Annotated in this window: 43 protein-coding genes and 3 pseudogenes (1 of these 46 cut by a window edge); 32 read left to right on the top strand and 14 right to left on the bottom strand. The window is 68.3% G+C overall.

Annotated elements, in window-relative coordinates; genetic code table 11:
- The 3 genes from BM417_RS41630 to BM417_RS41620 all read right to left on the bottom strand — a co-directional run.
- Positions 1-272, bottom strand: a 272-nt coding sequence (locus BM417_RS41630) for a transposase (RefSeq protein ID WP_143139045.1), incomplete at its 3' end; no start/stop codon positions are given.
- Between the two features lie 290 nt (positions 273-562).
- Positions 563-1,348 (bottom strand): hypothetical protein, encoded by a 786-nt coding sequence (locus BM417_RS41625; RefSeq protein ID WP_093605630.1) that lies wholly within the window; start codon positions 1,346-1,348, stop codon positions 563-565.
- A complete protein-coding gene (locus BM417_RS41620) occupies positions 1,348-1,938 on the bottom strand; it encodes an RNA polymerase sigma factor (RefSeq protein WP_093605629.1) in 591 nt (196 codons plus the stop codon). Before BM417_RS41620 ends, BM417_RS41625 begins: the two co-directional genes overlap by 1 nt.
- A gap of 517 nt (positions 1,939-2,455) precedes the next feature.
- On the opposite strand from BM417_RS41620, the gene BM417_RS47305 reads away from it, so the two are divergent.
- Positions 2,456-2,758 (top strand): hypothetical protein, encoded by a 303-nt coding sequence (locus BM417_RS47305; protein ID WP_143139044.1) that lies wholly within the window; start codon positions 2,456-2,458, stop codon positions 2,756-2,758.
- 346 nt (positions 2,759-3,104) lie between these two features.
- Here BM417_RS47305 and BM417_RS41610 read toward each other — a convergent pair whose 3' ends face one another.
- Entirely contained in the window at positions 3,105-4,001 is an 897-nt protein-coding gene (locus BM417_RS41610) for an aminoglycoside phosphotransferase (RefSeq protein ID WP_245822689.1), read from the bottom strand.
- A 264-nt stretch (positions 4,002-4,265) separates the two neighbouring features.
- Between BM417_RS41610 and BM417_RS41605 the strand changes: the two genes are divergently transcribed.
- The 3 genes from BM417_RS41605 to BM417_RS41595 all read left to right on the top strand — a co-directional run bounded on the left by BM417_RS41605 (position 4,266) and on the right by BM417_RS41595 (position 14,347).
- Positions 4,266-4,736, top strand: a complete 471-nt coding sequence (locus BM417_RS41605; RefSeq protein ID WP_093605628.1) for a hypothetical protein — start codon at positions 4,266-4,268, stop codon at positions 4,734-4,736.
- A 107-nt stretch (positions 4,737-4,843) separates the two neighbouring features.
- Complete coding sequence (locus tag BM417_RS41600; RefSeq protein ID WP_143139043.1) at positions 4,844-13,861, top strand: RHS repeat-associated core domain-containing protein; 9,018 nt, start codon at positions 4,844-4,846, stop codon at positions 13,859-13,861.
- Positions 13,862-13,882: 21 nt separating this feature from the next.
- Positions 13,883-14,347 (top strand): DUF4265 domain-containing protein, encoded by a 465-nt coding sequence (locus tag BM417_RS41595; RefSeq protein ID WP_177320910.1) that lies wholly within the window; start codon positions 13,883-13,885, stop codon positions 14,345-14,347.
- 7 nt (positions 14,348-14,354) lie between these two features.
- Here the strand turns inward: BM417_RS41595 and BM417_RS41590 are convergent, their stop codons facing one another.
- From BM417_RS41590 to BM417_RS41575, 4 genes are all read right to left on the bottom strand, one after another.
- Complete coding sequence (locus BM417_RS41590; protein ID WP_143139042.1) at positions 14,355-15,080, bottom strand: AfsR/SARP family transcriptional regulator; 726 nt, start codon at positions 15,078-15,080, stop codon at positions 14,355-14,357.
- A gap of 23 nt (positions 15,081-15,103) precedes the next feature.
- The gene (locus BM417_RS41585) at positions 15,104-16,036 is read right to left on the bottom strand and encodes a Dyp-type peroxidase (protein ID WP_093605624.1); all 933 of its coding nucleotides are present in this window, start codon (positions 16,034-16,036) and stop codon (positions 15,104-15,106) included.
- Entirely contained in the window at positions 16,018-17,532 is a 1,515-nt protein-coding gene (locus BM417_RS41580; protein ID WP_177320908.1) for a S8 family peptidase, read from the bottom strand. The genes BM417_RS41585 and BM417_RS41580 overlap by 19 nt, the downstream gene beginning before the upstream one ends.
- 481 nt (positions 17,533-18,013) lie before the next feature.
- Positions 18,014-18,802, bottom strand: coding sequence for a hypothetical protein (locus BM417_RS41575; RefSeq protein ID WP_093605622.1), 789 nt, complete (start codon positions 18,800-18,802; stop codon positions 18,014-18,016).
- A 593-nt stretch (positions 18,803-19,395) separates the two neighbouring features.
- Here BM417_RS41575 and BM417_RS41565 point away from each other — a divergent pair.
- The 6 genes and pseudogenes from BM417_RS41565 to BM417_RS41545 all read left to right on the top strand — a co-directional run bounded on the left by BM417_RS41565 (position 19,396) and on the right by BM417_RS41545 (position 24,799).
- Positions 19,396-20,019 (top strand): hypothetical protein, encoded by a 624-nt coding sequence (locus tag BM417_RS41565; RefSeq protein ID WP_143139041.1) that lies wholly within the window; start codon positions 19,396-19,398, stop codon positions 20,017-20,019.
- A gap of 506 nt (positions 20,020-20,525) precedes the next feature.
- Positions 20,526-21,839: a protein kinase domain-containing protein gene (locus BM417_RS41560; protein ID WP_093605620.1), complete on the top strand. Its 1,314-nt coding sequence runs from the start codon at positions 20,526-20,528 to the stop codon at positions 21,837-21,839.
- A 338-nt stretch (positions 21,840-22,177) separates the two neighbouring features.
- A pseudogene (locus tag BM417_RS49635) lies at positions 22,178-22,381 on the top strand (cold-shock protein); the annotation flags it as partial.
- Between the two features lie 30 nt (positions 22,382-22,411).
- Complete coding sequence (locus BM417_RS50170) at positions 22,412-23,116, top strand: cold shock domain-containing protein (protein ID WP_407656213.1); 705 nt, start codon at positions 22,412-22,414, stop codon at positions 23,114-23,116.
- 795 nt (positions 23,117-23,911) lie between these two features.
- Positions 23,912-24,304: an integrase core domain-containing protein gene (locus BM417_RS48860; RefSeq protein WP_245822697.1), complete on the top strand. Its 393-nt coding sequence runs from the start codon at positions 23,912-23,914 to the stop codon at positions 24,302-24,304.
- A gap of 147 nt (positions 24,305-24,451) precedes the next feature.
- A complete protein-coding gene (locus BM417_RS41545) occupies positions 24,452-24,799 on the top strand; it encodes a hypothetical protein (protein WP_143139040.1) in 348 nt (115 codons plus the stop codon).
- Between the two features lie 224 nt (positions 24,800-25,023).
- Here the strand turns inward: BM417_RS41545 and BM417_RS41540 are convergent, their stop codons facing one another.
- Entirely contained in the window at positions 25,024-25,980 is a 957-nt protein-coding gene (locus BM417_RS41540) for a LacI family DNA-binding transcriptional regulator (protein WP_093605618.1), read from the bottom strand.
- Between the two features lie 146 nt (positions 25,981-26,126).
- On the opposite strand from BM417_RS41540, the gene BM417_RS41535 reads away from it, so the two are divergent.
- The 9 genes and pseudogenes from BM417_RS41535 to BM417_RS41500 all read left to right on the top strand — a co-directional run bounded on the left by BM417_RS41535 (position 26,127) and on the right by BM417_RS41500 (position 37,373).
- Positions 26,127-28,592, top strand: coding sequence for a glycoside hydrolase family 2 TIM barrel-domain containing protein (locus BM417_RS41535; protein WP_093605617.1), 2,466 nt, complete (start codon positions 26,127-26,129; stop codon positions 28,590-28,592).
- A 51-nt stretch (positions 28,593-28,643) separates the two neighbouring features.
- Positions 28,644-29,933 (top strand): MFS transporter, encoded by a 1,290-nt coding sequence (locus tag BM417_RS41530; protein ID WP_093605616.1) that lies wholly within the window; start codon positions 28,644-28,646, stop codon positions 29,931-29,933.
- A gap of 23 nt (positions 29,934-29,956) precedes the next feature.
- Complete coding sequence (locus tag BM417_RS41525) at positions 29,957-32,200, top strand: beta-glucosidase family protein (protein WP_093605615.1); 2,244 nt, start codon at positions 29,957-29,959, stop codon at positions 32,198-32,200.
- 62 nt (positions 32,201-32,262) lie between these two features.
- Positions 32,263-33,942, top strand: a complete 1,680-nt coding sequence (locus BM417_RS41520; RefSeq protein ID WP_218164727.1) for a family 43 glycosylhydrolase — start codon at positions 32,263-32,265, stop codon at positions 33,940-33,942.
- Positions 33,943-33,981: 39 nt separating this feature from the next.
- On the top strand, positions 33,982-34,749 hold the full coding sequence (locus BM417_RS41515) for an SDR family NAD(P)-dependent oxidoreductase (RefSeq protein WP_093605613.1): 768 nt from the start codon (positions 33,982-33,984) through the stop codon (positions 34,747-34,749).
- A 56-nt stretch (positions 34,750-34,805) separates the two neighbouring features.
- Positions 34,806-35,585 carry an SDR family NAD(P)-dependent oxidoreductase gene (locus BM417_RS41510; protein WP_143139039.1) on the top strand — a complete coding sequence of 260 codons (780 nt, stop codon included), beginning with the start codon at positions 34,806-34,808 and terminating at the stop codon, positions 35,583-35,585.
- 110 nt (positions 35,586-35,695) lie between these two features.
- Entirely contained in the window at positions 35,696-36,331 is a 636-nt protein-coding gene (locus BM417_RS41505; protein WP_245822687.1) for an integrase core domain-containing protein, read from the top strand.
- Between the two features lie 199 nt (positions 36,332-36,530).
- A pseudogene (locus tag BM417_RS50425) lies at positions 36,531-36,671 on the top strand (zinc ribbon domain-containing protein); the annotation flags it as partial.
- A gap of 195 nt (positions 36,672-36,866) precedes the next feature.
- Entirely contained in the window at positions 36,867-37,373 is a 507-nt protein-coding gene (locus BM417_RS41500) for a hypothetical protein (protein WP_245822685.1), read from the top strand.
- A gap of 489 nt (positions 37,374-37,862) precedes the next feature.
- Here BM417_RS41500 and BM417_RS41495 read toward each other — a convergent pair whose 3' ends face one another.
- Positions 37,863-39,119: a hypothetical protein gene (locus tag BM417_RS41495; RefSeq protein WP_177320906.1), complete on the bottom strand. Its 1,257-nt coding sequence runs from the start codon at positions 39,117-39,119 to the stop codon at positions 37,863-37,865.
- Between the two features lie 85 nt (positions 39,120-39,204).
- On the opposite strand from BM417_RS41495, the gene BM417_RS41490 reads away from it, so the two are divergent.
- The 5 genes from BM417_RS41490 (at position 39,205) to BM417_RS41465 (ending at position 46,745) form a co-directional block, all read left to right on the top strand.
- The gene (locus tag BM417_RS41490; RefSeq protein WP_093605609.1) at positions 39,205-42,642 is read left to right on the top strand and encodes an nSTAND1 domain-containing NTPase; all 3,438 of its coding nucleotides are present in this window, start codon (positions 39,205-39,207) and stop codon (positions 42,640-42,642) included.
- Positions 42,643-42,728: 86 nt separating this feature from the next.
- Positions 42,729-43,178: a hypothetical protein gene (locus BM417_RS41485; RefSeq protein ID WP_218164726.1), complete on the top strand. Its 450-nt coding sequence runs from the start codon at positions 42,729-42,731 to the stop codon at positions 43,176-43,178.
- Between the two features lie 659 nt (positions 43,179-43,837).
- Positions 43,838-44,335, top strand: coding sequence for a methyltransferase family protein (locus tag BM417_RS41475; protein ID WP_093605608.1), 498 nt, complete (start codon positions 43,838-43,840; stop codon positions 44,333-44,335).
- A complete protein-coding gene (locus BM417_RS41470) occupies positions 44,295-45,863 on the top strand; it encodes an HD domain-containing phosphohydrolase (protein ID WP_093605607.1) in 1,569 nt (522 codons plus the stop codon). The genes BM417_RS41475 and BM417_RS41470 overlap by 41 nt, the downstream gene beginning before the upstream one ends.
- Positions 45,864-45,902: 39 nt before the next feature.
- The gene (locus BM417_RS41465) at positions 45,903-46,745 is read left to right on the top strand and encodes an alpha/beta fold hydrolase (RefSeq protein WP_093605635.1); all 843 of its coding nucleotides are present in this window, start codon (positions 45,903-45,905) and stop codon (positions 46,743-46,745) included.
- Here BM417_RS41465 and BM417_RS41460 read toward each other — a convergent pair.
- Entirely contained in the window at positions 46,735-46,896 is a 162-nt protein-coding gene (locus BM417_RS41460; RefSeq protein ID WP_093605606.1) for a response regulator transcription factor, read from the bottom strand. The two genes, BM417_RS41465 and BM417_RS41460, sit on opposite strands and share 11 nt — an antisense overlap.
- Here BM417_RS41460 and BM417_RS50420 point away from each other — a divergent pair.
- The 4 genes from BM417_RS50420 to BM417_RS41440 all read left to right on the top strand — a co-directional run bounded on the left by BM417_RS50420 (position 46,849) and on the right by BM417_RS41440 (position 49,423).
- Complete coding sequence (locus BM417_RS50420; protein WP_093605605.1) at positions 46,849-47,121, top strand: polymorphic toxin-type HINT domain-containing protein; 273 nt, start codon at positions 46,849-46,851, stop codon at positions 47,119-47,121. The two genes, BM417_RS41460 and BM417_RS50420, sit on opposite strands and share 48 nt — an antisense overlap.
- 71 nt (positions 47,122-47,192) lie before the next feature.
- Positions 47,193-48,230, top strand: coding sequence for an integrase core domain-containing protein (locus BM417_RS49615; RefSeq protein WP_245822683.1), 1,038 nt, complete (start codon positions 47,193-47,195; stop codon positions 48,228-48,230).
- 9 nt (positions 48,231-48,239) lie between these two features.
- Complete coding sequence (locus BM417_RS41445; protein ID WP_093605604.1) at positions 48,240-48,803, top strand: hypothetical protein; 564 nt, start codon at positions 48,240-48,242, stop codon at positions 48,801-48,803.
- The gene (locus BM417_RS41440) at positions 48,800-49,423 is read left to right on the top strand and encodes a class I SAM-dependent methyltransferase (RefSeq protein ID WP_093605603.1); all 624 of its coding nucleotides are present in this window, start codon (positions 48,800-48,802) and stop codon (positions 49,421-49,423) included. The genes BM417_RS41445 and BM417_RS41440 overlap by 4 nt, the downstream gene beginning before the upstream one ends.
- On the opposite strand, the gene BM417_RS41435 is transcribed toward BM417_RS41440, so the two are convergent.
- Together BM417_RS41435 and BM417_RS41430 are read right to left on the bottom strand one after the other, a co-directional pair.
- Entirely contained in the window at positions 49,413-50,624 is a 1,212-nt protein-coding gene (locus BM417_RS41435) for an MFS transporter (RefSeq protein ID WP_245822681.1), read from the bottom strand. The two genes, BM417_RS41440 and BM417_RS41435, sit on opposite strands and share 11 nt — an antisense overlap.
- Positions 50,625-50,644: 20 nt before the next feature.
- On the bottom strand, positions 50,645-51,298 hold the full coding sequence (locus tag BM417_RS41430) for an ArsR/SmtB family transcription factor (RefSeq protein ID WP_093605601.1): 654 nt from the start codon (positions 51,296-51,298) through the stop codon (positions 50,645-50,647).
- A gap of 47 nt (positions 51,299-51,345) precedes the next feature.
- On the opposite strand from BM417_RS41430, the gene BM417_RS41425 reads away from it, so the two are divergent.
- The 4 genes and pseudogenes from BM417_RS41425 to BM417_RS41410 form a co-directional block, all read left to right on the top strand.
- Positions 51,346-52,698 carry an MBL fold metallo-hydrolase gene (locus tag BM417_RS41425; protein WP_093605600.1) on the top strand — a complete coding sequence of 451 codons (1,353 nt, stop codon included), beginning with the start codon at positions 51,346-51,348 and terminating at the stop codon, positions 52,696-52,698.
- Entirely contained in the window at positions 52,695-53,933 is a 1,239-nt protein-coding gene (locus BM417_RS41420) for an MFS transporter (RefSeq protein ID WP_093605599.1), read from the top strand. Before BM417_RS41425 ends, BM417_RS41420 begins: the two co-directional genes overlap by 4 nt.
- A complete protein-coding gene (locus tag BM417_RS41415; protein WP_093605598.1) occupies positions 53,930-55,078 on the top strand; it encodes a cysteine desulfurase family protein in 1,149 nt (382 codons plus the stop codon). Before BM417_RS41420 ends, BM417_RS41415 begins: the two co-directional genes overlap by 4 nt.
- Positions 55,079-55,274: 196 nt before the next feature.
- Positions 55,275-56,149: pseudogene (locus tag BM417_RS41410) on the top strand (MFS transporter); the annotation flags it as partial.
- A gap of 124 nt (positions 56,150-56,273) precedes the next feature.
- On the opposite strand, the gene BM417_RS41405 reads toward BM417_RS41410, so the two are convergent.
- Positions 56,274-56,372: the end of an aspartate carbamoyltransferase gene (locus BM417_RS41405; RefSeq protein ID WP_143139037.1), read on the bottom strand. Its footprint extends 378 nt past the window's final position; 99 of the gene's 477 nt are visible here — the last part of the coding sequence; its start codon lies off the right edge, out of view; it ends in the stop codon at positions 56,274-56,276.

Here is a 56,372-nt window from a genome sequence, read left to right as displayed (position 1 = left end):
GACTTCAGGATCCCGTTGGCACGGCGCAGTTCCCGATTCTCCCGCTCCAGCTGCGCGATCCGCTCCGCATCGCTGGTCGTGGTACCAGGCCGGTCACCGGCGTCGATCTCCGCGCGCTTGACCCAGGTCCGCAGCGCCTCAGGGTGGATCCCGAGCTGCTCGGCGATCCGCTTGATCGCCCCGACCGCGGACGCCGGATCCCGACGGGCCTCCACGACCATCCGGGTCGCCCGCTCACGCAGCTCGTCTGGGTACTTCTTCGGTGGGGCCATTGCTCCTCATCATCCAGGCTTGATGGTCTCCATCAAACCCGGCACGGAACACCTCATCAGATCGGCGTCGATCATGCACGGTTCGCTGACGCCGATTCCCTTTTCGGGCAACGGATCTGGCGACATCTAGCCACGCTTGCGCGAGCATGGACAGGGCGATGTGGGCATACCAGGCCGGCCACGCACCTGCTGGTGATCCAGACCGACAACAAGATCAGTCATCACGCCTGACATGCGTCCGCTACCGATCACATAAGTGTTGTTGCGGCACTAGCCCTGGCGGGTGGCGCCTACCCGGTGGGCTTGCACAGCGGACCTTCGACGACCTGGCCGTCGCCGAGCGTCACCCGCACCACGTTGCTCGCCACGGGCGTCGCGCTGATGTGGCCGGGCCTGCCGCACATCTCGCCGCGGTCGATCTTCACCGCGAACGTGCCGTCGTGCAGCAACGCGGGCGTCACGTTGCCGTCCTGCCACACCACCGACACCGCGACTACGTCCTCGGTGGTGATCCCGAACTGGATGCTCGTGCCATCGAGAAAATTCCAGGCGTCGAGGTAGTCGAACGGGCGCGCGGCGGTGAGCGTGGCATAGCTGTGCCTTCCGCGACCTTCCATCGCGGCGACGTCGGCGCCGGTGATGCCGCCGGTCGAGCTGCCGGCGACCAGGCACAGCGCCGCAGCCCTGTCGTTGCGGATCATCAGGAACTCCGGCCAGGCGGCGCCGTTTCCAGAGCCGGTGTCCGCGTCGATCTTGACGCCGGGCGTCCAACTCCCCGGATCAGGCACCTCGACCCCGGAAGCCACGGTGGCGGTGACGCAGTCGTGCGCGAGCTGCACGTCGGCCGGGTCGGAGGCGGGGATCGTCCGGCGAGGCGCGTCGTCCTGGCCCAACACCAGCACGCCGCCGACGACGAGCAACCCTACGGCGGCTGCTGCCGACAGCGGCAGGACGGCCGAGCGGCGACGCCTGCCGGTGAGGGTGGCCGCCACCTGTGGCCTGAGCCGGTTCCACAGGTGTTCCTGGAGTTCGACGGGCATCGGACGGTCCGCGGGCAGATCGATGTCGGTGTCCATCATCGCTCCTCGGTGGTCATGGCGGTCAGGGTCGTGGCGCGGAGCCGGCAGCGGGCGCGGGATATCCGCGAGCGGACACTCGCTTCGGTGACGCCGAGCACAGCCGCGGCCTCCGCGGTGGACAGGTTGCCCACCAGGCAGAGTTCGACGGCCTCGCGTTCGGCCCTGGGCAGCCCGGCGACGGCGTCGAGCACCTCGCGGAGCCGGTGGTCCGCATCGATCTTGCCCGCCACGTCATCGGCGTGGTCTCGTACGATCCCGCTCTGCGGGAGGCGGGCCAGTGCCGCCGCGAACCGCCCTCGCCCGCGGCGTTCCCTGCGGGCCAGGTTGCCGATCACGGCGAACAGCCAGGGCCGCGCGCTGCGGTTGACCAGCGTCAGCCCGCCAATCCGACGGCACGCGGTGAGGAACGCCGCCGAGGTCAGGTCCTCCGCCGCCGACCACGAGCCGGTCAACCGGTAGGCGTGGTTCCACACTGCGCCGGAGTGCCTGCGGAACAGTTCCCCAAAGGCGTCGACGTCGCCGCCTGCTGCTCGTTCCCACAGCGCCTGATCGTCCTCCTCGCCGACGTTTTCGGGCTCTGCCCGCATGTGCCGCTCCCGCTCTCGCTCCGCAGTGGTCCTCACACCTGGAAGTCCCCGCAGGCTCCTACAGCGTTGCGTCGGAGTTCCGAGACCCAGAACGGCCGCCGGGTACGAGGCGCGCCCGGTCGCGGCCGTTCAGCTCGTTTCGCACACGACCAGCAGGCCCTCGGAGTGAGTTGGCAGTTGCTGGCGAAGGACATTGCTACAACGACGGCAGCGGCTGGTCCGCGATGAAGGACCCTGGCGGTCTCATGGCCAACCACTGGACCACGTGCACGTGTCTTTCCAGGCGAACGCGGCAGTCAAGGTCATCTGACAAACCCTTCGCCTGGCAGATCGGATGTGCCGTTGCACCGGTCGCGCTGCAACGAAGTGCAACTGCTGCCGGCGCTGAATCATCACACCGGACTGGCGTAATGGGTGTACTAACGCCGCGACGCTGCCGAGCGATGGGCAGGTTGTGAGTGCGTCGGCAGAGCATGCGGAGCTCGTACAGCGGTTCAGCGGTGACATGCAGCGGGGAGTGAACGAGCTCGCTCGACTTGGCTACCCGGCGACAATTTTCCGACGCATGTTGACCGACCACGGCGCGGTGGAAGCCGCACGTTGGCTTGTGCTGGACCCCAAGCCGACCTATGGCTTGTGGAGACTGCAAGAACTCAATCGACTTGACGCCAGTGTGGAGATGTGGGTTCTCCTGCCGTGGTACGAACCGCTGTTCGATCAGTCGATTAGGGACCAGGCGGAACGCAAACTTCGCCTTCTTGACGTTGATGTTGATCGTGAGCTTCGGCAGCTCGTTGTTCGCCTTACGCCGACTGCGTGAGCGGAGCGGCTTCTGGAAGCATCTGGGGCCGCACCGGCTGATCGTCCAATATGGACAGCTCATCGATGCAGTTCGATGGTGCTCGTCAGCACCTGGGGTGACCTCTTCCGAGAGGACCCGGAGTCCAAGGCCCTGCAGCGCCGTGAGGCTTGACCGGACGTCGGGGTAGAGGTCCTGTTCCTCAATCCGTTCACCTAGCCCGGCGTCCTCGCGCAACAGCCGCTCGTGCGCGACATTGAAGCCTGGGCGAAAGTACTGGAGGGTCTCCGCGTTGTCTCTTCCAGAGACGGTCACCGCGCCCCAGAACGGTCGAGAACGTGTGCCGCGGTACGCCGATCCAGTCGGCTTACAAGGTCTCGACGAGTTTCTTGAGCGGTGCGGCGAGGTCGGGGTGGTCGCCCTTGTCGACTCGGTGCAGCAGGCGGGATGCGACGTAGAGCTGAGCGAGTTGGCCGGGGTCGGTGTCGAGCACGTGGGCGAAGGTGTCGCGCACTCGTTCGGCGGTTTCCGGCACGAGAAGGCTGTAGCAGAGCAGCGTGGCTGCGTCTGTCCCTGCTGGACTGCGGCCCCACGACTCCCAGTCCAGCAGCTTGAAGTCCGGTCCCATCAGGTTGGCCCAATGCAGGTCGCCGTGCACGGTTTCCCATTGGCGGACCACGGGGTTCACGGAGTTTCCGAAGTGCTGCTGGATCCTTCCTGTGATCAAAGCCTGATCGGCGTTGACCCGGTCGGTCGGCGTCGCCGCGATTACCTTGATCGCGCTGCGGAGTTCCGCCCACCATTCATCGGGAAGGTCGATCGCGTGGCGCACGGAGTCGGTGGGTGAGCAGGGTGAACCTGGCGCCAAGGTCATCAGCTCGGCACGTTGCTGCCGCCACTCTTCCCACTCGTAGACATCGAGAACCTGCGGCTTGGACAGTGTGTTGAACACGTTGGCGTCGAGGTTGCCGGTCCAGAAGTCGCCGCCGATCCACTGCTTGTCCTCGGACACCACCCGAAGCCAGAGCTGCCGGCCGGATGCTCGGACAGGTGCGCTGATCGACCGGTCCAGCCAACCGAGCCGGACTTGCCCGGCAACGGTGAGACCGAAGTAGTCGGCGGCGTGGCTGAGATTTTCGTGCATCCACTGCCGAAACTGCGCGTCGGCTTCGCTCAGGTCGACGCTCAACGTTCGGCCGTCGCTGTCGAGCACGGGTGGGTGGTCAAGCTGTTCAGACACGGGATCCCCTCGCCTGGTGCTCACCGAGCACACTGTGCGAGTTCCTTGGTACCGCTTGGAAACACTCCAAGCGAGGAGCTGAACGGGGCATGCCCCAATCGGGGAGGTTGGTGAGCGAGTTGCAGGCCTGCCACCTCGTTCACCAACTGACGAGCTACTTCATCGTCACGCAGCAGCCTGCGCCCTAATCCTGTGTTCATAGTTATTTCAGTGTCGACCAAATCCAGTACCAATCGCGCGTCACCGCTGATCTGCTGTCCAACAGACTTCCAAGATCGCCGTTGAGGGATGCGGGAACTGCGGAAGCCGCGCTCGCCGAGCTCCAGCACCCACCAGCTGGGCTCCAGCCCGCGCGAGGACGTCGGTGGGCTGCCGGCCGAGGTCGTCGATGGTCTCGTCGGCCGAGCCCGTACGGCGGACGAGCACGTGGTGGCGGAGCCCGTCCTCGACGGCGTTGCCGAATGGACGGGGCTTCTATGCTCGGGAGTCATGAGCAAGCTGGGGGTAGTTGTCGTGTTGCTCGTGCTCCTTCTGAGCGCGGGCGCGTGCGCGGAGTCCGGGCCGACCAAGCAGGACGTCGTCGCCAAGATCAAGGCTGATCCGAACACCAAGGACACGCCGGACATTGCCGTCGAGTGCATCGCCGACTGGTACATGACCAGGCCCGAGGAGGAACGCACCGCGTTCGTGCAGGGCCAGTCGACGGACCGGGAGCCGGACCAGGCGGTGCTCGACTGCGTGAAGAACGCTGCCCCGTAAGGGCGCGAGAGCGAGACGAGAGGGAGAAGAGAGCGACCAGATAGACCACGGCGCAAGGGTGAGACGAGGCCTCGGGGGAAGGTCTGCCTGTCGCGCTGGAGGTAGTCGTGGGGGCAAGACGCCTTGTCACGTTCTCGGTAGTCGCGTTGCTCGTCATCTCACTGGCCGTGGTGGTCAACTGGATGTCGAGCGAGGAATGTCCGGGGAGCAGACCCGACGGGCCGTCTGCTCGTGCCGCTGCAGCGGCATGTGACGGGCCCGTCGACGTCGCACTGCTGACCACCTCCACGAGGTTGGTCGCTGCCAACGCCGACGGCACGATGACCGTCACACAGCACGCCGTGCCGCAGCGGGTGCGCACCGACAACGGCTGGATGCCGGTCGACACCACCATCGACCCGGCCACCCTGAAGCCCAAGGCGTCGGCGCTCGACCTGCGCGTGGCCGACGAGCCCGACGAGCCACTGGTCACGATCGAGGACGACGGCACGGTCCTCGGCTGGGGACCGTCTCCGCAGGAGGCGCCGCAGGTCGGCGGTGACACCGCGACCTACCCGGACGTCAAGGTCCAGGCGCTGCCGGACGGGTTCCGGATCACCGTTACCGGGCAGGGCAAGCAGGACGTCCGGTTCCCGATCAGCACCCGCGGCCTCGCGCTGCTGGAACACGACGGCGTGATCCGCGCGGTGGATGCGAAGCAGCGCACCGTGTTCGTGGCCGAGCGCGCCACCACCAAAGCCGGTCCGGTGCTCACCAGGATCGAGAACGGTTCGGTCGTCTTCTCAGTGCCGGACGGCGCATGGGAGCTCACCCAACTCGTCCGCACCGGCGCGGACACGTGGGACAACTCGCTGCTGTCCGGCCAGAACATCGAGAACGCGCGCCTTGGCGACGAGAACGTCTCCACCGCTGTGAAGACCGCGGTGGCCCAGCAGCGCACGGGTCTTCCGCTCGCCATGCGCGACCAGGTTCTCGTCACCACCTTCACGCCGAACACGACCGTGCGGCCGAGCGTGACGTCCACGGACTACCCGGCGGACGACAAGACGCACGGCGCACCGAAGCAGCCGGGCAAGTTCAACTTCAGTTCGCCGGGCGCCTCGGAGTTCCGCTACCGCTGGCAGGGTCAGCACGCGTTCACGCGCCTGCCCGCGCCCACCGGCACCGCCGAGGTCGCCATCGCGCCGCCCGCGAAGGGCACGCAGGTGCTGGAGGTCGCGAGCGTCGACGGCACCGGCGAGCAGTCCGAGTTCTCGCTGCACGCCACCCGCGTCGCCTCGCTCGGCAAGCCGGTCGTGCAGCACGAGAACGGTGTCTTCACAGCAGAAGGCGCCACCGCGGTCAAGTACCGCTGGAACGGTGAGTGGATCTTCCAGAAGCTCGACGGCAGGACGAAGCTGAGCCTGGTCCCCGCCAACGCGACCGCGGTCGAGGTCGTCGCGATCGGTGCCGACCCGTCCGTCGAGTCCGAGCCGGCCACGATCGGCGCGGCCGCAGTGGGCACACCGCTCGTCACCTCGGCCGACTACCCGTCCGACAACGCCGAGCACGGCGCACCTGGCCGCGAAGGCACGTTCACCTTCAAGGCCACCGGAACCGACCCGATCACCGGCTTCCGTTACCAGCTCGACGGCGGCGCGACGAACGACGTCGCCGGCAAGGCCAAGGCCCAAGCGAAGATCACGCCGCCGACCGCAGGCGAGCACGTGCTGACGGTCAAGGCTTTGGGCGCCAACGGTGAGGAGTCAGCGGCCGCGCAGCACCGGTTCAAGGTAGCGCCCGCCGCACCCGCACCGCCGCGCGCGCCGGAGGTCACCTCCACCGACTACCCGGCCGACGGTCAGCCGCACGGCGCACCCGGCCAGGCGGGCACGTTCACGCTGAAGAGCCTGGACGCCAACGGTTTCCGGTACCGCCTCGACGACGGCCCGGTCAGCACGGTCGCGGCAGCGGGGGAGACGCAGGTCCAGCTCACCCCGTCGACGAGCGGCACGCACACCCTGACCGCGTGGGCGCTCAACGGACAGACGTCCGCCCAGACCACCTACATCTTCGTGGTCGGCGGTCTCCCGGTGCCCGCACCGGACGCGCCGGTGGTCTCGTCCACCGACTTCCCGGCGGATGGTCAGCCGCACGGCACCATCGGCCAGGCCGGCAACGTGACCGCTCGTCCACAAGGGACGGTCGAAGCCGACAGCATTGTCTATCAGCTCGACTCCGACGCGGCGCCCAAGGAACAGACGATCGCGAACGGCGCGGCCCAGTTCGCGGTCACGCCGGTCCGGTCGGGCAGGCGCACGCTGACCGTCTGGTCGAAGGTGTCCGGTACCGGCGCGCTGTCGGCCCCGGTCAAGCACGAGTTCGTCGTCGGCGCGCCCGCCGGTCCGAGGGACTACTTCTACGACGCCGCAGGGCAACTCGCCGGTGTCGCGAACAACTCCGGTGAGTCCGCGGCCTACCGCTACGACGACGCGGGCAACCTCACGAGCATCGACCGGTTCGGCACGGGCGACGCGGCGCTGTTCGCGATCGTTCCGCAGCGGGCACCGATCGGCAGCAGCGTCGAGATCAGCGGTGCCGGGTTCACGACCCAGGGCACGACGGTCACGTTCGACGGGATCAACGCGCCGGTGACCGCGGCGACCACGAGCCGACTCACCGTCACCGTGCCGCCGGGCGTGGGCGCGGGCGTGGTTCGGGTCACCGCCAACGGCAAGACCGTCTCGAGCCAGCGTCCGTTCCAGGTGACGCGCAACGTCACCGCACCGGCGATCACTGCTCTCTCCACTGACAAGGGTGACGCCGGCCAGGCGATCACGATCACCGGCACCGGGTTCGACCCGGACGTCGTGCGCAACGTCGTGCGCTTCCACCAGACCGTGGCACGGGTGCGCGAGGCGTCCCCGACCAGGCTCGTGGTCGAAGTGCCCGTCGCCGCGTCCTCGGGCAAGGTCACCGTTCGCACGCCGGGCGGCGAGGCGACGAGCGTGGGCGATTTCCTCGTCGCACCCAAGGGTTTCGTCAGCGCCAACCTCGTCCACGGCGACAGGCTCACGATCGGCACACCGCTGAACCTCGACATCCCGGCCGGCAAGGCCGCTGTGGTGCTGGTGGACGGCAAGATCGGCGACGCGCTGAACCTCAAGCTGGAGAACAACACCATCCCGGTCCGCTCGGCGATGTGGATGTTCACCCCGTACGGCGGCGACTACGCGCGCCGCGCGCTGGGTGACCCGCTCGACCTGTGGGCAGGCAGCAAACTGCACCAGGACCTGCCGAAGTTCAAGCACAACGGCACGTACACGATCGTCGTCGCACCGGACGACGGCGCGGCGGGCAAGGTGAGCGTGACGATGTCGCGCGAGCTCACCGGCGACAAGCTGACCAGGGACGGCTCCGGTGTGCCGTTCACGATCAAGCAGAACGTACCGGCGCCGGAGATGCCGTTCACCGCGACCGCCGGTGAGTGGATGAGCTTCGGCATCACCGACATCAGCGAGCCGGGCAACGTCTTCAGCGTCACCGTCGTGCACCCGGACGGCAGCCGGAGCACCTGGGAGGCCCAGCTCGGCAAGTACACGCCGACGATGGTGTTCCAGGCCAAGACGACAGGTAACTACAAGGTCATCCCGAACTTCGGCACCGGCCAGCTCGGCTCCGGCAAGGTGTGGCTGTCGAGCGTGATCGACGCGGGCTCGCTCGCGGTCAACGGCAACCCGACCTCCTACCAGGTGGTCCGGCCGGGTCAGTCGGTGCGGATGCAGTTCACCGGCACCGCGAATCAGCCGCTGGTGCTGGGCCACACCGACAACACCATGCGCGAGAACGGCCGTCCCGGCTACCCGGTCAGCATCATGAGCGAGCCGGACGGCCAGCAGGTCGAGCTGAAGGAAGGCACCGCGGAGACCCGCAACCTGCGGATCAAGAAGAACGGCGTGCACAACCTGTTCATCAGCGGGTGGGAGGCCGTCGGTACCGCCAAGGCGTGGCTCTCGACCCTGGCCGAGGGCGGCAAGCTGCCGGTGAACGCCGCCACCAGGGTGGTGCTCGACCGCCCCGGCCGCGAGATGTGGCTCGACTACGACGGTGTGCAGGGCAAGTCGCTCACGATGGTGGTGCGCAAGAGCGTTCCCGGCAAGGTCACCATCAGGCTGTACCGGCCCAACGGCACCACTTCGGTCGGCAGTGTCATCGACGGCAAGCTCGAGGTCGCGTCGCTGCCGGAGACCGGCAAGTACCGGATCTTCGTCGATCCCGACTTCGCGGTCACCGGTGACTTCACGTTCAACATGTCCGAGCCGCAGGACGTCGGCGTGATCGCACCCGATGCGCCGCCCGCGAACGTGACGATCGCGGTGCCGGGTCAGAAGATCGTCGGCCGGATCGCGGGCCAGCAGGGCCAGCGGCTGTCGTTCGGCGCGAAGTCCGACGTGATCCCGTTCGTCAAGTGGAGGGTGCTCAAGCCGGACGGCCTGGCGTTGGACACCACTGCTTACCAGTCCACGTTCCTCGGACACGACATCACCCAGTTCCCGACGACGGGCAACTACCAGTTCTCGATCGAACCGGTCAACTCCGACGCCGAGCCGACCGGCGGTCCGCTCACGCTGATGCTGTCGTCGGAGGCGGACGGCGGCAAGGTCGAGTACAGCGGTGCAGCCAAGACGGTGACCTTCAGCAGGCCTTCGCAGAACGGCAAGCTCACCTTCGACGGCACCATGAACGACCTGCCCAAGCTGGCGCTCAAGCGGAACTTCCCCGACAACATGGGGGCGTACTACACGCTGTACGCGCCGAACGGCACCGTCGAGACCACGCGCCGTTTCCTCAGCTCGGACTCCTACGAGTTCTTCGCCAGGCTAAAAGCGACCGGCACCTACACCCTGGTCTTCGACCCGGCGAACAGCGTCACCGGCTCGATGGACGTGTCGATCACCAAGCGGGCCACCGCGCAGGCGCCGGCCACCGAGATCAAGCAGCCGGCGTTCGACCAACCGAGGTGCCGCCCTGCTGATCCCGCGGCACCCAAGGGCCTGCCGGGCCGCGCGCCGGAAGGCATGCCACAGCCCGAGGACCGGCAGGCGGAGCCGGTCACCGAACCGTCCTGCGACGGCCTGCCGTGGCGTCCGGACGCGGCGAACCTCAACGGCGTCGACTGGACCACCCGCTACGACCCGAAGCCGGTGCGGGAACGCCCGCTCCAGTTCGCCTTCGGCTTCACCGGCGTGGTCGGCACCGTCCAGTCAACGGACGGCAAGCCGCTGTCCGGCGTCACGGTCAGCGCTCGGGACAAGAAGACCACGACTGACGATCAGGGCCGGTTCACCCTGGCCGGGCTCCAGGAAGGCCACGTCTCGCTGCGCGTGGACGGCCGCACCACCGGCCGTTCGTTCGGCACCTTCGACATCGGCGTGGACATCGCGGCCGGCAAGGTGCTCGTCCTGCCCTACACGGTCTTCCTGCCCGAGATCGACAAGTCGACGGTCGTGCAGGTGCCGAGCCCGACGGTCGAAGAGACGGTCCTGACCACGAAGGCGATTCCCGGCCTCGAGGTCCGCATCCCCGCGGGCACGGTCATCCGCGACGCCGACGGCAACGTGGTGACCGAGCTCAGCCTCACGCCGATCCCGATCGACCGCGCGCCGTTCCCGTTGCCTCCGTCGAAGGTGCCGGTGTACTTCACCGTGCAACCCGGTGGCGGCTACCTGTTCCCGCAGGGCGCCACGATCGTCTACCCCAACTACACCAAGGAAGCACCGGGCACGCGGACCCAGTTCTACAACTACGACCCGGACGGCAAGGGCTGGCACGTCTACGGCCACGGCACCGTGTCCGCGGACGGCAGCCAGATCGTGCCGGACGCCGACGTGAAGTTCTACCGCCTGACCGGCGCGATGACCGTGGTGCGGGGCCAGAACCCGCCTGCCAACGCGCCGACCACGGGCGGCCAGCGGGCCGGTGACCCCGTCGACGTCGCGACCGGCCTGCTGGTCGACGAGCAGACCGACCTGGTCGTCGACGACATCGCCCCGCTGGAGATCAAGCGCACCTACCAGCAGGGTGACCAGTTCATCCGCGCGTTCGGCGTCGGCATGGCCTTCGACCACAGCGCGTTCCCGTGGGCACCGACAGTCAACGGCTTCCCGACGTTCAAGGAGTTCGATCTCGTCCAGGGTGACGGCGCCAAGATCCACTTCACCAGGACGACCCCCGGCGGGGACTACGCGGGCGCCGTGTTCAAGGCCGACCCGACGCCGTCGAAGTTCGAGGGCGCGGTCGCGGTGTGGAACGACGCGGGCTGGGACGTGACGTTGCGCGACGGCAGCATCATCGTGATCGGCGAAGAGGCGCCGCTGCACGAGATCCGCGACAAGTACGGCAACACGACGACCATCACCCGAGCACCGGCACCGCCAGGCACCGACGGCAAGGTCCGCACCGACGGCCCGATCACGCAGATCACCACGCCGAGCGGCCGCTGGGTGAAGTTCACCTACGACGAGGCGAACCCACCACGAGTGAAGTCCATTGAGGACAACATCGGCCGCAGGGTCAGCTACACCTACTACCCAACGGGCCACCTCGACACGGTGACCGGGGTCGAAGGCGGCACCACCAAGTACACCTGGGACGCCAAGGGCCTGCTCAAGACGATCACCGACGCACGGCAGAACGTGCACCTGACGAACGAGTACGACGACAAGAACCGCGTGAAGCTGCAGACGGCGGCCGACAACGGGGTCACGAAGTTCGAGTACACCGACGTCAACGGCAAGATCACCGAGACGAAGATGACGGATCCGCGTGGTGCGGTGCAGCGGTTCGTTTTCAACGACAAGGGCATGGTCACCAGTGACACCAAGGCGTTCGGCACCGAGTTCGCCCAGGAGACCATCACCGAGTACGAGGCTGACGGCGTTCGGCGCAAGGCGGTGATAGACCCGCTGAAGCGGCGCACCACCTTCGCCTACGACGCCAGGAACTACATCAAGGAGATCACCGAGCTTGCCGGCACCGCCGATGCTCGCACCGAGAAGTGGGAGCGCAATGGGCCCAACGGTGAGCTGACCAAGTACACCGACGAGTTCCTTAAGGACACGGTCTACGAGCTCGACGCGCGCGGCACGGTCAAGTCCGTCACCGACCGTGCCAACCGCAAGACCCTGTTCGAGAGCAACGAGAAAGGGCTGGTCACCAAGGTCACCGATCCCGCGGCCAAGTTCAGCACCACCGACTACGCGGGCTTCGACCGCATCCGCAGCACCGATCCGCTCGGCAGGGTGAGCATGGCCGGGTTCGACGCCATCGGTCGCAAGGTGGTCGAGACCAACCCGCTCGGTGTCGTCGCCGAGACCGCGTACACGTTGACTGGTCTCACGGCGTCGGAGACCGACGGACTCGGCCGGACCACGTCCTACGAGTACGACCGCAACGGCAACAAGACGAAGGTGGTCGACCCGCGGCGCGGTGAGACCATCATGCATTACAACGCGATCAACAAGCTCCGCTCGGTGACGGACGCGAACGGTGTCTCGTGGGGCGCGGACGCGGTCTACGACAAGAACGGCAACCTGGAGAAGTACACCAGCCGCCGCGGCATCGTCACCGAGCACAAGTACGACCCGCTCAACAGGCTGTACGAGTCGGTCTTCGGCGCCGAGAGCAAGTTCACGCACACCTTCGACGCCGGTGACCGGACGAAGTCCACGGTGGACTCAGCTGCGGGCACGTCGACGTTCGACTACGACCTGCTCGACCGGATCAAGGAGGAGACCACCCCGCACGGCACGGTGTCGTTCAGCTACAACGCCACTGTCCGGGACCAGGTGATGACCATCGCCGGTCGTGGTGCCACGCGGACCCTCTACGACGCCAAGGGGGACCTGCAGGACATCCAGCAGGCAGGAACCGCGGTCAGCTCCGTCAGCAGAGACGCGGTCGGCCGCACCAAGCGGATCGGTGCTCCCGGTACCGGGATCGGGCAGACCTACACCTACGACGATGCCGGAAACGTCAAGACGATCACTTACCCGGCGGGTCTCGGTGAGCTGAACTACGACTACGACGCTGCCGGTCAGCCGATCCGCGTCTCGGGGGCGGCGTCGAGGACGATGCTGCCGGAGCCGTTCGGGCCGGCCCACTACGACCGGGCGAACCGGCTGATCACCATCGGTGCGACGGCGGTCGAGTACGACCAGGACGGCAACCTGGTCTTCGACGGCACGACCCGCTACTCCTGGAACGCCCGCGGCCAGCTGGCGTCGATCTCGGGTCCGGCGGGCAGTGCGCGGTTCGACTACCTCGCGGACGGTCGTCGGGTGGGTCGCACGGTCGCAGGGATCACCACCAACTACCTGTACGACGGGGTGAACCCCACGCAGGAGAAGGTGAACGGTCAGGTCGCCGCGAACCTCACGGCGTCCGGTGTGGACGGATTCCACCTGCGCAACTCGCGCCGGTTCCTCACCGACGCCACAGGTGACGCTGTTGCGCTGGTCGACACGGCGGGTGCGGGCGCGGCCTACAGCTACGAGCCCTTTGGGCGCACGTACACGACCGGAAACGATGACGGCAACGCGTTCCAGTTCACGCGTCGCGAGGACGATGGCACCGGGCTGTACTTCTTCCGGTCCCGCTACTACAGCCCGGTCCTGCAGCGGTTCCTCAGCGAGGACGCGATCGGTTTCGCCGGTGGCATCAACCTGCACGCGTACGTCGGCAACCGGCCGACCGTGTTCTCCGACCCCAGTGGCGAGGCGGCGACCAGGACACCGCACGTCAAGCGGGACGGCGAAGGATCGACGGCGGCGGAGATCGCGGCGAGCTCGGGCGGCCCGACCGGTGGCATCCGCAAGGGGCAGAACAAGGTCCGGCAGGACCTGCTCGACGCGCAGGACCCGCCCTACACCTGCTGGCGTTGCGGCCAGCAGTCCAGCAATCCGGCCAACATGCACCTCGGGCACAAGAACGTGCCCACGTCGAAGAAGGGCAACCTGGAACCGGAGAACGTCTGTCTGGAAGGTGCGGCGTGCAACCTGAGCGCGGGCAACCGAGGCAAGGTGAAGAAGGGCTCGTCGTGCGCGGAGCGCGGCTCGTGCGGTGCACCGTACGGACGAACTGACTAGGTGCATGCCATGATTGGGAACATGTCCAGCGCACGCACGGTCATCCTGATCGTGGCAGGTCACAAGAGGAACGGCGAACCCTCGTTCGAGGAGCTGCTCGTCGACGATCTGACCGGAGGCCGCTACCACGTGGTGGCGGCCCCCGGCCTCGCCGGCGGCATCGCCGCGGGTGATGTGATCGCCTACGACGAGGGGAAGCGGACCTTCGAGGTGGTCGAGAGAGGTGGCAACCTCTGCGTCCAGCTCTACGGGCCGCACCAGGTGACCAAGGAGCTCGTGGCCGAGGTGAACCGGCTCGGTGGCACGTTCGACGGCGCCACCGAGCTGAATTCGGTCTATTCGATCCCGGTGACTGCCACGTTCCCCGTGGTGGAGAAGCTGTTCAGGGACTTCGTGACGGCGTGGCCGGGCACAGACTGGTACTTCGGCAACGTGTACGACCCAGCCGACGACGAAACCCCGCTGAACTGGTGGGTGAAGCAGTGAAGCCCGGTCAGTACGCCGCGAGGATCGCGGCATGCTGTTCGCGCAGTTCGGGTCCGGGATCGAGGCCGAGCTCCTCGGACAGCAGCCTGCTCACGCTGCGGTAGGTCGCGAGTGCCTCGGCGCGCCTGCCCGAACCGCCCAGCGCGATCATCAGCTGACGCCAGAACTGTTCGCGCAGCGGGTGTTCCCCGGTCAGCGCGCGGAGTTCGGCCACAAGCATCGAGTGCCTGCCCAGCAGGAGATCCGCTTCGACGCGGCGTTCGACCGCGCTCAGTCGCAGTTCTTCCAGTCGAGGAACCTCCTGGCGTTGCAGGAGTTCCGACGCGACGCCTTCCAGAGCAGGGCCACGCCACAATGCGAGTGCTTCAGTGAGCGTTGCGGAGATCTCGGCCGGGCCGGTCAGGCTGTCCGCCGCGGTGATCAGCTGCTCGAAGCGCCACAGGTCCAGCTGCTCGGGCCGCAATTCGATGGAGTAACCACCGGGAGTGGTGCGCAGGGCGGGACTGGCCGCGCCGAGCGTCTGGCGCAGCCGCAGCACGTAGTTCTGCAGCGCGGCGACACCGCGCTGCGGTGGCCGGTCGCCCCAGAGGCGTTCGATCAGCATCGGCGTCGTCACGGTGCGGTTCGGTCTGAGCAGCAGGGAAGCGAGCAGCGCCCGCAGTTTCGCGGCGCCGATCGTGACGGGTTTGCCGCTCGCGCGCACCTCGACCTGGCCCAGTACCCCGAACTCCAACACTTCTTCCCCCAACAGATGTGTCAGGACCCCTCGACCATGGCGCGCCCGAGGTAGTCCTCTTTGGTGCCGTCAACGCCCGGCAGCGCGAAGAAGTAGCCGCCGCCGAACGGCAGCACGTACTTCTCCAGCTCCTCGCCGGCGAGCCTGCGCTGAGTGGCGGCGAAACCCAGCTCCGGATCGCGTTGGTAGCAGATGAAAAGCTGACCCGGCTCCGCGGTGAACGGGTAGCCGCGGCGAAGGATCTTGTGCGCCTCGTTCTCCGGTCGGGCCCGCCGCACGTGCGAGCCGATCATCCCGGCCAGCTCGGCGCCGTTGTCCTTACGCCTGCCGAAGACGCGCTCCTGGTCCTCTGTGGACTTGTGGTCCCACGTCGGCATCGCCAGCCGGATCAGCCGGACCACCAGGTAGGTGCCGCCGACGCACCACGCGGGCTCGTCGTCCTCCGGCGTCACCCACACCTGCGGCGTCGCAGGGTTGCCCTGGCCTTCCTCGAACCCGAACGCGTTGCGCTCTTCGGGCAACTGCCTGCCGTCGACGCGCCAGCGTTCCGTGAGGCCGGGCAGGGGAGCGAGCATCGCGTCGAGCTCCCCCTGCGTGTCACCCAGCGCCTGGAGCAGCAGATCTCCGTGGCAGCGCGCCGGTTCCAGCACGTCACCGGAGAAGCGCGGCATCACGGTGAGCCGCCGTGGCCTGTGCAGGCCGAACCGGTCGTCGAACAGTGAGGCGCCGACCGCGACGGTGGCGCCGCGCGAGCTCACGGCACGCAGGACGGCCGCGAGCTCAGCGGGATCGCGTGCGGTGACGTCGAACGCGGCCACCGCGCCGACGGGCGTGCTGTGCGCCAGCACGCCCGGCTGGTGGTGCGCGGCGGGTCTGGTGGTGCCGCAGCCCACCAGACCCGCCGCCGCTACTGCCGTGATGAACGCCCGCCGGGTCAGAGGGTGAGCGTCCATCCGACCAGTGCCCCCTCGTCGAGACTGAAGTTGTCGCGCACCAGCAGCTTCCACGTGCCGTTGGCGTCCACTGCGGACAGACCGGGCAGCGGGAAGGTCTGGTCGAGGTTGGTCACGCCGTCGTTGGCGTCCGCCTCGCGCAACGAGATCTCGGTGCCGTCCGGGCGCACCAGCTTCACCGACAGGTCACCGCGGAACGGGTGCTCGGCCTGCACGCGCACCGACGCACTGCCGGCGACCTTGCGCCCGCACGCGGTCACGTCGAGGCCACTGGTGACGCTGCCCTGGTCGGGAATCGCCTGCCGCGTGGTGCCGGCGACCGAGCAGATCGGCTGCGGCACCGGCCCGGTGTAGAGGAACTTGTTGGGCGACTTCTGAGTCGTGGGTGGGTTCATCGGCGGTTCGAGCGTGGAGGGGCTCAGCACATCGTTCACGGCCCGGCTCACGATCTCGGTGTGCACCTGGGCGGGCGTCAGGTTCGGCGACTGCGACAACAGCAGCGCCGCGGTACCCGCGACGTGCGGCGACGCCATCGACGTTCCCCGGAGCGTGACGGTGGCCCGGTCCGTGGCGTTGTGCGCGGACTTGACCGACTCACCGGGGGCGAACAGGTCGAGGCACGGCCCCCAGTTCGAACCAGACTCGATCGGCGGTGTGTTGGTGGGGTCGTTGTCGTCGTCCCAGAGACGGGCGCGCTCGTTGACCGGGTTGGCCGCGCCGACGGTGATGGCAGTGGGCACGGCCGCGGGGCTCGCGTTGCAGGCGTTCTGCTCCTTGTTGCCCGCCGCGACGACATACGTGACGCCCGAGGTGATCGACCGCTTGACCGCGTCCTCCTGGGTCGTGTTCTTGCCGCCGCCGAGGCTCATGTTCACCACGGCGGGCTTGACCGCGTTCGCGGTGACCCAGTCGATGCCCGCGATGATCTGGCTGCTGGTGCCGGAGTTCTCACAGCTCAGCACCCGAACCGACGCGATCTTGGCCTTGTTCGCGACGCCGTAGGTCTTGCCCGCGACGGTGCCCGCGACGTGTGTGCCGTGGCCGGACGTGCTGCAGTCCTGGCCGTTCCAGCCGTCGTTGATCGCGTCGAAGGCGACGGTCGCTCTGCCCTCGAACTCGACGTGCGAGGTGCGGACACCGGTGTCCATGACGTACACCGTGACACCCTGACCGGCCTGGTCCGGGTACTCGTAGCGGCCGTCCAGCACGGTGCCGCGCTGGTCGATCCGGTCGAGGCTCCACAGCGGGTCCGTCCGCACCGTCGAGCCGCGGACGATCGTGTCCGCCTCCACCCGTTCGACCCTCGGGTCGGCCGCGAGGCGCCGGGCTTGTTGCTCGGTCGCGGTCATCGCGAAGCCCTGCAGCGCGGAGGAGTAGACGCGGTCGACCTGGGCGCCGAACCTGGCCGCGAGCTGGGAGGTGCTTTCCAGCCTGTGCGGCTTCAACGTGACGATGTACTTGCCGGGTATCACCTCGGCGCCCTCGGGTCTGAGCACCTGCCCTTCCGCGGCCTGAGCGATGGCACCAGGTACCAACGTGGCGACAAGAACCGCTGCAACGACTGATGAGCGCATGACGAAACAAACCCCCAATGACCGGCGGACCTGAAGTCCGCACCCCCAAGCGGTCGCGCGTGGCCAGCGCAGATCCGAGGCTTCCAGGCCATAGAATCAGGTAATACCGCCAATCGGGGCTTTGGATGGCGTCAGAGTCCCGCAGTTGCACACACCCGTCCTCTGTGGATTTTCGTGTCTCATCACGCTGAACCGGTACCGGCGTGCTTGGCGGTGGGCGGCTGTGGGCAAGGGCTGCGTGAACGGCCATGCGGTTGCCTGATCGGGCGCATCAGGGGTGCGGGCGCTGTGGGTGCCGAGAAGACGTCCGTGCAGGTCAGCGGCATCGGCAGGTTGCCGATCATCATCCGGCATGATCGCGGTCGTGCTGGTCCGCTTCGCCTACCTCGCCGAGCATCTCTGCTCACGGTCGGCGCGATAGGCGGCGGGGTACCAGCGCAGCAGCCTCCGGTAGGCGTGCTCGAGACGATGGGGCGCTGGGTCGGAGAGGGGCACGAACTTGCTCCTTCGACAAACATGTGGTCGGTTCGGGTGATGCGGGTGTGTCAGGCCAGGCCGGGAGCGGGGTCGGCGCCGAAGCCACGGGCAGCGCGGGCTCGGACGGGCGCAGGGACTTCCCCAGCGCCTCCATCTCCTTCTGCGGCGCCTCGCCCGTCGCCAGGCCGGTGCCGCCCCACTGCCGGACGCGCACTCCGTTGTCGAACTCCAGTTCCATGTCGCCGTCGACGTCGCGGACACCGGCCAGCGTCCATGTGGTCTGCGAGGTGAACGGGATCTTGATCTCGATCCGGTCGTCGAACCTCACGGCCTGCGCCAGCTGGATCGACCGTTCCCTGTCGTTCGAGAAGCCCTCCACCGAGATGTACGCCCACGCATCGTGAGCCCACTCGAAGGTGACTCTCGAGTCCCCCCGCCACGCGCGCTTGCCGTTGATGTCCGGCAACTTCTCGCCGCGTGGCGGACTCAGCCTGCCGGATGTGTTGACCGTGATGCTCGCTCGCTGGTCACCGCCGTTCTCCGGACGCAGGCCGATGCTCGTCACCTCGCGCCTGGTGAGGAAGAGGTCCGGCACGAACCTGGGTACCGGGCCGACGCCGACCGTGCGCACGAACGGGTCGAACTCGGCGACCACCGGCAACGACGGACTCGCCGGCGTGGCGAACCGGACCGAGTCCTCCCTGTCGTCGCGCAATACCGAGAGGCACTCACGCAGCAGAGCGTTTCCTTCTTCGCGGGCCTCGTAGGTGCGCGAAGACGAAGAGCTCGCGAGCCTCCCTCGCCGTCGAGATCGCCTCGGGCACGGCGCCTTCTCGTGCATGATGCCTGGCGAGGTCGCCCAGCGCCCGCGCGAGCTTGTGGGTGCCAGAACTCCGCACTCATACGCTGAGCTGCGGTGATCAGGTTCTGTCGTCCTGCGGGCATGATCGTGGGCGGGTGGCTGGCTGGTTCTGCTCGGCCGGTCCTCGGTGGCCAAGGACGTCGGGTTGCTGGTGTTTCGGCACGAGGTGTCGGTGTTGCGTCGAGGTCGTCGTCCTCGGTTGGTTTGGGCTGATCGTGCGGTGCTGGCCGCGTTGGTGCGGTGGTTACCTGTGTGGTTGCGGGAGAACCGGTTGGTGTCCCCTGCGGGGATGCCGGCGAGGCGCCCGACGAACGTGCCTTCCGGATGCACCGGACGTGGATCATGTTCGCTGAGACCGGCGACCCCGGCTGGCCGGCCTCCGGTTGGCCGACGGGCACGTCCAGTCCATCGGGCCGACTCTCGACATCGAAAGGGAACACGACACCATGGAAATGGAAGAACTGCTGTGGCGCTTGACCGACAACTACGCGCCCGCCCGGCCGGCGTACTCCGTCGCTACCAGGCCGACGTGGTTCGACCACGCTGGTGATCTCGTCGTGCTGAACAGTCCGATCACCTGGGAGACCCCTTGGCGCACCGAGGGCGGGTTCACCCACCGGCTGCCTGTGGGCAGCCACCCCGTACACGTGGGCTCCAACCCCTTTACCCCGGACGGTGAGGACCCCGACGCGTCCTGGCACACCGTCGCCATGGTCGTGATCCCGCTTGCCGAGCCCTCCCGGATCGCTGCGGCGGACTGGAACGTCCCGGGCTACGACGACTCCCACTTCATCGAGGACTACGCCGTTCTGTGGGGTGAAGAAGCCATGCGCGCATCGCTTCCGCATGATGCGGACGGCACGCCCGCCTTCGTCCGTGACGCGCGAGGCGAGATCCGAGCCAGAGGGCCGCGTCAGCGGCAGGACAACTGGACGAACGTGGTGCTGGAGCAGGAAACCGGTGCGAACGCCTTCGTCCTCCCCGTGCACGACGCGGATTACGTCACGGGCTGGGAGATCGTCGACGACCAGAGCAACCTGCTCTGCCTGGTGTTAGCGGCCTGCGAATGAGAGCCGCTCGGGGTCTTGTGTTTCGTCGTACGCGTTGACCTGCACGCGGTGAGGCTGCGTCGCACCAGCGGCGAACCGTGGGCATCATCCGGCCTGTGTTCGCCACACCGGGTGTGCACCGGGGAACGACGGTTGGCGATAGAGGACGAGAAGTGCTTCACCATCTGCGTGATCGCTTGGTCTGCGTACTCGGGCACGTCGGCAGCAGCACTGGGGTGATCTTGGCTTGTGAGTCTTGACCGGGCCCGTCAGCAGCTTGATCAACGGTCACGAACCCGTCGCAGCCTGATGCGCAGGTCAGGTCGCTGGGCCGTGTTTGGCATCCCACACGGCTGAAACGACGTGGTCGCTGCGTCGTTCGCGGCTCACCACCGGCCGACGTCGACGCTCCCACCACCGTGACGACAAAGGTCGCGTCACGGTGCGAGTGCGGCTCGAGATCTAGAACCCAGCTCGCGCGAAGTCGAAGGTGGCCGATGGTCGGCTCAGCCAAGTAGCGTCGGCACGTGCCAGAAGAGGGTGAGGTCATCGCCGGGCGGTACCGGCTGGTGTCGTCGATCGGGCAAGGATCCATGGGGGTGGTCTGGCAGGCGCGCGACGAGCAGCTCGACCGCGTGATCGCGGTCAAGCTGCTCAACACGGACCGGCGGTCCCCGGACGCGGTGGCGCAGATGCTGCGCGAGGGCCGGGTCGCCGGTCGGCTGCGGCACCCGCACGCGATCAGCGTGTACGAGGTCGTCGAGCACGACGGCAAGCCCTGTCTGGTGCTGGAGTACCTGCCCTCCCGCAGCCTCGCGGAGCTGATCGCCGAACGGGGCGCGCTACCGCCGGGCGTGGTCGCGGCCGTGGGCAGGCAGGTCGCCGCCGCGCTGGCGGCGGCGCACGAAGAGGGCATCGTGCACCGGGACGTCTCGACGTTCAACGTCCTGCTGGCCGAGGACGGCATCGCGAAGATCACCGACTTCGGCATCGCCCGCGCGGTCGGCGAGGGCACGGTGACCGACGCCCGCTTGATCGTCGGCACGCCGGCCTTCCTCGCGCCGGAGGTGGCGGCGGGCGAGGCGGCGACGTTCGCCTCGGACGTGTTCTCCCTCGGCGCGACCCTCTACGCGGCACTGGAGGGCACGCCGCCGTTCGGTGTGGACGACAACCCCTACGCGCTCCTGCAGCGCGTGGTCCGGGGGGAGTTCGAGCCGCCACGGTTGGGTGGCCCGCTCGGCGAGGTGCTCCTGCGCCTCCTGCATCGTGACGCGGCACAACGCCCGACGATGGCCGAGGCCCACAAGCTGCTCGCGGCGGTCGCGGAGGGACTGCCGCTGCCCGCTGCGCCCCCGAAGAGCGGGACGCGGATGCTGCTCGTCCGCCGCCACCTGCCACGCCGGGTGATCGCGATGGTCGCCGGTGCGGCCGTCCTGGTCGCCGCCGGTGTTGTGATCGGCACCGTCGTGCAGGGCGACCGGCCCAGCAGCAGCGCCCAGACCAACTCCACCACGGCGACGACCACGGTCACGACCGCGACCGCCTGCGTTGCCCGTTACGAGGTGACCAACTCGTGGCCGGGCGGCTACCAGGTCGAGGTGACCGTGGGCAACACCAGCCGAGGCGGCCTAACCGGCTGGACCATCACGTGGCAGCCGGCTGCGGGCCACACCATCGGCAACCTGTGGAACGGCACCCTGACCCAGAACGCGACCGCGGTGACCGTTACCAACGCCGGCCACAACGCCGTGCTCGCTGCCGGGGGAACCACCTCGTTCGGGTTCGTCGCCGCCGGTCCTGAACCCGCTCGCCCGGCCGTGACCTGCTCCACCGCCAACTGAAACGTTGGCCTACCGGTCAACGGAAGCGAGGCGGCGGGGCTCCAGGAACGCAGCCACCAGGTAGGCGGGTGATCAACGAGTACCGATATGCGGCTTGAGCTGCAGCGATGACTTTCGAGCGGTACAAGATCGTCGGCCAACAGCGCGCGTTCGAGCACCAGATCGGCGAAAAACGTAATGAGGACGTCCGCATACTCGGGCAACGGCTGGTGACGGCGCGCGAACTCGGTGACTTCGGCGATGTACTCACGGTGGAGCTGCCGCGGGTCGGGATCAGGATGTACATACGGCGCCTGGGACACTGGACCCCCGACCACCCGCTAGACCAGGAGTGCACCGTGCAGCAGGGAACCGTCCGCTGGTACGACCTCGAGCGCGGCTTCGGCTTCCTCGCCCCAGACGACGGCAGCGCCGACATCTTCGTGCACGTCTCGCAGGTGCAGGGTGAGGGCGCGGCCCGGGCGCTGCGCGAGGGCCAGACGGTGGAGTTCGAGACCGGTGAGGGACCCCGCGGTCCGCAGGCGCTGCACGTCGCCGTCACCGGGGACGTCGCGCCTGACGCGACCCTGGGCGTGCTCGCCACCGTCTCCTGGTACGAGCCGGCCAAGGGCTACGGGTTCGCCGCGCCGGACGGCGGGGGTGCGGAGGTGTTCGTGCACTCCTCCGCCATCGTCACCGGGGGCGTCCTCGCGGCCGGGCAGCGGGTGGCCTTCGTCGTCATCGCCGGGGAGAAGGGGCCGCAGGCCCAGCACCTGGTGCCGCTGAGCTTCGACGCCGGGGTCCGTAGAGCCCCCCTTGTCGCGCCCGGTGACGGCGCCGACGGCTCCGTCCTGTGGTTCGACGAGGAGAAGTCGTTCGGCTTCGTGGCCGCCGACGACGGGGCGGGCGACGTCTTCCTGCACGTGCGCGCCCTGGTCGACGACCTGTATCTGCCGGCCGAGGGCGACCGGGTCACGTTCACCACGGTCACCACGGACCAGGGTCGTCAGGCGCGCGAGGTGCGGTTCGTGGCCACCGGCGAGCCGGCGGAGGCCACCGCGGCCCCCAGCCAGGCCCGTTCGGTCACCCGGCCCGCAGCCCGCGCCGGCGACGGCTCGGTGGCCCGCTACGACGCCGACCGCGGCTTCGGCTTCATCACCCCCGACGCGGGCGGGCCCGACCTCTTCGTGCACGTCTCGGTGGTCTCCGGCGAGCCCCTGGTGGCCGGCGAGCGGGTGCGCTTCCGCATCCGGCAGAGCGACCGGGGCCCGCAGGCCGATGCCGTCGAGCACGCCTGACCGTCCGGGACGGTCCTACGACGCCTCGAAGCGGGCGACGTAGCGGCGCTGCCACTGACGAGCCGCCGCAGCCCGCTTCTGTCGGACAATGTGCTGTCTCGTTCTCGGCTGCTGGTTCGGTCGCGCCCAATGCAACGGCGAGACCTGAGGAGACAACGACTCCTGCGACGTGTTTGGCACCAGCAAGATCGTCGCGGAGCCTCGCCGCGACGTGGTCCACTCGTTCTGCCAAACCCAGGGTGGCCCACTCAGTGAACTGGAAGAGACCGTCCACAGCGTCCACCCTGCAACCAAACCGGCAGCGGACCTTCGCTCTGGAGGGCTTTCTGCTGGAGCGCGCGACCGAGCCGCCGACGGACAGCCAAACGGCACCCCACGGCGGTATCCGGGATGTCAAGAGTTCGCCGGTGTCGAGCTGGTGGGTCGCGAAGAGGCGCGGTGCGCTGGGTTGTTCGGGTGGACGAAGTCCTGCCGCCGTCATGGCGAGCGGTTCACCGCGGTCTCGGCTCTGAACGAAGAAGCCAACCATGATTGCGCTGACGAACGCGGAGCTCGTAGCCGCAATGACGTTGGTGCGGCGGTTACCGGTGTGGTTGCGACAGCATCGGTTGGTGTCGCCGGCCACGGTGTTGCGGTGGCATCGACAGTTGGCCGCCAAGAAGTGGACCTATCCGAACCGGGCTGGTCGGCTTTGGGGCGATGAGACCGTGGTGGCGTTGATCGAGCGTCCACATCCTCGGCACTACCACTAACCCTGACGGCCCTTGGACTACACAGCAGGCTCGCAACTTGCTCATGGAGCTGGACGGCCGGGTCAGCGAGTTTCGTTTCCTGGTTCGTGACCGGGCCGGCCAGTTCACGACGTCGTTCGATTCCGTTCTCACGGACGCCGGCATCGACGTTGTGAAGATCCCACCGCGCTGTCCGCGGGCCAACTGTTATGCCGAGCGGTTCGTCGGCACCGTCAGGCGAGAGCTCACAGACCGGCTGCTGATCATCAACGAGCGTCACCTGACGTCAGTGCTGAACCGCTACGTGTCCCACTACAACCACCGTCGGCCACACAGGGCGCGGCTCCACACTCCACCACGACCCGATTACCCGCTCACAGAATCAGGCTGTGGGGCCGTTCGTCGTCGGCGAGTACTCAGCGGCTTGATCAACGAGTACGAACCCGTGGCGGCCTGAGGTGCAGGTTAGACCGCCAGCCCTAGTTTTGGCACCCCGCAGGGTACGGCACTGAGCCTCGTCCATTGCCTCGACGTCCGCAGTGACCCCGTGGGAGGTGATCAGATCGGTCCAGCGGATCAGCGTTCCCCGTTCCGGGCGAACGTGGTGGCGCTCATCATCGGAGCGGGCAGCGCGACGGCGTGGGACCTAATGGCGGAGGAATCCTCGTGGACACCGCAGTGGCCGGCGGTGATCGGGTTCGGGATCGGCCTGCTCTACGGGCACATCGCGCGGTGGTTCTGGCTGTCCAGGTGGCTGCACCGACTACCCGTCCTGGCCGTGGCGATCACAGTCTGCGGACACGCTCCCCTTCGCGCTCAGCGGTTCTTGCGGTTCGCCGCCGACAGGAGCCTGCTGGTCGAGGCTGCGGGCGAGTTCCGGTTCGTACACGCGCTGGTCCAGGAGCACCTGGCCGGGTGTGATCCGGAAGAACTCACCGGACGAATTCGGTAGCCCGCCGCCGAACGGGCGAGCCACAGACCGCGCACGAGGCCGATCGCCGCCAATTCGCGAGGCGTCAGCGCTCGGCGAGTACTCGGCGGCTTGATCAACGAGTACGAACCCGCGGCGGCCTGAGGCGTAGGTCAGACCACCAGGCCTAGTTTTGGCACCCCACAGGCGCTTGGCCACTACGGCACGCCGCAGCCGATGCGATTCACCGGCTGGAGAAGGCGTGTTCAGGTGGTCCCGCCCTCGACCAGCTGGAAGTGCACCTCGGTGCTGTTCTCCTGGACGTCCGATTTATCCAGGTGGCGGAGGATCGCCTGGACGTTCTCCTCGGCGACCAGGGAGGTGTCGTACCCCATCGTCGTGAGCGGTGGGGTGGTGAGGCGCGACAAGGGGGTGTGGTCCATGCCGATCAGTGCCAGGTCGTGGGGCACCCGCCATTGCCGCAGCGACGCCGCGTGAAGCAGGGCGGTCGCCACGTCGTCGTTGTAGCAGCCGACGGCGAAACCCGGTTCGCCGAGTTGGTCCAAGGCGGCCGTCGCGTCCTCGGCGTTGATCCCGAGCTCGAGGATCCGGGGTGCGTCGACGCCGTTGGTGTGGCATTCGGCGGCGAACGCGCGTTCGCGGGGGCCGCCGAAGGGGTCGGTGCGCGCATCGTGCAAGTGGGCGTAGGCGAGTCGGCGGTAGCCGCGGTCGATCAGGTGGCGAGCCTGGAGAGCGCCGATCTCGGCGTTGGCGTCCCGGCGGGATGAGCTGCCGGGGTCGATCGCTTCGACGCCTCGACGCTCGAGCAGTCGTCTGTCCTCGTCGGAGAACGGGGTGAGGGACAGGACCGCCCGGGGTTTCATGCCGATGAGGAGACGGTCCAGTGATGTCGCGGTGTGCGTCGCAAGGCGCAGCAGCAGGGTGAGCCCGCGTCGGGACAGTTCTCCGGTGAGAGCGCCGTAGATGTCCTGGAGGTTTCCGCCGAAGGTGGTGTCGGGGATGAGGGCGATGACGATGTCGCTGGATCCCTTGGCCAGGGTGCGTCCGGCGGCGGACGGCTCGTAGCCGAGTTCGGCGACCGCCTGGTGTACCCGTGCTCTGGTCTCGGCCGCGAAGTGTTCTCCTCGGCCGTTGAGGATCTGGCTGACGGTGGATCGCGAGACGCCTGCCCTGTCGGCGACATCCTGACTGGTCGCGATCACCGTTGCCTCCGTTGTCCGTCGTCCGCGTCACTGTAGCGATTGTCGCGCGTCAACTCACAGGCGGCCGTCTATTGACGCGCGTCACCTACGAATGTTTAGTTATTGACGCGCGTTAACTCCGCTACAGCGACGTACCAGGAGCTCTTATGACGATCACCGCCTTCAACGACGGCTGGGCCTACCGCACGAAGGTCAGCGCCTTCGCGGAGCTCGGCGGCGCGAGCGGTGACTGGACGACGGTGACGCTCCCGCACGACGCGTTGATCAGCATGCCGAGGCGCGCGGACGCTCCCGGTGGCGCCGCCGCCGGGTACTTCCCGGGCGGGACGTTCGAGTACCGCAAGGATCTCCGGGCCGAGGAGTCCGATCGAGGTCGGTGTTTCTTCCTCGAGTTCGACGGGGTCTACCGGGGCGCGATGGTCTACGTCAACGGCGCCCTGGCGGGCCAGCACGCCTTCGGGTACTCCCGCTTCACGGTGCGAATCGATCCCTACCTCCGCTTCGGCGCGGTCAACGAGATCCGTGTCGAGTGCCGGGCGCATCTGGACAGCCGCTGGTACACGGGTGCGGGCATCTACCGCGACGTTCGCTTGATCGTGAAGGAACCGGTCCACATCGCTGTCGACGGTGTGCGGGTCAGCACCCCCGACATCGAGACCGACCAGGCGGTCGTGGAGATCGAGACCGAGGTGGTGAACACCGCAGCGGTGACCACGACCCTCGTGCTGGCGTCCGCAGTGGACGAAGGGGGAGTGGTGGACGTGGCACGCGACCGCTGCCCGGCCACCGTGCTGCCCGGCGAGCGAGTGATCGTCCGACACAGACTCTACGTCGCGGATCCGGCGCTGTGGAGCGTGGAGGCTCCGTCCCTGTACACGGCACGGCTCCAGCTCCGGGACGGTGACCGCGTGCTCGACGAGCACACCGTCGAGTTCGGTATCCGGCGCGTGCAGGTCGATCCCCGCAAAGGGCTGCGGATCAACGGCCGCACGGTCAAGCTCCGTGGTGCGTGCCTGCACCACGACAACGGTCCCCTCGGCGCTGCGGCCATCCAGCGAGCCGAGGAGCGCCGGGTCGAGTTGTTGAAGGCCGCGGGTTTCAACGCGATCAGGAGTTCACACAACCCCGCCAGTTCCGCGCTGCTCGAGGCGTGCGACCGGCTCGGCATGCTGGTCATGGACGAAACCTTCGACGTCTGGACCTCGGGCAAGACCGACTTCGACTACGCCGGCGACTTTCACGAGTGGTGGGAACGGGACGTGGCGGCCCTGGTCGCGAAGGACTTCAACCACCCGAGCGTGATCCTCTACTCGATCGGCAACGAGATCCCGGAGACGGGCACCCCGTTCGGTGGTGTGTGGAGTCGCAGGCTCGCCGAGAAGATCCGATCACTCGACGACACCCGCCTCATCACCAATGGCATCAACGGATTCGTGTCGGTGCTCGACACGGTCGTCGCCGGCGCACGGCAGATGGCTGCCTCAGCCGCGCCGAGCGGTGGGGTCAACGGCATGATGACCCAGGCCGGGGTGATGATGAACCAGGTCTCGTCCTCGGCGGAGGTCACCCGGCGAACCGAGGAGTCCTTCTCGGTCCTCGATGTCGCGGGCCTGAACTACGGCGACGGCCGCTACGAGATCGACCGCGAGTTGTTCCCCAACCGGGTGATCGTCGGCACGGAGACCTTCCCTTCCCGCATCGCCCGGAACTGGGCACTGGTCACGTCGAACGACCACGTGATCGGCGACTTCGCCTGGACGGGTTGGGACTACCTCGGCGAGGCCGGTCTCGGCTCCGTCGGGTACGCCGGCTCCGGCCTGCGCACCGCCACGGTCGCTCAGCCCTATCCGTGGCTCGCGGCGTGGTGTGGTGACCTCGACATCACCGGTCAGCGGCGTCCCGCGTCGTACTACCGGGAGATCGTGTTCGGTCTCCGGCCGACGCCTTACATCGCCGTGCGACGGCCCCAGCACCACGGCAAGACCGCGCTGTCCACCCCGTGGTCCTGGAGTGACGCCATCGGCAGCTGGACGTGGGAGGGCTTCGAGGGGAAGCCGGTCCACGTCGAGGTGTACAGCGATGCCGACGAGGTCGAGCTGTTCCTCAACGGGGCGACGGCAGGCCGCAGGCCGGCCGGGCCGGACCACGAGTTCCGCGCCGACTTCGAGCTGGTCTACGCGCCGGGAGAACTGGTCGCGGTGGCGTACTCGGACGGACAAGAACGGGGACGCAGCAGGCTGGTCACCGCGGGGGACGCCCTCGCGCTCGACGTCCGGGCTGATCGTTTCCGCCTGCGCGCCGACAGCAGCGACCTCGCGTTCGTCGACATCGCCCTCACCGACGGCGCGGGCACCGTGCATCCGGGCCGGGACCGGCTCGTGACCGTCACCGTGGACGGTCACGCGGTCCTGCAGGCACTTGGCAGCGCCGATCCGGCGACGGACGAGACCTTCTCCGAGCCCAGCAGGCGAACCTTCGACGGTCGCGCCCTGGCCGTGATTCGCCCCACCGGTGCCGGCGACATCACGGTCACCGTCCACGCCGAGGGCTGCGAGCCGGCCCAGCTCGCACTGCGCGCGGGCGTCGTCAAGCACGACGCGCTCGTTCCCTGACCCCGGCCAGACGGAACGACCTCCCAGTTTCCTCTGGACAAAGGAGTCCTCATGAGCACAACGGAAAACCTGCCGTTGCCGGAGACCGGCACACCCGGCGACGACCTGCCCGAGGTGAGCGCTCGCTACATCTGGTTCCTTCTGCTCGCACTGTTCGGCACCTACGTCGCGTTCGTCACGCCCATCGCGCTCTCGCTGGCCATCCGCGTCAAGGAACTGGCACCGGCCAACGAGGAGTACCTCGGCTACGTGATCGGGGTCGCGGCCGCGGTCTCCCTCGTCTCGGGCCCGGTTGCCGGGATCCTCAGCGACCGCACCCGCAGCCGCTTCGGCCGGCGGCGCCCGTGGCTCGTCGCCGGCTCCGTCCTCGGCTCGGCGGGGTTGTTCGTCATCGCCATCGCGCCCGACGTCCTCGTCGTCGGAGTGGGCTGGGTGATCGCGGCTCTGGGCTGGAACACCGTTATCGGCAACATCACGAACTCGCAGGCCGACCGCCTGCCGGAGTCGCAGCGAGGCAAGGTCGGCGGTCTCGTCGGCTTCGTCACCATGGCGGCTCCGGTCTGCGGCTCGGTACTGGGCGGAGCTCTCGCGACGAACTCGGTTCTGCTGCTCATGGTCCCGGCGACCATCGGCGTGCTTCTGGTGCTGTTGTTCTGCGTCACCGTGTCCGAGGAGGACAGCAGAGAACGCACATTCGAACAGGCACTGGACTTCCGGCTCCTGCTGTCGAAGTTCCTGTTCAACCCCCGCCGGTACCGGGACTTCTCCTGGAACTGGCTCACCCGCTTCCTGTTCTACTTCGGACTGACCCTCAGCTCCACCTTCACCGCTTTCCTTCTGGCGCAGCGCCTTCGTATGGACGTCACCGAGATAGGGGCGACCGTCGCGCTCGCGGGTCTGCTGGGCGTCATCGCGGTCGTGTTCGGCGCCCTCGGCAGCGGGTTCGTCTCCGACAGGCTGCGCCGGCGCAAGCCGTTCGTCCTCGGTGCCGGGCTGCTGTTCGCGGCCGGGGCGCTCGTCATGGCCTTCTCCACGGGTCTTCCGGTCCTGCTCATCGGGTTGGTCATCACGAACCTCGGCCTCGGAGTCTTCTCGGCCGTCGACCAGGCGCTGATGCTGGACGTCATGCCGGAGAAGGACACCGACGCCGGCCGTTTTGTCGCCATAACCGGACTCGCGAACTCCCTCGCGCAGTCGCTCGCCCCCGTCGTGGCACCCGTCTTCCTCGCGATCGGCGTCATCGCGGGAGGCGACAAGAACTACCAACTGCTCTACATCGCAGCCGCCTGCTTCACCCTGCTGGCCGGCGTTGTCGTCCTGCGGGTCAGGTCCGTCCGTTGATCCGCGTGCACAGAAGGAACCTCATGTCGCAAGCCGACCTGAACACCTTGTCCCTCGAACAAAAAGCGTCGTTGCTGACCGGCGGTGGTTTCTGGTCCACCACGGCCATCCCCGAGGTTGGCATCGCCGCGATCGTGCTCGCCGACGGTCCGCACGGCGTCCGGCGGCAGAAGGACGGCACCGACCACCTCGGCCTGCACCACAGCGAACCGGCGACGTGCTTCCCTCCCGCAGTCGCGGTCGGGTCGAGCTGGAACGAGGACGTGGCCGCGAAGATCGGCGCCGCCCTTGCGAAAGAAGCCCTGGCGCTCGGTGTGGACGTCCTGCTCGGTCCCGGTGTGAACATCAAGCGCTCACCGCTGGGCGGACGCAACTTCGAGTACTACTCGGAAGACCCGCTGCTGTCCGGCGTGCTGGCCACGGCGTACGTGAAGGCGCTGCAGGCCGGTGGAGTCGGGGCCTCGGTGAAGCACTTCGCGGCCAACGACCAGGAGACCGACCGCATGGTCATCAGTGCCGACGTCGACGAACGGACGCTACGCGAGATTCACCTGTCGGCCTTCGAACATGTCGTCATCGAGGCCCGGCCGGCCACGATCATGTGCTCCTACAACAGGATCAACGGGACTCCCGCGTCGGAGAACCGGTGGCTGCTCACGGAGGTGCTGCGCGGCGAATGGGGATACACCGGCGCGGTGATCTCCGACTGGGGTGCCGTGCGCACCCGTCCCGCCTCCCTGAACGCCGGCCTGGACCTGTCGATGCCAGGCCCCGGTCAGTACGCGACGCAGGCCCTCGTCGACGCCGTGCTGGCCGGTCATGTCCAGGAATCGGCGGTGGATCAGGCGGTGGAGCGAGTGCTCGCACTCGTCGACGCAGCTGGACACGATGACGCCGCTCCGGACCTGGACGCACACCACGTACTGGCCCGCGAGCTCGCGGCCGAGTGCGCGGTCCTGCTCAAGAACGAGCGTGGCACCCTGCCGCTCGACCGGCCCTCGTCCGTGCTGGTGGTCGGGGAGTTCGCGACCACCCCGCGCTACCAGGGCGGAGGCAGCTCCCATGTGAACGCGACGCGCGTGGACGTCCCGCTGGAGTGCATCGAAGCCCACGCCGCCACGCTCGGAACCCACGTCATCTACTCGCGCGGATTCGACACCCAGGCCGAGGACGGCACGGCACTGCGCGAAGCCGCGGTGCGTGCCGCCGGCGAGGCCCAGGTGGTTGTCGTCTTCGCGGGCAACCCGGAGACCGAGGAGTCCGAGGGCTACGACCGGGACCGTCTCGAGTTGCCGCCGTCCCAGGTACGGCTGATCAAGGAGGTCGCGGCGGTCGCCGCCAGGACGGTGGTCGTGCTGGCCAACGGCGGCGTGGTGTCGCTCGAGGACTGGCACGACGACGTCGAGGCGATCCTGGAAGGCTTCCTGCTCGGCCAAGGCGGCGGTGCGGCGATCGCAGACCTCCTCTTCGGGCAGGCCAATCCCTCGGGGAGACTCGCGGAGACCATCCCCTACCGCCTGCAGGACACCCCGACCTGGCTGTCGTTCCCCGGAGAGCAGGGCCACGTCCGCTACTCCGAAGGCGTCATGGTCGGTTACCGCTACTACGAGACGGTCGGCGCTCCGGTCCGCTACCCCTTCGGACACGGCCTGAGCTACACCGACTACGACGTGTCCGATCTGCGGGTGCGGGTCGACGGACCGTCCGAAGCCTCGGCGGCCGTCATGGTGACGAACACCGGCGCCCGTGCCGGCAAGTACGTGGTGCAGGTGTACATCTCCACGAAGGCCGGCCCCGTCCGGCGTCCACATCGGACTCTCGCCGCGTTCGCGAAGGTGCACCTCGAACCCGGAGAGACCAAGATCGTCCGGCTCCAGCTGGACCGGCGGGCGTTCGCCTACTGGGACGTTCTCCTTGCCCGGTGGGTCGTTCCGGACGGGACCTACGTCGTCCAGGTCGGCGAGAACGCCACCACCGTGCTCCGTGAGCAGTCCATCGACCTCGACGGTGACGGTGTCGCACCGCCGCTGTCGCTGCAGGCGAACGTCGGCGAGTGGCTCGCGCATCCCGCGGCGGGCCCGCCGCTCCGAGCACGCATGGGTTCGCTCATGGGCGGAGGCGGCCTCGATGACGACAGCGACGAGACGCACATGGTGACGTCGATGCCGATGATCCAGATCCTCAGTCTGACCGGCGGCGCCATTGATGGCGACTGGCTCCTGTCGCTGCTGACCACGTCCCACGAAGAAGAAAGCACCAACTTATGACGTCGGACCGAGTCCTCTGCAACCCGCTGAACCTCTCCTACCGATTCCAGGACCTGCGGCCCATGAGTGGGGGCAGGACCGTGCACCGCGAGGCAGCCGACCCGTCGGTGGTCCGGTACCGGGACAGGTTCTATCTCTTCGCGTCGATGTCGGCCGGCTTCTGGCACTCGGCCGACCTGCTCGCCTGGGAGTACCGAGCCAGCAGGAAACTCCCAGCGCTCGACTACGCGCCCGACGTCCGCGAGATCAACGGCGCCCTCTGCATCTCGGCATCGCGGCAGACCGACAGCCCGTTCTTCCGCAGCGAGGACCCCCTGGCCGACGATTTCACCCTGGTGAACCCAGGCTTTCCCTTCTGGGACCCGCACCTGTTCCAGGACGCCGACGGTGCCGTGTACTTCTACTGGGGCTGCTCGAACTCCGAACCCGTCACCGGTGTCCGGGTCGACCCCGCGACCATGGACCGGATCGGCGAAGCGGTCCCGCTCTTCGGCGGCGACCCCGGACGGCACGGCTGGGAACAGGTTGGCGAGAACCACGTCAAGACCGAACCCACCACGGAGCTGGCGAAGATCATCGCCGAGTACCTCGGCGACGCCCCCTTCGTCGAAGGTGCCTGGATGACCCGGCACGAGGGCACCTACTACCTGCAGTACGCCGCCCCAGGCACGGAATGGAACACCTACGCGGACGGCTACTACACCGCGTCCTCGCCACTTGGGCCGTTCGAGTACGCGCCGAACAGCCCGTTCTCCGCCAAACCCGGCGGATTCATCACCGGCGCCGGCCACGGCAGCACCTTCCAGGACGAGCACGGAAACTGGTGGCACGCCTCAACCATGCGCATCTCGGTGCACCACGAGTTCGAGCGGCGTGTCGGGTTGTTCCCCGCCGGGTTCGATGCCGACGGAGTCCTGTTCTGCAACCAGAACTTCGGGGACTACCCGACGATCGTGCCGGACCGCAGGGTCGATCCGTGGACCGGAACCTTCGCAGGGTGGATGCTGCAGTCCTTCCGTGCGAAGACGACCGCCTCCTCCTCCGCCGAAGGACACGGGCCCGAACTCGCGGTCAACGAGGACATCCGCACCTGGTGGACCGCTGCAACGGCCCAGCCGGGGGAATGGCTCCAAGCCGACCTCGGCCAGGAGCGCACCATCACGGCGATCCAGCTCAACCTCGCCGACCACGACCTGGCCACGCACGCACCCGAGCTGGCCGACGGCGCGGAAGCCGCCGGGGCCTGGCGAGCGATCTACCCCGATCATCACCCGACCGAGGCGTTCATCGAGGTCTCCTCGGACGGCGAGCGGTGGCACACGGTCTCGGACAACCAGGAGTCGGGCGAGGACACACCACACGCGTTCGTGGTGCTCCAAACCGCACGCCGCGCCCGGTACGTCCGAGTCACAGCCGGCCGGTTGCCCTTCGACGGCCCCTTCGCGGTCAGTGGTCTTCGCGTCTTCGGCAACGGCGACGGCCCAGCACCCACACCCGCCACCGCGCGAGCCAGGCGCGTGGACGACCTCACGGCACGGATCGAGTGGGACGCCTGCGCGACAGCCCACGGCTACAACGTCCGCTACGGCATCGCGCCCGAGAAGCTCTACCACAGCTGGCTGGTCTACGAGCAGAACGACCTCGACCTCCGGACCCTGAACGCCGGCTCCGACTACTGGGTCGCCGTCGACTCGTTCAACGAGAACGGCATCACCGCTGGGCCTACCACGAAGATCACCTGATCCGCGTTGGCCCCACCTGCCACGAAAGGAAATCTGTTCATGGAAGGCCTGCACGACAAGGTCATCGTCCTTGCCGGCGCCGGCGGGATCGCCACCGCCACTGCCAGGTTCCTCGGTGCCGGCGGTGCCCGGATCGTCGTCGGCGACGTCGTCGACACGTCGGCCGAAGCCGCCGTCCAGGCCGCCAAGGAGGCCGGCGGCGACGGCATCGCCACCGTGACCGACATCGCCGACGAGAACCAGGTCAAGCAGCAGATCGACCTGGCGATCAGCACGTACGGCCGCATCGACGGCCTGTTCAACGTCGCCGCCAACATCCGCGCCGACGCGGTCGCCGAAGACACAGACGCCGTCGACATCGATCTGGCCGCCTGGCAGCGCAGCATCGACGTCAACCTCACCGGCTACCTGCTCACGCTCAAACACGTGCTGCCCCACCTGATCGCCGCCGGCGGCGGATCCGTGGTCAACACCCTGTCCGGCGCCGCCTACGCAGGCATGCCCGACAAGGTCGCCTACTCGGTGACCAAGGCCGGCATCGGGGCGCTCACCCGCCACGTCGCCCGCCGCTACGGCAAGGACGGCGTCCGGTGCAACGGCGTCGCCCCCGGCCTGGTCATGACCCGGCAGACCGAACTCAACCTGCCACACGAGTTCCGTGAGGCGATCCTCGCGGCCACACCGGCGCCGCGCCACGGCCGGCCGGAGGACATCGGCGCCACCGTGGCCTTCCTGCTCTCCGACCTCGCCGAGTGGACGACCGGGCAGATCCTCAGCGTCGACGGCGGCACCACGATGCGCGCCTGAACCGCATCCGGCGGCGCCCGTCGCCGAAGACTTCCGACAACGAGAGAAAGAAGATCATGGGAAAGCTGGACGGAAAAGTCGTGCTGCTCACCGGCGCCTCCTCGGGCCTGGGCAAGCAGCAGGCGATCAGGATCGCCGCCGAGGGCGCCAAGCTCGCGATCTGCGCGAGGACCGAGAGCAAGCTTTCGGAGACCGCGAAGATCTGTGAAGAGCACGGCGCCGAGGTACTGGCCATGGCGGTCGACATCATGAACTACGACGCGCTCTCCGCGTTCGTGGCCGCGGCCGCTGACCGGTTCGGCACGATCGACGTGCTCGTCAACAACGCGCACACGATCACCGTCCCGGCCCCGTTCCTCGAGAAGACCATCGACGACCTCGACCTCGAGATGCGCAGCTCCGTGTACGCGTACTGGCACCTCATGAAGCTGTGCTTCCCGTTCCTGCGCGACCGGCCCGGCGCCGGCACGTCCATCATCAACTTCGCCTCGGAAGCCGGCGTGATGGGCGACGCGCTGTACGCCCCGTACGCGGCATCGAAGGAGGCCGTTCGCGGGTTGTCGCGCGTCGTGGCGAGGGAATGGGGAAAGCACAACATCCGCGTCAACACGCTGTGCCCGAACGGCATGACCGACAACATCTCCGGCGGACTGGAGTGGATGGAATCCGAGACGCGCGAACACATCGAGAAGATGTTCGTGAACAACCCGTTCAAGCGCGTGGGCAACCCCTACGAGGACGTCGCGCCGGTGACCGTGTTCCTCGCGTCGGACGACAGCCGCTGGATCACCGGGCAGAACATCCACGCCGACGGTGGCGGCCTGATCAACGCCTGAGCATCACGCGACCCGAAACACCCGGTACGCCCGGCCACCCGACGCGCCGCGCGTCGGGTGGCCGGGCGGTTCCGCGACCCCGAGATGAGCGACCGGCCCGGAATGCGCTGGTGGTGGCAGTTTCCCGTCCCGGCGACCGAATTCGGGACTCCGACGCGTCGTGGCGGCGGTTTCTGCGTGCTCAGGCGGAGACCGTGCTGCCGTGCGACTTCTTCCATGTCGACTGCGCCGTCACGTTGAAGCGGGTGTACGTGTTCTTCGTGATGGAGGTCGGCACCCGCTACGTCCACATCCTCGGCACCACCACCAACCCTGACGGCCCGTGGACCACACAGCAAGCTCGCAACTTCCTCATGGAGCTGGACGACCGGGCCAACGAGTTTCGATTTCTGGTTCGTGACAGGGCCGGCCAGTTCACCGCTTCGTTCGATTCCGTTCTCGCGGACGCTGGGATCGATGTCGTGAAGATCCCGCCGCGGTGTCCGCGGGCGAACTGCTACGCCGAACGTTTCGTCGGCACGGTGAGACGCGAGCTCACCGACAGGCTGCTCATCATCAACGAGCATCACCTCAAGTCAGTGCTGAACCGCTACGTGTCCCACTACAACCATCGGCGGCCACATCAAGCGCTACACGACTCTCCACCACGACCCGATCATCCGACCGGAGACCCAGGCTGTAGATCCGTACGCCGTCGGCGAGTGCTTGGCGGCTTGATCAACGAGTACGAACCTGCAGCAGCTTGATCCGCAGGTCAGGCCCGTTGCACCGTGTTTTGGCACCCCGCAGGACTTCGACGACGTTGCCGCCGGCCACGTCGTCAAGTTCCGGCGATCGACCCCTGATCAGGTTGTCCGGTGGAGAGTGCCTGCGCATCCGGATTTGGTGACGGTCGAGGACTTCACTCAGTCGCAGCTTTTGCGCCGTTCGCGGGGAGCTGGAGGAATGAGGGGGCGGGCGAAGTTGGAACGGACCCGTGTGAGGGGTACGCGGCCGTACATCTTTCGAGGGCTGGTGAGGTGCGGGATCTGTTCCCGAAGGATGCAGGCGGCGACGATTCGGAAGAGTCACACCTACTACCGGTGCCACGCTCGCACCTTGGCGCCGGGCTCGCATGCGTTGTCTGAGCATCGGCCCACGGTGAACCTTGCTGAGGAGGTTCTTCTCGGACCGCTCAACAAGTGGCTGTGCCAGATTTTCGACCGGAAGAGCATTGATCGGACTGTCGCGGGGATGGTCGCGTCCCAGGATGATCCGAGCGGAAGGTCGAGCAGAGAGGTTGTGAAGAAGCGTCTGGTGGACGCGGAGGCGAAGTTGCGGCGTTTCCAAGCGGCGATCGCGGCTGGCGTCGATCCGGTCGCGCTGGTGGACGCGATCAACGAGACGGAGGAGCAGCGGGCTGCGGCCAGTGCTGAGCTGAACGGTCTGCCGGCGCCGAACCTGGCGTCTGCGGCTGAGCTTCAGGCGGCGGTGGACTCGCTGGCGGATGTGACGGCGATCATCAAGGAAGGTGAGCCGGAGAAGCTGGCGAGGCTCTACGGAGAGCTCGGGATCGAGCTGAAGTACGACAAAGCAAAAGAGGCCGTCTATGCGACGACCTCTCCGCGTGTACTTAGTGATTGTGTCCGAGGGGGACTTGGGCCCCAATATGTAGCAAGCTTGCGCAGTTCGTGTGTTCATGCGCGATTGGATAGCTCGAACCTAGTATGGAGGGCCAGTCGACGCGATTCAATCTTTCGTCGCCAATTTCTGACGACTGAGGCCAAGATTTTTCGCAATGAACTATAGGACCGCAGGCCGATCTGGAATCAGATTGCCCTGTGGAACGCGGTGAGTGCGAGCGGCGCTACAACGAGCACCGCACGTAGATCACTGGCCGCCGAAGCACCCCTGCGGGCACGGCCTCAGTCTCTTGAACCTGGCCGGATTGAATGCCTCGTCATAGATCGCCAGGTCCGTCGAGGCGGAGTCATCCACGAGGGCCATCGTCCCGCTTGACCTGCGTGGATGCGGTTTTCGGCACGCGCAGGGCCGTCCAACAACACGGGCTGACGCGCTCGTCGCATTCCCTTGCGCGGTGTCAGACACCTTGACCTGACAGTGTGGCGTCCGTCGACGGGGCAGTGGTTCGTGCGCAACCAGTTCGCCGTGTGAGGCGTGCAGGGGGACAAGCCCCTGGCGTCATGACGACAGAGCCGGGGCCGCTTCCTCGTGAAGGCGGCCCCGGCCGTCATCACCGTACGAACGTGCCGACGGCCAGCACGGCCAGTCCCGGCATCAGCGCGGAGCGATCCCGGCGAGCGGGACGGCGAACACGATCCGCTTGTCGATCAACGTGTCCGCTGCGTTGAAGGCGTGCTCGGTGGCCGTCCACAGCAGCCCGCTGCCATGCTCGTAGTAGAGGTCCTCACCGCCGACCGCCCAGCTGTAGGTGTTCATGTCCGCAGATCCGGCGAACATGAAACTGTGCTTGTCGGCCGAGCTGCGGCCCAGGTAGTACTCGCCCTGCCACGTCTGCGCGCCCTGGACGTTGCTCTTCGGCGTGGTCACCGCCCTGCTCGGCACGGCCTTGCCCGAGGACACCGCGAGTTTGCGGGTGGACGCGTCGACGTCGTAGTGCACGACGCGGCCGCCGTCGATGGACAGGTCGGTGCTGCGGCCGTCCCGGTACTCACCGACGACCAGCGTGTCCGGCGTCGTGCTGCGGTCCAGCGCCAGCGAGGAGTAGCACAGCGCGTTGGGCTGGGGCACGCACGGGGACGGCGGCGTGATCGCCTGCCGGTACGTTGCCACCTGCGGTACGACGTAACGGTAGCCGTAGGCGTAGTACTTGCTGCCGCTCTTGCCGATCACGTCGTCCTGGTCGGTGGCCACCTCCAGCACGCGTTCCATGTCGAACACCCGCAGTCCGCGCGAGGTGTCCGCGACGTAAAGGTAGCGCCCCAACCACGCCAGGCCGCCCGCGTGGATCGGCACCGCCCGGAAGTTCGACGAGCTGGTCGGCTCCACCAGCAGCACGTGCCGGTACTTGCCGCTCACCCGGTCCACCAGCGACAGCCGCGCCCCGTGGTCCGTCTGCGTCCCTGCCTTCCCGGTGTCGTAGTGCCAACTCACGGCCATGACCTTGTTCGGTCCCCACTGGCCGTCATCGTCCGCGTCGGACGATCCGGTCACGCCCTGAGGCACCCAGTAGGACACCTTGCTGTCGCTGTCGTCCCAGCAGAACCGGTCGCTGCTGTGCAGGATCTGGTTTGCTTGCAACGGGATGTCCGTGCGGTCGTAGAACTCCGGCTGAGCCTGCTTGCGACTGGTGGAGCAGTCGTTCGTGGACCGGTTGGCCGCCGCCAGCACGTCCGACACCGGCAGGCGCGAACCGAGCGTGGACGCGAGCCCGGCGGCCTGCGTGTCCAGTGACCAGTCCGGCGTGAGCGAGAACGCGGAACCGTCCCGTTCCGTGATCTGGTTGGGCGCTGCTGCGGCCGGTGTGCCCGCTGCCAGCAACAACATCGCGACGATGAACCCGAGTCGTTTCACGGCGTCCACGTTCATCCGGAGGGAGTTGTCCAGCAACGGTTGATCGGTCAGGACAATCATTCGCAGTCGAACAGAGGAGGTGCGGGTGGGACGGCCAGAACGTCCGCTCGACCCGAACGAAGGCCCGGTCCAGCGCTTCGCGTGGGAGTTGCGCCTGCTGCGCGAGAAGGCCGGATCTCCGAGCTACCGGGAGTTGTCCAGAAGGGCTCATTTCTCGTCCACGGCGTTGTCCGAGGCGGCGGGCGGCACGCAACTGCCGACGCTGGCCGTGACGCTCGGGTACGTCGAAGCCTGCGAAGGGGATGCGGAGCACTGGGAACGGCAGTGGCGGGAGGTGGCCGCCGAGATCCTCGCGCCCGGTGACGAGAGCGCTCCCTATCTCGGGCTCGCGGCGTTCCAGCCCGAGGACGCGTCGCTGTTCCGCGGGCGCGAGGAACTCGTCGAGCATCTGGTGGGGGAGGTGGGGAAGCGGTCGTTCCTGGGGGTTTTCGGGGCGTCCGGATCGGGGAAGTCGTCGTTGCTGGGGGCCGGTCTGGTGCCCTCGCTGTCGTTGTCGTCGGTCGTGCTGACGCCGACCGCCCACCCGGTGCGGGAGCTGACGGCCAAGACCGCGGACCGGCCGGAACTGGTCGTCGTGGACCAGTTCGAGGAGACGTTCACGCTGTGCGCCGACCCGAACGAGCGCGACGCGTTCGTCGCGGCGTTGTTGGCGTGTGACGCCAAGGTGGTCATCGGCTGCCGGATCGACTTCCTGGACCGGTGTGCGGTGATCCCCGCGCTGGTCACCGCGCTGCGGGACGCGCAGGTGCTGGTCGGGCCGATGACGCCGGAGGAGTTGCGGCGGGTTGTCGTCGAGCCTGCCACTTGCGCCGGGCTGAAGGTCGAACCGGACATGGTGTCGGCGGCGGTGATCGACGCGCACGGTCAGCCAGGCGCCTTGCCGTTGCTGTCCCACGCCTTGCTGGAGACGTGGCGAAGACGGGAGAACAACAGGCTCACCCTGGCCGGGTACCAGGCGAGCGGCGGGGTGTCCGGTGCGATCGCGGCCACCGCCGAGCAGGCGTTCACGGAGCTGGGTTCCGCTGATCAGGCCGCGGCTCGTTCGTTGCTGCTCCGGCTGGTGCAGCCCGGTCAGGGCGCCTACGACCTGCGGCGGCGGGTCGCGCTGGACGAGGTGATGGGGCCGGCGTTGAACGCCCTGGTCACAGCGCGGCTCGTGGTCGTTGCGGACGGCAGTGTGGAGCTGGCGCACGAGGCGTTGACCAGGGCCTGGCCGCGGCTGCGGACGTGGCTCGAGGAGGACCGCGAACGCCTTCAGCAGCACCAGGACCTCACGACGGCCGCGCACGCCTGGGACGCCGTCGACCGCGATTCCGGTGCCGTGTACCGAGGTGTGCGGCTGGAGGTCGCGCGGTCGCTGGCCGCCGACTCGCCGGTCGCGTTGTCGCAGCTGGAACGGGAGTTCGTCGCGGCGAGCGAGGCGCACGAGACCGCCGAACGTGCCGGCGTCCGGCGGCAGTCCCGGCGGTTGCGCACCCTCGTCAAAGCCCTGGCCGCGTTGCTGGTGGCGTGCCTGGTGATCACGGGTGTGGCGGTCGTCCAGCGCCGTGCCGCCGTTGCCGGGGAGAAGGTCGCGTTGTCCCGGCAGCTCGCGTTGCAGGCCCAGGACCTCAGCGGGTCGTGGCCGGACGCCGCGGAAGCCCTTGCCGTGCAGGCTTTCCGCACGTCACCGACGATCGAGGCGCGCGGTGCGTTGCTGAGCACCGCCGCCTACAAACCGCCGCGGGTGACACTGAAGGATCACCGCGGTGCGGTGCGGGCGGTGGCGTTCAACCAGGACGGCACGCTGCTGGCGTCCGCAGGGGACGACCGATCCGTGCTGGTCCGCTCGCCTTCCGGGACCGCTGCGCCGATCGCGTTGACCCAGCACTCGAAGCCGGTGCGAGCGCTGGCGTTCCACCCTTCCGCTCCGGGGCTCGCCTCTGGTGGTGAAGACGAGCAGATCGTGTTGTGGGACCTGAACACGAACGCCGCCGCGCACGTCCTTCCCGTGGCGCACGGCAGGATCAACAGCATCTCCTACAGCGACGACGGCCGGCTGATGGCGTCCGCGTCGCAGGACGGCACGGTCATCCTGTGGGAAGGCGCTCGGGAGGTGCTGCGGATCCCGCATTCCCTCGGCGAGGTCCACGACGTGGCGCTGGGCGGTGACCTGGTCGCGGTGGCGGGGCAGAACGGCGTGCTCGTGCACAACCGGACCACGGGCGCGCAACAGGTCTACCAGGACCATCGCGGACCGGTGCTCGCGGTGGCGCTGAGCAGGGATGGCGGTGCGCTGGCCAGCGGTGGTGCGGACAGCCAGGTCGTGTTGCGGGCCGGGGGAGAGCCGAGTTTCCTGCGGCGGCACACCGCGGGGATCAGGTCCGTCGGGTTCGGACCGGACGGCCGGATGCTGATGTCCGCGGCCGACGACGGCAGCGTGCGGTGGTGGTCGGTGCCCGGCGGCGGCTGGCTGACCGGGCTGATCTCGCGCACCGGGGCTTTCTTCGCGGCGGGGCTGAGTCCTGACGGGACGAAGCTGGCGGCGGGTGGCGACGACAGCGTGAGCGTCTGGCAGGTCGCTTTGCCCGCGTTCACCGGACATGCGGCTCCACCGTTCGGTGTCGCCACGGCGGCCGACGGGCGGATCGCGACCGGTGGCGCGGACAGGTCCATCAGGGTCTGGGACCCGTCCGGGACGCAGATCACCGAACTCGACGCGCCCGCGAGGGTGAAGTCGGTCGCGTTCCACCCCGACGGAACCCTGGTGTCGGCGGGGGAGGACGGCGCGGTCACCGCGTGGGACCTGGAGTCGCGAAAGCCGGTGCGCACCATCGCTGAGCACGACGGTCCGGTGACCAGCCTGGTGCTGGCGGGGAACGTGGTCGCCTCCGGCGGCGCCGATCGCACGATCAGGCTGGTGGACCCGGCTTCCGACGCGCCGCCGCGCAACTTCCCGGTCGCGCACACGGCCGAGGTGGAGGCGTTGGCCTTCAGCCCCGACGGCACGGTGCTGGCCTCCGGGGGCAACGACGGGCGGATCGTGCTCTGGGACGTCGAGCACTCCCGTGAGCTCGCGGTTCTAGGTGAGCTCGGGAACGCGTTGCGGGACATCGCGTTCACGCCCGACGGCCGGACGCTGGTCACCGGGGACGCCAGTGGCGCGGTGATCTTCTGGGACGTCGCGGCCCGCCAGCAGAGCGCGACGCTGCCAGGTCAACGCGGTGCGGTGCGGGAACTAGCGCTCAACGGCACCGGAACGCTCCTCGCGGTCGCCGGCAGCGACACGGTGATCACGTTGTGGGACACCGCAACCCGCGAGCAGGTGGCCACGTTGACCGGCCACACCGGTCCGGTCAACTCCGTCGCGTTCAACGGCGACACCCTGGCGTCCACCGGCTCCGACCCCCGCGTGATCAGGTGGGACCTCGACCCGGAGGCCGTGATCGCCCGCATCTGCGGCGCCCGCGTTGGCCGCTGTTGATTGGCCAGGGCGGTGACCTGCTGCTGGACAACTCCGCGACCCCTACGAATGGCGGTGCACAAACCCGTTCTACGGAAGGAAAACGGATGAAGCGCACCTTCACGGCACTCGCGGTCCTGGCCAGCACGATGGGTCTGGTGCTGGTGGGCGGCCAAGCCAGCGCGGCCCCGGAGTCGCAGGCGAGATTCGAGCTCGGCATCCAGTCGGCCGACGCCGGCATCAACGTCTACCGAGGATCGGACCTCGCGGGTTACGGCGACTTCAACGCCGACCCGGACGGCAGCGTGCCCGGCGACGCGATCCGGGCCTGCGACACGCTGGCGGACGGCTGGGGCGTCGAGACCCAGCTGGACGTCAACCCCGGTGCGACCTGGGACACCGACCGCGTCGTCAACACTCGCGGCCACGCGTCGCCCTACTGCAGTGGCTGGGCGAGCGGCAACATCGGGGAGAACACCCCGGTGGCCATCCGGGTCTGCCTGGTGAAGTCGGGCGAGACCCCGATCTGTTCCGGCAGGGCGTTCGGCGAGTCCTGACGCGAACTCCTCGTGGGTGTTCCCTCGCAGGGAACACCCACGAGGATGGTCAGCACCACAAACCCGACAGGGCCGAGCGTTCGTCCCGGCCGTGGCCTGCCGACGTGCTGGTCACCGGCAGCATCGTCAGTAGCTGAACGTGGTCGCGGGCTCGTCGCCGATCCACTTCCACAGCGGGATTGTGCCGTTCACCTCCGCGCCGGGATCAACTTTCAAGAACGAGTTCGGTGACGACCGGACCCGCTATGCCGGGCCGAAGGCCCGCAAAACCACGCCGGCACCAGCCCGGTCACCATCGCCTCAGGTCGCAAGACCACTGTGAGCTGCCGGTATGTACGCAACACCAGGCTGGTCAACTCACTCATGCGCCAAGAGTTTCTGCTGCTGGCGTTCGGCGCCGCCCTCCTGGCGCCGATTGCGTGGCGGCTGGACCGGAGCACGGCGTGGCTTGGGGTGGTGGCCGCATTCGTGCAGGTCGTCGGATTGCTCCGGTGGCGCGCTCGTGGTTCCGCACCTGACCGGCCCGTCGACGTTCCACACGCTCAACGTCGTGCTCGGCGTCATCGTGGGGGAGACGCTCGGGTATCTGCTCACGGCCGCGTGGACGATCGCGATCGCGGTGCGGTTGCGGGGAGTGTCGCGGTGGCTATCGTTTGGTGATGACCGTGGCCTGGCGAGCGGGCAACGTTCCGCTGCCCGAAGCCCACCTGCTGGGGATCACCGCCCTGGTGGGACTGCACCGCCTGCGGCCCCGGAGCATTCCCGGGAGCCGGGTGGCGGGCGCGGCGATGATCGCGGCCGCGGCGGTCCTCATCGGACGGTCCGTGGCGGCCGCCGGGCAGGTCGATCTGGAACGGCCCGGCCGGTTGCTGACCGCGGGTCCGTATGCGGTGAGCCGCAATCCCATGTACGTGGCGTGGGCCCTGTTGCACCTCGGGGTCGGTGTCGGCCTGCGGTCCGCGTGGATGTTGCTGACCCTGCCCGCCGCGGCGGGCAGGGTGCACTGGGAGATCACGCGGGAGGAACGGTCGCTCGAGGCGGCGTTCGGTGCGGAGTTCGCCGCGTACCGGGCCGCCGTGCCCCGCTACCTGCGGTTCCCTGCGGTACCGTGGGTGGATGCTCGACCCGCCACCGGTGGACGGGGTCCGCACGGCTGACGTCGTCGCGGCGTTGTCTCTCGCGACGGATCTGGGCATCGGGGTGCCGCTCGAGCACGGGCTGCGCGGCGCACTCATGTCGGTGAGACTGTGCGACGTCCTCGGGGTCGGCCGGGAGACGGCGGCGCAGGCCTTCTACGCGTCGCTGCTGTACCACGTCGGGTGCACCGCGAACTCGATGACGGGCCTGGAGCTCTTCACCGACGACGACGCGTTGACGACGTACGCCACTCCGGTCAGGTTCGCCAGCCGGCCGCGCGCGCTCATGGGGATGCTGCGAGCCGTGGCGGCGCCACCGGGCGGCTTCCGGGTCGTGCGGGCCAGTCGCGGGCTGTACCGGGCGGTGCGGGCGCTGCCGGGGGTCGTGGCCGCCGACTGTGATGCGGCGCAGATGCTGACCCGCCGTCTTGGACTCCCGGCCGCGGTGACCGAGCTGTTCGCCCATTCCGACGACCGCTGGGACCGCAAGGGCGACGCGATTCCGTTGCCGATGCGGATCGTGCAGGTGGTTCGCGACGCCGCCTTTCAACAGATGCTCGCCGGCGACGACGTCGCGGCCGAGGTGATGCGAGAACGCGCGGGCGGCGCGTTCGACCCGGATGTCGCCCTACCGCTCGCGGATCACGCGGGGAAGGTGTTGGCGATGGATCCGGACGCCTCGGTGTGGGCGCAGACGCTCGCGAGCGAGCCGGGGCCGCACCTCGTTCTCGATGGGGAGGCGATCGACCTCGCGCTGAGTGCCATCGGTGACTTCGCCGACCTGATTTCGCCTTGTCTGGTCGGGCATTCGGCGGGTGTCGCCGCACTGGCCGAGGGCGCTGGTGCGCGGTGCGGGCTCGGCGCCGCGGAGACACTGGCGCTGCGGCGCGCGGCGCTCGTGCACGACGTCGGACGGGTTGCCGTGCCGGTTCGCGTGTGGCAGCACGCTGGGCCGCTCTCGCCCGACGATTGGGAGCGGGTCAGGTTGCACGCCTATCACACCGAGCGCGTCCTGAGCCGGTCACCGTTCCTCGCCTCGCTCGTCCCGATCGCGGCCTTCCACCATGAACGCCTCGACGGTTCCGGTTACCACCGCGGTACCTCGGCCTCGGCGCTCGGCATGCCCGGACGACTGCTCGCGGCCGCCGATGCCTTCCACGCCATGACCGAACCACGGCCGCATCGCGTCGCGATGTCGCCGGACCAGGCGGCCGAGACGGTGGGGGAGCAGGCCCGCGCGGGCCGGTTGGATCCCGATGCGGTCAACGCCGTGCTCGCGGCGGCCGGTCGGCGGGCGCCGCGCATCGAGCGGCCGTGTGGCCTGACGGCCCGCGAGACCGAGGTCGTCGGCCTGCTCGCCCGTGGCATGCAGACCAAGCACGTCGCCCGAGCCCTGCGGATCTCGGTCAAGACCGCCGACCGTCACATCCAGAACGCCTACCGGAAGATCGGTGTCCGGACGAGGGCGGGCGCCGCGCTTTTCGCCATGCAGCACGGACTCGTGGAGTGGGGAGAACTCCCGATGGGACTCGACCGCGATCGCTCCTAGCGTCGGAGTCAGCTGAACGGTCCGACGTTGGAGGCGATCATGTCGAGTACTTCCGTCCGCGCGTCGCTCGTCGCCGGGTTGCCCGTCACCGAGCGAAAGATCACCGTGCACGGGGTGTCCACCGCGGTCATCGAGGGCGGCACCGGGCGGCCGATCCTGTTTCTGCAAACCGAGTTCGGCGCGATCTGGATGAGGTTGATCCCGGATCTGGTGGCGACCCACCGCGTGGTCACGGCCGACCTGCCCGGACTCGGCGCTTCCGAGGTCCCGGACGGTCGCGTCGATGCAGGCCGGGTGCTCACGTGGCTCGGTGAGCTGATCGAGCAGACCTGCGACAGCACCCCGATCCTCGTCGGCAAGGGGCCGGCCGGTGGCCTGGTGGCCCGGTTCGCCGCCGAGCACGGCGACCGCGTCGACCGGCTCGTGCTGGTGGACGCCCATGGGCTCGGCAAGTTCCGGCCACCGCTGAGGATGATGATCAGCTTTGCCGGGGTCATGCTGCGGCCGACCGAAAGCCGGCTGGACAAGAGCTTCCGGAACTACTGCTACGCCGATCTCGACCGGGTGCGGGCCGACATGGGCGAGTCCTACGACCGGGTCGCCGCCTACGCGCTGGAGTTCTTCCGGACGCCCAGCGTGCGGACCGCCATGCGGCGCATGGCCTGGATGTCCGCGCCGATCCCGCCGGAGGACCTCGACCGCATCACCGCGCCGACGACGTTGATCTGGGGACGCCAGGACGTGGGGATGCCGTTGCCCGTCGCCGAGGCGGCGAGCGCCCGGTTCGGGTGGCCGTTGCACGTGATCGACGACGCTCGTGACGATCCGGCGTTGGAACAGCCCGAAGCGTTCCTCGCCGCACTTCGCGCGGCTATGGGTTGACCAATCCCGCCTCGTAGGCGGTGATCGCCGCCTGCACGCGGTTGCGCGCGCCGAGCCGTTGCATGATCGTCGTCATGCAGGTCTTCACGGTGCCCTCGACCAGATGCAGCCTCCGGCCGATCTCGGCGTTCGACTGGCCCGCGCCGACCATGGCGAGCAGGTCGCTACTTGGCGCAAAGCCGTCGATCTGAAGCCTGGTGACTCCCTTGTCGCTGCAAACGGCTCCAAGTTCGCGGTAGTCAGCACGACCACGCGCATGGAATACCGCAAGGTCTATAACCTGACGGTCAACGGGCTGCACACCGTCTGCGTGCCGAGAAATACGTCCGTGCAGGTCAGCAGGCATCGGCATGCTACCGATCATCATCCGGCATGATCGCGGCCGTGTTGGTCCGCTTCGCCTACCTCGCTGTCTAACACGCCTTCGCCGCGCTGTGGCTTCTGCGTATGACTGATCGGGAGAAGGACGTCGAGATCCTCGCGTTACGCCATCAACTCGCGGTCCTGCAGCGGCAACTCGGCTGTCAGCGCCCACGACTGCGGCCAGAGGACAGGGCGTTGTTCGCCGCTTTACTCGTGCCCCTGGCCCGCGCGACGCTGCGCCGGCTCCGGCTCTTGGTCAGCCCGGATACGGTGCTGAGGTGGCATCGCGACTTGATGAAGCGCCGCCATGCCCGCATGTGCGTGAACCGTAGGCCTGGGCGTCCGCGCACTGTCGCTTCGATCCGCCGGCTCGTCCTGCGCCTGGCAACCGAGAACTCCTCGTGGGGGTATCGACGCATCCACGGCGAACTTGCGCTTCTCGGTGTCGCGATCGCCGCGTCGACGGTGTGGGAGATCCTCAAGACTGCCGGCGTCGATCCGGCCCCGCGCCGGACAACCGTTACCTGGGCTGACTTCCTGCGTTCGCAGGCGGAGGCGATCCTGGCGATGGACTTCATTGAAACGGTCACGCTGACCGGGCAGCGCCAGTACATTCTCGTCGCCATCCACCACGCCAGCCGGCGTGTATGGATAGTCGGCACCACCGCACACCCCACCCACGCCTGGGTCACCCAGGCCATCCGCAACCTGTTCATGGACCTCGAGGACACCGGATACGTCGCGCGGATCAGGTTCTTCATTCGTGACCGCGACGCCAAATATCCCGCGTTGATCGACGACATCCTCGGTTCCGCGGGGATTGCTACGGTGCTAACCGGTGTCCGGACGCCCCGCATGAACTCCATCATCGAACGCTGGGTCAAGATCCTTCGCGCCGAACTGCTGGACCGCACGCTGATCTGGAATCAGACCCGCCTACGGCAAGCGCTGCGCGAGCACGAGCGGCACTACAGCGAGCACCGAACCCACCGATCACTTGCCGCCGCAGCGCCCTTACGGGCGCGGCCTCAGCCTCTTGAACTCGATCATGTCGAGCGCCTCACGATATGCCGACGGGATCGTCTCGGCGGAGTCATCCACGAGTATCGCCATGCCGCTTAATCTGCACGGATGCAGTTTTCGGCACGCACAGCGTTGCTCGGGGCCGCACTGCGGTTCGCCGACGGCGTGGAGCCGCTGCCCGATGTGGCCGAGCTGCCGGTCCGTGCGCCGGAGGAAGGCGAGTTGGCCGCGATGGTGGCCGACCGGCTCCGGGGCGAGATCGAGCAGCTGTGGCTGGTCGAAGCGCTGTCGAAGCGGCGACGTGGCCCGCTCGCCGTGGAACTGGGCGGGATCATCACGAACCTGTACGACACGCTGTCCCGGCACCGGGTGAGCATCAAGCTGGTCGACCGCTGCGCTTCCGAGTTGCCGGAGCTGGCCGAGGTCTGGTTCGGCCAGGGCCGGTCGGGTCTCGTCCTGGTGCTGACCGAGTATCTCCAGCGGCGCAAGGCGTTGCGGCTGCCCGGACCGGCGCCGCTGGTCGCCCGCACGATCCTGGAGACCTGCGTGTTGTGGGCGGTGCACCTGCACTGGGATCCCGCCAGGCAAGGGCCTCTGGACACCGCTGCCGTTCCATCCACGCTGGCAGGCCTGCTCACGCGTGGACTGCTGCCTGAAGGGGAATCGACATGAGCAAGAAGCTCAGCAACGAAGGTCTCCGCGAGGTGTGGGATCGCTACGCGCCGCGTTACGACCGCGACATCGGCTTCTTCGAACGCATCCAGTTCAGCGGCGGCCGCGAATGGGTGTGCCCGCAGGCGACCGGTGACGTGCTCGAGGTCGCCATTGGCACCGGCCTCAACCTCCCGCACTACCCGGCGGATGTCAGATTGACCGGCCTGGACCTCAGCCCGGCCATGCTCGACATCGCTCGCACTCGCGCGGGCGAACTCGGGCGTGAAGTCGAGTTGCACGAGGGAGACGCGCAGGCGTTGCCGTTCCCGGACGAGTCCTTCGACACCGTGGTCTGCACGCTCGGCTTGTGCGGAGTCCCGGACGAGCGTGAAGCGATCGCCGAGATGCATCGCGTGCTGCGTACCGGCGGGAAGCTGCTGTTGCTCGACCACGTCGGCAGCCACCACCGCATCGTCCACTTCGGACAATCGTTGCTGGAGAAGCTGAGTGTGCGGATGTGCGGCGACTACCAGACCCGCCGCCCGTTGCCGCTGGTTGAGCAGGCGGGGTTCGTGGTGCAGCGGCAGGAACGGCTCAAGCTCGGCATGGTCGAGCGAGTGGCCGCGGTCAAGCCCTGACACGTGGCCGGGTCGCGACCAGTGGCACGAGGAGGAAAGCGATGATGCCGCCTGCGAACGACAGGGCCGGGTAGCTGCTGCTCGCGACGACGAAGCCCGATGCCATGCCACCGGTGGCTCCGGCGACGGCGATGACCATGTCGATGCGGCCCTGCACGGTGGCGCGCGTTTCGACCGGGACGGCGTCGGTGATCAGCGCGGTGCCGCTGACCAGTCCGAGGTTCCATCCCAGCCCGAGCAGCCCCAGCGCGAGGGTGAGCAGCGGCGTCGACTCGGCGGGTGCGAACCCGGCGACCAGTCCGGCCGCGAGCAGCGTGACGCCGGAGGCGGCGACGACGGGCAGCCTGCCGATGCGGTCCACGAGCCAGCCGCTGATCGGTGAGGGCAGGTACATCCCGGCGACGTGGACGGCGATGACGAAGCCGGTGGCCGCGAGGTCGTGACCGTGGTGGCGCATGTGCACCGGAGTCATGGTCATGATCGCGATCATGACCAGCTGGATGACGACCATGGTGGTCGTGCCGATCAGCAGCAGTCGTGTGTTGTGGCTGGAGTTGCCGCTTGCCACGGGATCCGCGGGCAGCGCGCGGGCGGTGAGCAGGGGATCGGGGCGCAACAGCACCCACAGCACGATGGCGGCCGCGGTGTAGGCGAAGACCGCGAGGATGAACGGCCCGGCGAGTGCGGGAACGCCCCAGCGCGCGGCCAGTTCTCCGGTCGGGGTGACGAGGTTGGGGCCGAGCACCGCGCCGAGGGTGGTGGCGACGAGGACCGTGCTCACCGCGCTGCCTCGGCGTTGCGGCGCGGCCAGGTCGGCGCCGGCGTAGCGCGCCTGGAGGTTGGTGGAGCTGCCCGCGCCGTAGACGAACAACGCGACGAACAGCAGAACGGCGTTGTCGGTGGCGGCGGCGATGACCACGCCGAGCGCGCCCACCGCGCCGGTGAGGTAGCCGCCCGCCAGCCCGACGCGTCTGCCACGCAGACCGGAAACGCGGGCGAACAGCAGGGCCGCCAGTGCCGAGCCGATGGTGAACAGCGCCGCGGGTAATCCGGCCGCGCTGGTGGCGCCGAGCATGTCCTGGGCGAGCAGCGCGCCGACCGTGATGCCCGCGGCCAGTCCGGCGCCGCTGAGGACCTGGGCGGCGACGAGCACCGTCAGGATGCGTCGCTGGGCGGGGTGACGGGTGATCAGAGTGTCCACAGTGTCCATTTCGCTGGGCTTCAGACCGCGACGGGAAGCTCGGCGAGGCGCCATTCGAGCATGCCGTCGGCGAGTCGCCGGGCTGTTCGTCCGCGGGCGGTGAGCAGGCGGACGGCGTCGTGGGAGAGCACGCAGAAGGCACCGCGGCAGTACGCCACGATCTCCTGGTCGGCGGGGAGTTCGGCGAGCCGGTCCGCGAGTTCGTTCAACGGGATCGACACGGCACCGGGGATGTGGCCGGCGGCGAACTCCTCGGTGGGACGTACGTCGATCACAGTCGCGCGGCCTGATCGGACGCGATCGAGGAGGTCCTCGCGGCTGACCGCGTCCGTGTCGTCGCCGAGATAGGCCTCGCGCGCGCTGCGAACGTCCGGCAACCGGTCGTCTGCCACGGTGCGCAGGAGCGCGAACAACTCGGCGACGTCGTCTCCGGCCAGCCGGTAGAAGATCTTCGTGCCCTCGCGCCGGGTGGCCACGAGGTTGGCCTGCTTGAGGGTCTGCAGGTGCGCCGACGCGGTGGTCAGGCCGAGTCCCGCCGACTTGGCGAGTGCGTCCACCGTCCGCTCGCTCTGGGAGAGCAGGTCGAGCAGCTCCAGCCGCTTGCCGCTCGCGAGGGCCTTGCCGACGCGCGCGAACTGGTCGAACAACGCCGTCTTCGCGTCCCGGTCAGGCATGGTTCTCCAATCATCTTTGGAATAGTGTAGAACACCGAGAGGAGGCGATGACCATGCCCGACGTGGTGCCGCTCGTCGACGAAGGACTGGGGAACTCCGCGTATCTGGTCGACCTGGGGGATGGCCGGGCGTTGGTGGTCGACGTGAGCCTCGACCTGAGGGAGATCGACCGAGTCGCACAGCGACGCGGTCTAACCGTGGCGTTCGCCGCCGATACCCACCTGCACGCCGACTTCCTGTCCGGCGCCCGCCAACTGTCGGCGACCGAGGGCACCCGCGTGCTCGCCTCCGCGGCCGGACACCGCGAGTTCGCGCACAGCGGGCTGCGTGACGGCGACGACGTCGACCTCGGTGGCTTACGCCTTCGTGCGTTGGGCACCCCTGGCCACACCGACGAGCACCTGTCGTTCCTGCTGCTCGACGGCGATCGGCCGCTCGGAGCGTTCACCGGCGGCTCGCTGATCGTCGGTGCCGCTGCCCGCACGGATCTCGTCTCACCCGACCGGACGGAGGAACTCGCTCGCGCCCAGTACGCGTCGCTGCGACGGCTCGCCGAACTGCCCGACGACGTGGCGGTCTGGCCCACGCACGGCGCCGGATCGTTCTGCTCCGCCCCACCCGGCTCCGACCGCACCAGCACGATCGGCAAGGAGAAGACCACGAACCCGTTGCTGCGCGCGGCCGATGAGGACAGCTTCGTCAAGGAGCTGCTCGCTTCGCTCGGCAGCTATCCGCCCTACTTCCGGCGGCTGGGCGAGCTCAACCGCCGGGGCGTTCTCTCAGGGACACCCGGCTTGCCGCCGCTGGATGCTGCGGCAGTTCGGCGGCTTCTGGCCGGCGGCGCTCGATTGGTCGACGTGCGGCCGCTCGGCGAGTTCGCGGCCGGGCACGTGCCCGGTGCGCTCTCGATTCCGCTGCGGCCAGCATTCGCGTCCTGGCTCGGCTGGCTGGCGCCGCACGACCGACCGCTGGTCGTGGTGCGTGGCGCCGACCAGGATCCCGCGGAGATCGCCTGGCAGGCGGCCAAGATCGGCTACCTCGACCTCGCGGGCGAACTCGCCGGAGGGATGGATGCGTGGACGGCCGCCGAACTTCAAACGGCCACAACCAGGTTGGTGGGCCCGGACCAAGTCAGCGGACCGGTCCTGGACATCCGGCAGAAACCCGAGTTCGCCTCCGGCCACCTGCCAGGAGCACAGCACATCGAACTCGGCGACCTACCCAGCCGCGTCGACGAAGTCCCACAGGAGTCGCTGGTCGTGATGTGCGGCCACGGGGAGCGTGCGATGGGTGCCGCCAGCCTCCTCGAACAGGCGGGACACCGGGACGTCTCCGTCCTCGCCGGCGGGCCTCAGGACTGGGCCGACGCGACCGGCGGACGCCTGGACAGCGGCCGGTGAGCCTCCAACTCGGCCTGCGCGCCAACCTCGCCCAATTCAGCCTGCTCGTCGCGGTCAACGCACTGGTCGGCGGTGTGCTTGGACAGGAACGCGCGGTGCTGCCGCTGCTGGCCAAGGACGAGTTCGGCCTGACCGGCTACACGTTCGTGCTCACCTACGTGGTCGCGTTCGGTCTGACCAAGGCCACCACCAACTACTTCGCGGGCACCTGGTCCGACCGCTTCGGCCGCCGCCCGGTGCTGCTGGCCGGGTGGCTGGCCGCGATCCCCGTGCCGCTGATGCTGATCTGGGCACCGTCGTGGGGCTGGGTCGTCGCGGCCAACGTGCTGCTCGGCGTCAACCAGGGCCTGACCTGGTCCACCACCGTGATCATGAAGATCGACCTGGCCGGACCGTCCCGCCGTGGCCTCGCGATGGGCCTCAACGAAGCCGCCGGCTACATCGCCGTCGCGGTCACCGCGCTCGCCACCGGCTACCTCGCCGCACGGTACGGGCTGCGCCCGGCACCGTTCCTGCTCGGACTGTCCTATGTGGTCATCGGTATCGGATTGACCGTCTTCGCCGTGCGGGAGACCCGAGAACATGCCCGGTTCGAAGCGACGCACCATCCTGTTGCCGCCGAAGAGATACCGAGCGATCGGGAGATCTTCACCCGCACGAGCCTGCGGGAGCCCGCGCTGTCGGCGGCGAGCCAGGCAGGGATGGTGAACAACCTCAACGACGGTCTGGCGTGGGGCCTGTTCCCGATCCTGTTCGCCACCGCCGGCCTGTCGGTCGCCAAGATCGGTGTCCTGGCCGCTGTCTACCCGGCCGTGTGGGGTCTGGGGCAGTTGGTCACCGGCCCGCTGTCGGACCGCTGGGGCCGCAAACACCTGATCACCGCGGGCATGCTCATCCAGGCCGCCGCGCTCGCACTCGTCGCGCTCGCCGACACCTTCACGATGTGGCTGGTCGCGGCCGTGCTGCTGGGCGCGGGCACCGCGATGGTCTACCCGACCCTGTTGGCGACGATCGGCGACGTCGCACACCCGGCCTGGCGCGCGCGAGCCGTCGGCGTCTACCGGCTCTGGCGCGACGGCGGCTTCGCCGTGGGCGCCCTGCTCGGCGGCATCGTCGCCGACCTATGGGGCCTGCGCGCCGCGGTGTGGGTGGTCGCCGCACTCACCGCACTGTCCGGAATCGTGGTCGCCGTACGCATGTATGAAACCCACTCCAACAGGAAGGTCAGCGCGTGACCGTCCCCCGTGGACTTCTCGACGGACCGATCTACCTCGACTACAACGCCACCACACCGATCGACCCGGCGGTGACCGAGTCGATGCTGCCGTACCTGACCGCTGAGTTCGGCAACCCGTCCAGCACGCACCACTACGGCCGAGAGTCCCGCATCGCGCTAGACCGCGCCCGCGATCAGGTCGCCGCGCTCCTCGGCACCTCAGCTGAGCGGATCGTGTTCACCGGGTCCGGCTCCGAGGCCGACAACCTCGCCATCCGCGGCACCGTGCTCGCCTCCGGCGTGGGCCGGCCGCATGTGATCACCCAACCCACCGAGCATCCCGCGGTGCTGCAGGCCTGCGAGGCGTTGCGCCGCTGGCACAACGCGGAGGTCACGTTGCTGCCCGTCGACGGCTGCGGTCTGGTCGACCCAGCCGATCTCGCCGCGGCGATCAACCCACGCACTGTTCTCGTATCCGTCATGGCGGCGAACAACGAAACCGGTGCCCTGCAACCGATCGACGAACTGGCCCGCGTCTCCCGCGAGTACGGCGTGGTGTTCCACACCGATTCCGCGCAGGCGATCGGCAAGATCCCGTTCGACGCGACCGAGGTCGATCTCGTGACTGTGGTGGGGCACAAGATGTACGCCCCCAAGGGAATCGGCGCCCTGTGCATCTGGCCCGGTGTACCGCTGGAACCGCTGGTGTACGGCGGAGGCCAGGAACACGGCCTGCGGGCCGGCACCGAGAACGTAGCACTCGCCGTCGCACTCGGCACCGCCGCCGAGCTCGCCGCGAAAGACCTCGCCTCGGCTGGTCACGACCGCGTCCGTGCACTGCGGGACCACCTGCACGACCTCCTCGCCACCGCCCTGCCGGGCCGAGTCCACCTCAACGGTCCCGAGACGGCGCGGTTGCCCAACACCCTCAACATCAGCATCGACGGCATCGCCGGGCACGAGCTGCTCGGCGTCACAACCGCAATCGCCGCTTCCACCGGCTCGGCCTGTCACAGCGGAGACCACCAGCCCTCGCCCGTGCTCACCGCCATGGGCATGACCGCCAGCCGCGGCCTGAGCGCACTGCGGTTGTCGCTCGGCAGGTGGAGCACAGCGGAGCAGATCGACCAAGCTGCACACCACATCGTCTCCGCCGCCAGCTGACACCACAGAATTGCCGGCTTGCCTGGCGACACGGTTGGTGGCAAACGAATCTCACTTCCGCTGTGAGTGACAATCGAGAGGTGAACACCTCAACAAGCGTGGCCTGGAGGACTGGGATCAGCGTTGTGAGCTGCTGCTGGAGGACGCGTTCGTCGGGGGGATGAGCGGCGGACCGCTGAGCGAGTTCCAGGAGATCGCGCCAGAGCATCCGTGGGGCAAGGAGCCGGACAAGGGAGTGCCGGCAAGGCTGACCTTGAAGCAGAGGTTCCTGCGTGACCTGATGCAGAGCGCCGAGCTTCTGGGAACGTTCCTGGTCGTCCAGGCCAAGCGGAAGTCTCCGCTGGTGCGGCTCGGCGTGTTCCGCACGCCGCAACTCGGGACCGCGAACATCGCCCAACTGCTGCTCGGCGGTGCGTGGATCCCGATGTGGTTCTTCCTCAACCTCTACCTGCAGCAGGTGCTCGGTCTGGGCGCCTTCGCCAGCGGTTCGGCGCTGCTGCCGATGACGACCGCGATCATGGTGCTGAGGTGGTCGTGGCGCCGCGGCTCACCGCGCGGTTCGGCGTCAAGTCGATGGCGGTCACCGGGCTCGTCGTGCTCGCCGCCGGCCTGAGATGGCTGGCACTGGTGCGCCCGGACGGCAACTACCGGGTGGACGTACTGCCCGCGTCGCTCGTGGCTGCCACCGGCATGGCCCTGGCGTTCATTCCCTCGCTGGGCACCGCCATCTCCAGCGCTCGCCCGGAGGAAGGCGGCCTCGCGTCGGGCATCGTCAACACCAGCTACCAGATCGGGTCCGCGCTCGGCCTGGCCGCGATGACCGCACTGGCCGCCTCCTACGGCGCTGGCCAGCTCGGTGACGCCAACGCCCTGACCAGCGGCGTGTCCGCCGCGTTCATCGGTGCCGCCGGCATCGCCGTAGCGGGAGCGCTCATCGCGGGCGCAACGCTATGCGGCCGTCGTTCGGTGGTCCAAGCCGCTGAACGTGAGCCGGCCACGTCTGGCACGTCCACCGGTTGTCGCCCGCCTGGATCCAGGCGGGCGACAACTTCGCTCTGTGGGAGTACTTGATGTGACGGCTGCACACCCTTGGGCTGGACGCGGCCGTGCTGATCCACGTGACGATTGAGGGGTTTGCTCGTCGGGGTCCACGGCAGGACGCCTTTGCGTCGCGCGCTGAACCCACGCCGCCGTATCAGCGGGTGGCGTGCTGGCCGTGGTCGCTGACTTGGGCGTCGAACCAGGTGTGCAGGGCGGTGCGGAGTCCGGCGTCGCCGGTGGTGTAGGTGGCGCG

The organism is Lentzea waywayandensis (genome assembly GCF_900115955.1).
Lineage (GTDB): Bacteria > Actinomycetota > Actinomycetes > Mycobacteriales > Pseudonocardiaceae > Lentzea > Lentzea waywayandensis.
The sequence above is the reverse complement of the archived record's forward strand: the minus strand, read 5'-3'. Positions and strand labels throughout refer to the sequence as shown.

Coding starts and splice junctions, on each gene's coding strand:
- BM417_RS49615 (WP_245822683.1), top strand. CDS start 47,193: ATGACTGATCGGGAGAAGGACGTCGAGATCCTCGCGTTACGCCATCAA.
- BM417_RS41565 (WP_143139041.1), top strand. CDS start 19,396: ATGGAAATGGAAGAACTGCTGTGGCGCTTGACCGACAACTACGCGCCC.
- BM417_RS41475 (WP_093605608.1), top strand. CDS start 43,838: ATGACCGTGGCCTGGCGAGCGGGCAACGTTCCGCTGCCCGAAGCCCAC.
- BM417_RS41485 (WP_218164726.1), top strand. CDS start 42,729: ATGAAGCGCACCTTCACGGCACTCGCGGTCCTGGCCAGCACGATGGGT.
- BM417_RS41605 (WP_093605628.1), top strand. CDS start 4,266: ATGCGGGAACTGCGGAAGCCGCGCTCGCCGAGCTCCAGCACCCACCAG.
- BM417_RS41465 (WP_093605635.1), top strand. CDS start 45,903: ATGTCGAGTACTTCCGTCCGCGCGTCGCTCGTCGCCGGGTTGCCCGTC.
- BM417_RS50420 (WP_093605605.1), top strand. CDS start 46,849: ATGCAGCCTCCGGCCGATCTCGGCGTTCGACTGGCCCGCGCCGACCAT.
- BM417_RS41625 (WP_093605630.1), bottom strand. CDS start 1,348: ATGGACACCGACATCGATCTGCCCGCGGACCGTCCGATGCCCGTCGAA.
- BM417_RS41430 (WP_093605601.1), bottom strand. CDS start 51,298: ATGCCTGACCGGGACGCGAAGACGGCGTTGTTCGACCAGTTCGCGCGC.
- BM417_RS41530 (WP_093605616.1), top strand. CDS start 28,644: ATGAGCACAACGGAAAACCTGCCGTTGCCGGAGACCGGCACACCCGGC.
- BM417_RS41585 (WP_093605624.1), bottom strand. CDS start 16,036: ATGGACGCTCACCCTCTGACCCGGCGGGCGTTCATCACGGCAGTAGCG.
- BM417_RS41445 (WP_093605604.1), top strand. CDS start 48,240: ATGCAGTTTTCGGCACGCACAGCGTTGCTCGGGGCCGCACTGCGGTTC.
- BM417_RS41525 (WP_093605615.1), top strand. CDS start 29,957: ATGTCGCAAGCCGACCTGAACACCTTGTCCCTCGAACAAAAAGCGTCG.
- BM417_RS41510 (WP_143139039.1), top strand. CDS start 34,806: ATGGGAAAGCTGGACGGAAAAGTCGTGCTGCTCACCGGCGCCTCCTCG.
- BM417_RS41425 (WP_093605600.1), top strand. CDS start 51,346: ATGACCATGCCCGACGTGGTGCCGCTCGTCGACGAAGGACTGGGGAAC.
- BM417_RS41470 (WP_093605607.1), top strand. CDS start 44,295: ATGCTCGACCCGCCACCGGTGGACGGGGTCCGCACGGCTGACGTCGTC.
- BM417_RS41460 (WP_093605606.1), bottom strand. CDS start 46,896: ATGGTCGGCGCGGGCCAGTCGAACGCCGAGATCGGCCGGAGGCTGCAT.
- BM417_RS41520 (WP_218164727.1), top strand. CDS start 32,263: ATGAGTGGGGGCAGGACCGTGCACCGCGAGGCAGCCGACCCGTCGGTG.
- BM417_RS41595 (WP_177320910.1), top strand. CDS start 13,883: ATGTCCAGCGCACGCACGGTCATCCTGATCGTGGCAGGTCACAAGAGG.
- BM417_RS41515 (WP_093605613.1), top strand. CDS start 33,982: ATGGAAGGCCTGCACGACAAGGTCATCGTCCTTGCCGGCGCCGGCGGG.
- BM417_RS41535 (WP_093605617.1), top strand. CDS start 26,127: ATGACGATCACCGCCTTCAACGACGGCTGGGCCTACCGCACGAAGGTC.
- BM417_RS41440 (WP_093605603.1), top strand. CDS start 48,800: ATGAGCAAGAAGCTCAGCAACGAAGGTCTCCGCGAGGTGTGGGATCGC.
- BM417_RS41620 (WP_093605629.1), bottom strand. CDS start 1,938: ATGCGGGCAGAGCCCGAAAACGTCGGCGAGGAGGACGATCAGGCGCTG.
- BM417_RS48860 (WP_245822697.1), top strand. CDS start 23,912: ATGGAGCTGGACGGCCGGGTCAGCGAGTTTCGTTTCCTGGTTCGTGAC.